The organism is Roseococcus sp. SYP-B2431, assembly GCF_004336745.1.
Lineage (GTDB): Bacteria > Pseudomonadota > Alphaproteobacteria > Acetobacterales > Acetobacteraceae > Roseococcus.
Genome location: NZ_SJXD01000001.1, coordinates 1 through 55,111 on the forward strand (window position 1 = coordinate 1; position 55,111 = coordinate 55,111).

Annotated in this window: 55 protein-coding genes and 1 tRNA gene (1 of these 56 cut by a window edge); 34 read left to right on the forward strand and 22 right to left on the reverse strand. The window is 70.3% G+C overall.

The window, feature by feature from the left end; all coding sequences use genetic code 11:
• The coding region (locus EJV46_RS22980) for a hypothetical protein (protein WP_206020660.1) at window positions 1–377 on the forward strand (377 nt) is incomplete at its 5' end.
• Between the two features lie 13 nt (window positions 378–390).
• On the opposite strand, the gene clpB is transcribed toward EJV46_RS22980, so the two are convergent.
• Entirely contained in the window at window positions 391–2,979 is a 2,589-nt protein-coding gene (gene clpB / locus EJV46_RS00005; RefSeq protein WP_131546541.1) for an ATP-dependent chaperone ClpB, read from the reverse strand.
• Window positions 2,980–3,112: 133 nt separating this feature from the next.
• Between clpB and EJV46_RS00010 the strand changes: the two genes are divergently transcribed.
• Entirely contained in the window at window positions 3,113–3,874 is a 762-nt protein-coding gene (locus EJV46_RS00010; protein ID WP_131546542.1) for an MOSC domain-containing protein, read from the forward strand.
• Window positions 3,875–3,892: 18 nt separating this feature from the next.
• Here EJV46_RS00010 and EJV46_RS23445 read toward each other — a convergent pair whose 3' ends face one another.
• The 5 genes from EJV46_RS23445 to EJV46_RS00035 form a co-directional block, all read right to left on the reverse strand.
• Window positions 3,893–4,669, reverse strand: a complete 777-nt coding sequence (locus tag EJV46_RS23445; protein WP_131546543.1) for a hypothetical protein — start codon at window positions 4,667–4,669, stop codon at window positions 3,893–3,895.
• Between the two features lie 99 nt (window positions 4,670–4,768).
• A complete protein-coding gene (locus EJV46_RS00020; RefSeq protein WP_131546544.1) occupies window positions 4,769–5,662 on the reverse strand; it encodes a UPF0280 family protein in 894 nt (297 codons plus the stop codon).
• A 10-nt stretch (window positions 5,663–5,672) separates the two neighbouring features.
• Window positions 5,673–7,160 (reverse strand): 6-hydroxynicotinate reductase, encoded by a 1,488-nt coding sequence (locus tag EJV46_RS00025; RefSeq protein ID WP_131546545.1) that lies wholly within the window; start codon window positions 7,158–7,160, stop codon window positions 5,673–5,675.
• Window positions 7,154–9,805 carry a molybdopterin cofactor-binding domain-containing protein gene (locus EJV46_RS00030; protein WP_131546546.1) on the reverse strand — a complete coding sequence of 884 codons (2,652 nt, stop codon included), beginning with the start codon at window positions 9,803–9,805 and terminating at the stop codon, window positions 7,154–7,156. Before EJV46_RS00030 ends, EJV46_RS00025 begins: the two co-directional genes overlap by 7 nt.
• Window positions 9,802–10,557 carry a xanthine dehydrogenase family protein subunit M gene (locus EJV46_RS00035; RefSeq protein ID WP_206020661.1) on the reverse strand — a complete coding sequence of 252 codons (756 nt, stop codon included), beginning with the start codon at window positions 10,555–10,557 and terminating at the stop codon, window positions 9,802–9,804. The genes EJV46_RS00030 and EJV46_RS00035 overlap by 4 nt, the downstream gene beginning before the upstream one ends.
• A 136-nt stretch (window positions 10,558–10,693) precedes the next feature.
• On the opposite strand from EJV46_RS00035, the gene EJV46_RS00040 reads away from it, so the two are divergent.
• The 16 genes from EJV46_RS00040 to EJV46_RS00115 all read left to right on the forward strand — a co-directional run bounded on the left by EJV46_RS00040 (window position 10,694) and on the right by EJV46_RS00115 (window position 26,815).
• Window positions 10,694–11,851 (forward strand): amidohydrolase family protein, encoded by a 1,158-nt coding sequence (locus EJV46_RS00040; protein WP_131546548.1) that lies wholly within the window; start codon window positions 10,694–10,696, stop codon window positions 11,849–11,851.
• Entirely contained in the window at window positions 11,848–12,426 is a 579-nt protein-coding gene (locus EJV46_RS00045; protein ID WP_131546549.1) for an amino acid synthesis family protein, read from the forward strand. The genes EJV46_RS00040 and EJV46_RS00045 overlap by 4 nt, the downstream gene beginning before the upstream one ends.
• Before the next feature lie 135 nt (window positions 12,427–12,561).
• Window positions 12,562–13,347, forward strand: a complete 786-nt coding sequence (locus EJV46_RS00050) for an ABC transporter ATP-binding protein (protein ID WP_131546550.1) — start codon at window positions 12,562–12,564, stop codon at window positions 13,345–13,347.
• Complete coding sequence (locus EJV46_RS00055) at window positions 13,340–14,044, forward strand: ABC transporter ATP-binding protein (RefSeq protein WP_131546551.1); 705 nt, start codon at window positions 13,340–13,342, stop codon at window positions 14,042–14,044. The genes EJV46_RS00050 and EJV46_RS00055 overlap by 8 nt, the downstream gene beginning before the upstream one ends.
• Window positions 14,045–14,076: 32 nt before the next feature.
• On the forward strand, window positions 14,077–15,309 hold the full coding sequence (locus EJV46_RS00060; protein WP_131546552.1) for an ABC transporter substrate-binding protein: 1,233 nt from the start codon (window positions 14,077–14,079) through the stop codon (window positions 15,307–15,309).
• Between the two features lie 104 nt (window positions 15,310–15,413).
• Window positions 15,414–16,655 carry an ABC transporter substrate-binding protein gene (locus EJV46_RS00065; protein ID WP_131546553.1) on the forward strand — a complete coding sequence of 414 codons (1,242 nt, stop codon included), beginning with the start codon at window positions 15,414–15,416 and terminating at the stop codon, window positions 16,653–16,655.
• 83 nt (window positions 16,656–16,738) lie between these two features.
• The gene (locus EJV46_RS00070) at window positions 16,739–17,983 is read left to right on the forward strand and encodes an ABC transporter substrate-binding protein (protein WP_131546554.1); all 1,245 of its coding nucleotides are present in this window, start codon (window positions 16,739–16,741) and stop codon (window positions 17,981–17,983) included.
• A gap of 43 nt (window positions 17,984–18,026) precedes the next feature.
• Window positions 18,027–18,911 carry a branched-chain amino acid ABC transporter permease gene (locus tag EJV46_RS00075; RefSeq protein WP_131546555.1) on the forward strand — a complete coding sequence of 295 codons (885 nt, stop codon included), beginning with the start codon at window positions 18,027–18,029 and terminating at the stop codon, window positions 18,909–18,911.
• A 3-nt stretch (window positions 18,912–18,914) separates the two neighbouring features.
• Window positions 18,915–19,901: a branched-chain amino acid ABC transporter permease gene (locus EJV46_RS00080; protein ID WP_131546556.1), complete on the forward strand. Its 987-nt coding sequence runs from the start codon at window positions 18,915–18,917 to the stop codon at window positions 19,899–19,901.
• Window positions 19,902–20,117: 216 nt separating this feature from the next.
• Entirely contained in the window at window positions 20,118–20,819 is a 702-nt protein-coding gene (locus tag EJV46_RS00085) for a DUF1028 domain-containing protein (protein ID WP_131546557.1), read from the forward strand.
• Window positions 20,816–21,766, forward strand: a complete 951-nt coding sequence (locus EJV46_RS00090) for an ABC transporter ATP-binding protein (RefSeq protein ID WP_131546558.1) — start codon at window positions 20,816–20,818, stop codon at window positions 21,764–21,766. Before EJV46_RS00085 ends, EJV46_RS00090 begins: the two co-directional genes overlap by 4 nt.
• Window positions 21,763–22,851, forward strand: coding sequence for an ABC transporter ATP-binding protein (locus EJV46_RS00095; RefSeq protein ID WP_131546559.1), 1,089 nt, complete (start codon window positions 21,763–21,765; stop codon window positions 22,849–22,851). Before EJV46_RS00090 ends, EJV46_RS00095 begins: the two co-directional genes overlap by 4 nt.
• Window positions 22,848–24,356, forward strand: coding sequence for an ABC transporter substrate-binding protein (locus EJV46_RS00100; protein WP_165585242.1), 1,509 nt, complete (start codon window positions 22,848–22,850; stop codon window positions 24,354–24,356). Before EJV46_RS00095 ends, EJV46_RS00100 begins: the two co-directional genes overlap by 4 nt.
• The gene (locus tag EJV46_RS00105) at window positions 24,353–24,982 is read left to right on the forward strand and encodes a glutathione S-transferase family protein (protein ID WP_131546560.1); all 630 of its coding nucleotides are present in this window, start codon (window positions 24,353–24,355) and stop codon (window positions 24,980–24,982) included. Before EJV46_RS00100 ends, EJV46_RS00105 begins: the two co-directional genes overlap by 4 nt.
• 7 nt (window positions 24,983–24,989) lie before the next feature.
• Complete coding sequence (locus tag EJV46_RS00110; RefSeq protein WP_131546561.1) at window positions 24,990–25,937, forward strand: ABC transporter permease; 948 nt, start codon at window positions 24,990–24,992, stop codon at window positions 25,935–25,937.
• The gene (locus EJV46_RS00115) at window positions 25,934–26,815 is read left to right on the forward strand and encodes an ABC transporter permease (RefSeq protein WP_131546562.1); all 882 of its coding nucleotides are present in this window, start codon (window positions 25,934–25,936) and stop codon (window positions 26,813–26,815) included. The genes EJV46_RS00110 and EJV46_RS00115 overlap by 4 nt, the downstream gene beginning before the upstream one ends.
• Before the next feature lie 64 nt (window positions 26,816–26,879).
• Here the strand turns inward: EJV46_RS00115 and EJV46_RS00120 are convergent, their stop codons facing one another.
• The 3 genes from EJV46_RS00120 to EJV46_RS00130 all read right to left on the reverse strand — a co-directional run bounded on the left by EJV46_RS00120 (window position 26,880) and on the right by EJV46_RS00130 (window position 29,527).
• Window positions 26,880–27,956 (reverse strand): alpha/beta hydrolase, encoded by a 1,077-nt coding sequence (locus tag EJV46_RS00120; RefSeq protein WP_131546563.1) that lies wholly within the window; start codon window positions 27,954–27,956, stop codon window positions 26,880–26,882.
• A gap of 84 nt (window positions 27,957–28,040) precedes the next feature.
• A tRNA-Pro gene (locus EJV46_RS00125) sits at window positions 28,041–28,117 on the reverse strand.
• 66 nt (window positions 28,118–28,183) lie between these two features.
• Window positions 28,184–29,527, reverse strand: coding sequence for a cyclopropane-fatty-acyl-phospholipid synthase family protein (locus EJV46_RS00130; RefSeq protein WP_131546564.1), 1,344 nt, complete (start codon window positions 29,525–29,527; stop codon window positions 28,184–28,186).
• A 299-nt stretch (window positions 29,528–29,826) separates the two neighbouring features.
• On the opposite strand from EJV46_RS00130, the gene EJV46_RS22595 reads away from it, so the two are divergent.
• The 9 genes from EJV46_RS22595 (at window position 29,827) to purQ (ending at window position 34,053) form a co-directional block, all read left to right on the forward strand.
• Window positions 29,827–30,213 (forward strand): hypothetical protein, encoded by a 387-nt coding sequence (locus EJV46_RS22595; RefSeq protein ID WP_165585243.1) that lies wholly within the window; start codon window positions 29,827–29,829, stop codon window positions 30,211–30,213.
• Window positions 30,214–30,282: 69 nt separating this feature from the next.
• Window positions 30,283–30,558 carry a hypothetical protein gene (locus tag EJV46_RS00135; protein WP_206020662.1) on the forward strand — a complete coding sequence of 92 codons (276 nt, stop codon included), beginning with the start codon at window positions 30,283–30,285 and terminating at the stop codon, window positions 30,556–30,558.
• Window positions 30,559–30,638: 80 nt separating this feature from the next.
• The gene (locus tag EJV46_RS00140) at window positions 30,639–31,364 is read left to right on the forward strand and encodes an NRDE family protein (RefSeq protein WP_131546565.1); all 726 of its coding nucleotides are present in this window, start codon (window positions 30,639–30,641) and stop codon (window positions 31,362–31,364) included.
• Window positions 31,365–31,427: 63 nt separating this feature from the next.
• Window positions 31,428–32,192 (forward strand): phosphoribosylaminoimidazolesuccinocarboxamide synthase, encoded by a 765-nt coding sequence (purC, locus tag EJV46_RS00145; RefSeq protein ID WP_131546566.1) that lies wholly within the window; start codon window positions 31,428–31,430, stop codon window positions 32,190–32,192.
• Between the two features lie 139 nt (window positions 32,193–32,331).
• Window positions 32,332–32,571 (forward strand): phosphoribosylformylglycinamidine synthase subunit PurS, encoded by a 240-nt coding sequence (gene purS / locus EJV46_RS00150; RefSeq protein WP_131546567.1) that lies wholly within the window; start codon window positions 32,332–32,334, stop codon window positions 32,569–32,571.
• On the forward strand, window positions 32,568–32,807 hold the full coding sequence (locus EJV46_RS00155) for a hypothetical protein (RefSeq protein ID WP_131546568.1): 240 nt from the start codon (window positions 32,568–32,570) through the stop codon (window positions 32,805–32,807). Before purS ends, EJV46_RS00155 begins: the two co-directional genes overlap by 4 nt.
• Window positions 32,801–33,028: a hypothetical protein gene (locus EJV46_RS00160; RefSeq protein WP_131546569.1), complete on the forward strand. Its 228-nt coding sequence runs from the start codon at window positions 32,801–32,803 to the stop codon at window positions 33,026–33,028. Before EJV46_RS00155 ends, EJV46_RS00160 begins: the two co-directional genes overlap by 7 nt.
• A gap of 6 nt (window positions 33,029–33,034) precedes the next feature.
• Window positions 33,035–33,382: a hypothetical protein gene (locus tag EJV46_RS00165; protein ID WP_131546570.1), complete on the forward strand. Its 348-nt coding sequence runs from the start codon at window positions 33,035–33,037 to the stop codon at window positions 33,380–33,382.
• Window positions 33,379–34,053: a phosphoribosylformylglycinamidine synthase subunit PurQ gene (gene purQ / locus EJV46_RS00170; protein ID WP_131546571.1), complete on the forward strand. Its 675-nt coding sequence runs from the start codon at window positions 33,379–33,381 to the stop codon at window positions 34,051–34,053. Before EJV46_RS00165 ends, purQ begins: the two co-directional genes overlap by 4 nt.
• A 39-nt stretch (window positions 34,054–34,092) precedes the next feature.
• Here purQ and hmpA read toward each other — a convergent pair whose 3' ends face one another.
• Window positions 34,093–35,304 (reverse strand): NO-inducible flavohemoprotein, encoded by a 1,212-nt coding sequence (hmpA, locus tag EJV46_RS00175; protein WP_131546572.1) that lies wholly within the window; start codon window positions 35,302–35,304, stop codon window positions 34,093–34,095.
• 78 nt (window positions 35,305–35,382) lie between these two features.
• Here hmpA and EJV46_RS00180 point away from each other — a divergent pair, with 78 nt between their 5' ends.
• The 5 genes from EJV46_RS00180 (at window position 35,383) to grxD (ending at window position 40,183) form a co-directional block, all read left to right on the forward strand.
• Window positions 35,383–35,889: an Rrf2 family transcriptional regulator gene (locus EJV46_RS00180; protein WP_131546573.1), complete on the forward strand. Its 507-nt coding sequence runs from the start codon at window positions 35,383–35,385 to the stop codon at window positions 35,887–35,889.
• Window positions 35,886–37,073, forward strand: coding sequence for an HPP family protein (locus EJV46_RS00185; protein WP_131546574.1), 1,188 nt, complete (start codon window positions 35,886–35,888; stop codon window positions 37,071–37,073). The genes EJV46_RS00180 and EJV46_RS00185 overlap by 4 nt, the downstream gene beginning before the upstream one ends.
• A gap of 314 nt (window positions 37,074–37,387) precedes the next feature.
• Entirely contained in the window at window positions 37,388–39,586 is a 2,199-nt protein-coding gene (gene purL, locus EJV46_RS00190) for a phosphoribosylformylglycinamidine synthase subunit PurL (protein WP_131546575.1), read from the forward strand.
• 4 nt (window positions 39,587–39,590) lie between these two features.
• Window positions 39,591–39,824, forward strand: a complete 234-nt coding sequence (locus tag EJV46_RS00195) for a BolA family protein (RefSeq protein ID WP_131546576.1) — start codon at window positions 39,591–39,593, stop codon at window positions 39,822–39,824.
• Window positions 39,825–39,847: 23 nt separating this feature from the next.
• Complete coding sequence (gene grxD, locus EJV46_RS00200; protein WP_131546577.1) at window positions 39,848–40,183, forward strand: Grx4 family monothiol glutaredoxin; 336 nt, start codon at window positions 39,848–39,850, stop codon at window positions 40,181–40,183.
• 24 nt (window positions 40,184–40,207) lie between these two features.
• On the opposite strand, the gene EJV46_RS00205 is transcribed toward grxD, so the two are convergent.
• On the reverse strand, window positions 40,208–41,131 hold the full coding sequence (locus tag EJV46_RS00205; protein ID WP_131546578.1) for a DUF1796 family putative cysteine peptidase: 924 nt from the start codon (window positions 41,129–41,131) through the stop codon (window positions 40,208–40,210).
• Window positions 41,132–41,286: 155 nt separating this feature from the next.
• Window positions 41,287–41,928, reverse strand: coding sequence for a 30S ribosomal protein S4 (rpsD, locus tag EJV46_RS00210; RefSeq protein ID WP_131546579.1), 642 nt, complete (start codon window positions 41,926–41,928; stop codon window positions 41,287–41,289).
• Window positions 41,929–42,156: 228 nt separating this feature from the next.
• Here rpsD and EJV46_RS00215 point away from each other — a divergent pair, with 228 nt between their 5' ends.
• The gene (locus tag EJV46_RS00215; protein ID WP_240782339.1) at window positions 42,157–42,396 is read left to right on the forward strand and encodes a hypothetical protein; all 240 of its coding nucleotides are present in this window, start codon (window positions 42,157–42,159) and stop codon (window positions 42,394–42,396) included.
• A 30-nt stretch (window positions 42,397–42,426) separates the two neighbouring features.
• On the opposite strand, the gene EJV46_RS00220 is transcribed toward EJV46_RS00215, so the two are convergent.
• From EJV46_RS00220 to EJV46_RS00265, 10 genes are all read right to left on the reverse strand, one after another.
• Window positions 42,427–43,233 carry an RNA methyltransferase gene (locus tag EJV46_RS00220; protein WP_131546581.1) on the reverse strand — a complete coding sequence of 269 codons (807 nt, stop codon included), beginning with the start codon at window positions 43,231–43,233 and terminating at the stop codon, window positions 42,427–42,429.
• A gap of 4 nt (window positions 43,234–43,237) precedes the next feature.
• The gene (gene cysS / locus EJV46_RS00225) at window positions 43,238–44,656 is read right to left on the reverse strand and encodes a cysteine--tRNA ligase (protein ID WP_131546582.1); all 1,419 of its coding nucleotides are present in this window, start codon (window positions 44,654–44,656) and stop codon (window positions 43,238–43,240) included.
• Window positions 44,653–45,972 (reverse strand): glutamate--tRNA ligase, encoded by a 1,320-nt coding sequence (locus tag EJV46_RS00230; protein WP_131546583.1) that lies wholly within the window; start codon window positions 45,970–45,972, stop codon window positions 44,653–44,655. The genes cysS and EJV46_RS00230 overlap by 4 nt, the downstream gene beginning before the upstream one ends.
• Window positions 45,973–46,133: 161 nt before the next feature.
• Entirely contained in the window at window positions 46,134–46,541 is a 408-nt protein-coding gene (locus tag EJV46_RS00235) for a hypothetical protein (protein WP_240782340.1), read from the reverse strand.
• Window positions 46,538–48,202: an NAD+ synthase gene (locus EJV46_RS00240; RefSeq protein WP_131546584.1), complete on the reverse strand. Its 1,665-nt coding sequence runs from the start codon at window positions 48,200–48,202 to the stop codon at window positions 46,538–46,540. Before EJV46_RS00240 ends, EJV46_RS00235 begins: the two co-directional genes overlap by 4 nt.
• 31 nt (window positions 48,203–48,233) lie before the next feature.
• Window positions 48,234–48,998, reverse strand: coding sequence for a DMT family transporter (locus EJV46_RS00245; RefSeq protein WP_240782341.1), 765 nt, complete (start codon window positions 48,996–48,998; stop codon window positions 48,234–48,236).
• 107 nt (window positions 48,999–49,105) lie between these two features.
• Complete coding sequence (locus EJV46_RS00250; protein WP_131546586.1) at window positions 49,106–50,284, reverse strand: nicotinate phosphoribosyltransferase; 1,179 nt, start codon at window positions 50,282–50,284, stop codon at window positions 49,106–49,108.
• Complete coding sequence (locus tag EJV46_RS00255) at window positions 50,281–51,630, reverse strand: class II 3-deoxy-7-phosphoheptulonate synthase (protein WP_240782342.1); 1,350 nt, start codon at window positions 51,628–51,630, stop codon at window positions 50,281–50,283. Before EJV46_RS00255 ends, EJV46_RS00250 begins: the two co-directional genes overlap by 4 nt.
• A 91-nt stretch (window positions 51,631–51,721) precedes the next feature.
• Window positions 51,722–53,116, reverse strand: coding sequence for a glutathione-disulfide reductase (gene gorA / locus EJV46_RS00260; protein ID WP_131546588.1), 1,395 nt, complete (start codon window positions 53,114–53,116; stop codon window positions 51,722–51,724).
• A 133-nt stretch (window positions 53,117–53,249) separates the two neighbouring features.
• On the reverse strand, window positions 53,250–54,728 hold the full coding sequence (locus EJV46_RS00265; protein ID WP_131546589.1) for an NAD-dependent succinate-semialdehyde dehydrogenase: 1,479 nt from the start codon (window positions 54,726–54,728) through the stop codon (window positions 53,250–53,252).
• A gap of 106 nt (window positions 54,729–54,834) precedes the next feature.
• On the opposite strand from EJV46_RS00265, the gene EJV46_RS00270 reads away from it, so the two are divergent.
• Window positions 54,835–55,111, forward strand: the start of a protein-coding gene (locus EJV46_RS00270) for a cyclase family protein (protein ID WP_131546590.1). Its footprint extends 512 nt past the window's final position; only the first 277 of its 789 coding nucleotides appear in the window; the start codon lies at window positions 54,835–54,837; its stop codon lies beyond the right edge, outside the window.

Here is a 55,111-nt window from a genome sequence, read left to right on the forward strand (position 1 = left end):
CAGCACCAACAATGCCCAAATCCACCCAAGCCAAACACACAGCCAACACCAACCCCAGTCGCCCAAGGCAGCGCCAACCACGCATCCATGCCCAAGAAATCCGGCCATCATCAATCACCAAACATGGTAATCAATCAAACGCGCACATCTTCTGCATCAACAGATTTAACTGTGAAACAACTTGGCCGGACTTTCGTCCGGCCATCGGTACCACTTCGGTTTCCCTCGTGGCGGGCGGGCTTCCTAGCCAAGTTGCCTCAGCCGCGTCAACCGGTCCTTTTCACCGTCCGAAGCGCCTCAGCGTCTCGTTCGGTGAAGCGGCTTTTATGGGGGAGAGCCCAGGCTGTAAACCCCATTTGAATGCTTCAAACGCATGACGGCCATGATGACCTATGCGCCCACCGCCTCCTTGACCTGAACCTCCAATCCGTCGTGGCCCACACCGACCGCGAGCGAGTCGCCGTTCTTCACCGCGCCCTCCAGCAGCATCCCCGCCAGACGGTCCTGGAGGTTCCGCTGGATCACGCGCTTCAGCGGCCGGGCACCGTAGACCGGGTCGTAGCCGGCCTCCGCCAGCCAATCCCGGGCGTCGGCATCCAGGTCGAGCGCGATCTTCCGCTCCTCCAGCAGCCCGCGAAGCCGCTGCAGCTGGATCTCCACGATCTGGCCCATGTCCTCGCGCGCCAGCCGCCGGAACAGTACGACCTCGTCCAGCCGGTTCAGGAATTCCGGCCGGAACCGCTCCCGCACCGCCCGCATGACCGCCGGCCTGGCCATCTCCACGTCCGCATCGTCCGGCAGCTCAGAGATCGCCTGGGAGCCCAGGTTGCTGGTCAGGACGATGATGCAGTTGCGGAAATCGACCGTCCGCCCCTGCCCGTCCGTCAGCCGCCCGTCGTCCAGCACCTGGAGGAGGATGTTGAACACGTCCTCATGCGCCTTCTCGACCTCGTCGAAGAGGATCACCTGGTAGGGCCGCCGGCGGACCGCCTCGGTCAGCGTGCCGCCCTCCTCGTAGCCGACATAGCCCGGGGGCGCGCCGATCAGCCGCGCCACGGCGTGCTTCTCCATGAACTCGCTCATGTCGATGCGGGTCATGGCGCGGTCGTCGTCGAACAGGAACGAAGCAACCGCCTTGACCAATTCGGTCTTGCCGACGCCCGTGGGGCCCAGGAACAGGAAGCTGCCGATCGGCCGGTTCGGGTCCTGCAGCCCGGCGCGGGCGCGCCGCACCGCCTTGGACACCGCCTCGAGCGCCTCCTCCTGGCCCACGACCCGGCGCCGCAGATCGTCCTCCATCCGCAGCAGCTTGGCCCGCTCGCCCTCGAGCATCTTCTCGACCGGCACGCCGGTCCAGCGGCTCACCACGGCGGCGATACCCTCCTCGGTCACCGCCTCGTTGACCAGCTTCGCCCCTCCTTGGCCCGCCTCGGCGATCTGCTTCTCCAGCCCCGGGATGGTCCCGTAGCGCAGCTCCGCGGCCTTGTTCAGGTCGCCCCGCCGCTCGGCCAGATCCTGCTCCGTGCGGGCCTGGTCCAGCTGCTCCTTGAGCTTCTGGCTTTCCACCACCTGGCCCTTCTCGGCCTCCCAGGTCGCGGTCATAGCGGCGGATTTCTCGCCCAGCTCGGCAAGCTCCGCCTCCAGCTTCTCCAGCCGGTCTCGGGACGCCGGGTCCTCCTCGCGCTTCAGCGCCTCCCGCTCGATCTTGAGCTGGAGCAGGCGCCGGTCGAGCTCGTCCAGCTCCTCGGGCTTGCTGTCGACCTCCATGCGGAGCCGGCTCGCGGCCTCGTCCACGAGGTCGATCGCCTTGTCCGGCAGGAACCGGTCGGTGATGTAGCGGTTGCTGAGCGTCGCGGCCGCCACCAGCGCGCCGTCCGTGATGCGGACGCCGTGGTGCAGCTCGTATTTCTCGCGGATGCCACGCAGGATGCTGACCGTGTCGGCCACGCTCGGCTCGCCCACCAGCACGGGCTGGAAGCGCCGCGCCAGGGCCGCGTCCTTCTCGATGTGCTTGCGATACTCGTCCAGCGTGGTCGCGCCGATGCAGTGCAGCTCGCCGCGCGCCAGGGCCGGCTTCAGCAGGTTGGACGCGTCCATCGCGCCATCCGCCTTGCCCGCGCCGATCAGCGTGTGCAGCTCGTCGATGAAGAGGATGACCTGGCCGGTCGCGTCCTCGACTTCTTTGAGAACGCCCTTCAGCCGCTCTTCGAACTCGCCGCGATACTTGGCGCCGGCCACCATCGCGCCGAGATCCAGCGACATGACGCGCTTGTTCTTCAGCGCCTCCGGCACGTCGCCGCGGGCGATGCGCAGCGCCAGCCCCTCCACGATGGCCGTCTTGCCCACGCCGGGCTCGCCGATCAGGACAGGGTTGTTCTTGGTGCGCCGGGCCAGCACCTGGATGGCGCGGCGTATCTCCTCGTCGCGGCCGATCACCGGGTCGAGCTTGCCGCCCCGCGCCGCCTCGGTGAGGTCGCGTGCGTATTTCTTCAGCGCGTCGAAGCTCTCCTCGGCGCTGGGCGCGTCGACCTTGCGGCCCTTCCGCAGGCGCTCGATGGCCTCTTCCAGCGCCTTGGGCGTGATGCGGCCGGCCTTCAGCGCCTGCTGCGCCGGGCTCGCGGCCGTGGCGAGGCCGAGCAGCATGCGATCCTGCGCCACATAGGCGTCGCCGGCTTTGGTCGCGGCCTGCTGCGCGGCATCGAGCACGCGAACCAGCTCGGGGGTGAGCTGCGGCGCCTGGCCGGCATTGCCGCCCTGCACGGCGGGAATCTTCCGGATCTCGGCCTCCACCGCGCCGCGCACGGCGTTCACGTCGCCGCCGGCGGCGCCGATCAGGCCGGAGGCCGCGCCCTGCTCGTCATCGAGCAGCGCCTTGAGCAGGTGCTCGGGCGTCAGCCGCTGGTGATACTCGCGGATGGCGATGGTCTGTGCGGCCTGCAGGAAACCGCGGGCGCGTTCGGTGAATTTTTCCAGGTCCATGGGTTATCTCTGTCCCTTCTCGAGGCGACGATGTCCGGCGCGCCCCCGATCGGGCAGCGCGTCCTGCCTCTCATTGTGGTAACGGGGGACGCCGCGATTCAAGGGTCGCCCAGGGTAAGTGTCGGGAGAAGTCATGCGCGTCGAACACATCTATCGCTATCCGGTGAAGGGCCTCTCGGCCGAGGCGCTGGAGGAGGTTTCCCTCGCCCCCGGCGAGTGCCTTCCGCACGACCGGCGCTTCGCCCTGGCCCAGGGGGATGCTCCCTTCGATCCGGCCGCGCCGGTCTGGATGCGCAAGACCCATTTCGCCTGCCTCGCGGCCAATGCGCGGCTGGTGAAGCTCCACACGGCCTATGACCCCAAGACCGGCCATCTGGTGATCCGCAAGCCCGACGGAGATTCCCTGGCCGCCGACATCCGGACCCCCGAGGGGCGGGCCGAGGTCGAGGCCTATATGACCGATTTCATGGCGGAGGAGGCGCGCGGGCGCCTGCGCCTCGTGGACGCGCCCGGCTACAACTTCACGGATATCCCGCAGAAGTCGGTTTCCATCATCTCGCTGGCGAGCCTCGCCGCGCTGGAGCGGGCGGCGGGGATGCGGCTCCATCGGCTGCGCTTCCGCGCCAATATCTATGTGTCCGGCGGCGTGGAATGGGGCGATTTCGACCTGATGGGCCGGGAGATCCAGCTCGGTCAGGCGCGGCTGCGGGTCTGGAAGCGCATCGTCCGCTGCCCCGCCACCGAGGTGAACCTGGACACGGCCGAGCGCGACGCCCGGCCGCCGCGGACCCTCTTCGAACATTTCGGCCATGCTGACCTCGGCGTGCAGGCCGAGGTGCTGGAGGGCGGGCGCGTGTCGGTGGGCGACGCGCTGGAACGGCTGGACCCGGCCTGAGCAAGGCCGGGCCGCTGTTCAGATCTTCCGCTGCGGATTCGGGCCGCGGCCGCGCCCGGGGGGATCGGACGGGTCGTTGTCCGTGGGGCCGGAGGGTGCGGGAGCCGGGCGCGAGCCGCCACGCCCCTGACCGGGCGGATCGTTCGGATCCGAGTCGCTGATCCCGCTGCGTGGACGCGCCTTGCCGCCCGGCTGCGGGCCGCGGCCCCGGCCAGGCGGGTCGTTCGGATCGTTGTCGGTCGGGCCCTGGGGCCGCGAGCCGCCGCGTCCGCGGCCGGGCGGATCGTTCGGGTCGTTGTCGGTGACGCCGCCGCCCCCCCTGCCGCCGCGGCCCTGGCCAGGCGGATCGTTCGGATCGGAATCGCTGGTGCCGCCACCACCGCCGCCGCCCTGGCCGCCGCGGCCCTGGCCAGGAGGATCGTTCGGATCGGAATCGCTGGTTCCGCCACCACCGCCCCCGCCCCGGCCGCTGCGGCCCTGACCGGGAGGATCGTTCGGATCGGAATCGCTGACACCCCCGCGACCGCTGCCGCTGCCACCGCGGCCCTGGCCCGGCGGATCGGTCGGGTCGGAATCGCTGATGCCGCCGCCGCCGCTGCCGCCACGGCCCTGGCCGGGCGGATCGCTGGGGTCGGAGTCGCTGCGGCCCGTGCCGGGCGGCGGCGTGGGCTGCGGAGCGGGCTGGGGCCGCGCCTTGGATCCCTGCGCGAAGGCATCGCCCGAGGCGGCGGCCCCACCCAAAGCTGCCAGTTTCAGGACCAGCAGCCGGCGGCGAAGCCTCGGATCGAACGTCATTTCTGTCTCCTCGCTCGTGTCAGGCTAGATCGTTTCGCCATGGATTGCACGTCCGCAGGACCGCCGACAGCATTGATTCGGGTGTAATTCTTGACCGTGTCAGGAATCTGGCGCCGATGCTTCCAGGCCGGCGAGCAGCACGCCGGCCGCGCCGACCACCCTGACGCGCCCCTGCAGCCGCAGGCAGGCCCCCAGGATGAGGCCTCGTCCCAGGAGCGCCTCCGCGCAGGCCGCGCCGCGATCCAGCGCTTCCGCCACCAATGCCGGCGGCAGCGCCCCGACGGCAACGGTGACCGGGATGTCCCCCAGGTCGCTGTCGGGATCGAGGCTCTCGGCGGAGCGCCGGAGGATCGAATCGTGCTCGGTGTCCACGGCATTGGCGATGATGCTGGCCGCCGCGTCCGCTTCGGGGGCGCGCTCGGCGAGGACGGTCACGGCATCCGCGATGCCGAGGGAAAAGCTGCGCCCCCGCCAGCCGGAGGTCGCGATGCCGCGCACCGCATCCGTCGCGCGGATCACGGCGAGGCCGCTCGGCGCCGCCGCCTCGGGCCCTTCCATCAGCCCGACCCGGAGCGAGCTGGCGGGCGCGAGGTGCAGCGCGATGTCCCCCCCATTGTTCACATGCGCCAGCGACAGCCCCGGCACGGCAGCGATGGCGAGCAGCACATGCTCCGCGACGGCGCCGGCCACGGCGACCATGGGCGTCACGAATTGCGCCCGGTGCGGCCAGGCAGCCTCCGCCATGCGCCGTCCTACGGGATGGCGGAGCTCCGGCAGGCGACCGAGCAAGGGCGCCCGCAGCAGCGGCAGCTCCAGCGCGAGGTCGGCCAGCACCCCATGCAGGGCGCGCCAGGCCGCCTCGCGCGCATCGATGACGGCCGCGCGGGCGCCCTCGAGGCCGATCACGAGGTCGATCGGCCCGTCCTGGAGATGCAGCCTCCCGTCCGGCAGCAGGACGCGCCGGGGCAGCTCCCCGTGCTGGCCGGCGCTCATCCCGGAGTGCTCATGGAGGGGCGCTCGGCCAGGGATTGCCGGCCGGCCAGGCCTCGCTCGTCGCGCCCTGGCCGTATTGGGCGAGCAGCGCCTCCAGGCCCAGCGCCCGCTCCACATGGCCGCCGAGCGCGGCATAGAGCTCCGCGCGCAGGGTGAATTCGAGGGGCGCGACCAGGGCCGGCGTCGGCACGTGGCCGAAGGCCTTGTCCGGGATGGCCAGGACATCCGCCATGATGGTGATGCCGCCGCCCGGATAGAGGTAGCAGGGCGCGCCTCCCATGGTCACGCGGACGTCGCCGCGCTGGACGCCGCGGGTCAGCAGGATCGGGTTCTCCGTCACGCCGGCGCGCAGCGAGCCGCCGGCGCCGGCCATGAAGAGGATGGAGGTCAGCGCCGGCTCGCAATTCTCGCCGATGCGGGCGACGGTGCCGGCCACCGGCGCGGGCATGCGCGCGGGGACGGGCCGCAATGTCTCGTCCAGTTCCACGTAAAGGGAGTCCTCGCCGGTCGTGCTGGTGAGCAGCAGGCGCAGGCCCGGCCAGGCGAGCCGGGGGTCGATGCTCTCGATGAGCGTCAGCGGGTCCGAGATGTCCGTGCCGCCCCAGCCGGTGCCCGGATGCGCCACCTGGAAGTAGCGGCCGGGCGTGGAGCGCCGGCCGCGCACGCGGACGCCCGAGGGCCGCATGTCCAGGCATTTCCCCGCCTGGTGCTCAGTCAGGACGCCGGTGATGTGGTCGTCCACCACGATCACCTCGTCCACATGGCCCTGCCATTGCTGGGCGAAGATGCCGATGGCGGCCGAGCCGCAGCCGACGCGCATGCGGCTTTCGGGCACGCCGTTCACGATGGGCGCGGCGCCGGCCTGGAGGGTAAGCCGCGAGCCCCCCTCGATCTCGACCTCGATCGCCTCCTTGCGGCAGAGCGCCAGCATGGCCGCGCAGGTGACGTTGCCCTCGCGCTTGGAGCCGCCGGTGAGGTGCCGCACGCCGCCGAGGCTCAGCATCTGGGAGCCGTATTCCGCCGTGGTGACATGGCCGATCTGCTCGCCCTCATGCATCACGCGGGCGGATTCGGGGCCGAGGTGGCGGTCGGTGTCGATCTTCGCCTTGAGGCCGCAATAGCTGAAGATGCCCTCGGTCACGACCGTCACCGTATCCACGCCCGCGTGCTTCGAGCTGACGATGAAGGGCGCGGGCTTGTAGTCGGGATAGGTGGTCCCGGCGCCGATGGCGGTGACAAAGATTGTTTCGGCCGCGGGCGCGATATTGCCGTCCCAGTCCTCCGAGGCATCGAGGAAGGGGATGACGGGCTCGCCGGCCTCCACCGTCCGGCGCAGCAGGACCAGCGGGTCCGTGCGGATGAGCGTGCCGTTGTCGTTGGCATAGCGATGGCAGGCGCCGGCGCGCCCGGGCCGGATGCGGCAGAGCACCGGGCAGGCGTCGCAACGGACGATCCCATCCGCCTCGGCAGCCCCGAAAATGGAGGTGCGGTCTACCATCTGCCGGTGGAGTGTAGCGCCTCGAGGACGCGATGCGGCAAGGCCGGGATTCGGTGGATCTCGGCCCCCGTCGCGTCGCGGATGGCGGAGAGAATGGCGGGCGCGGTCGCCACGAGCGCCGGCTCGCCCACGCCCTTGGCGCCGTAGGGGCCGAGCGGCTCGCGCTCCTCGATCAGGATGCAGTCGATGGGCGGCACGTCGCCGAAGCTCGGAATCAGGTAGTCGTGCAGGTTCTCGGTCCGCCCGGGGATGTACTCCTCCATGAGTGCCAGGCCGATGCCCTGGGCGATGCCGCCGTGGATCTGGCCCTCGACGAGCGTCGGATTGATGGCCCGCCCCACGTCATGCGCGGCGACGAATCGTTCCAGCTTCACCGTGCCGAGCTTCACATCCACCGCCAGCGCGCAGAGCTGCGCGGCGAAGCCGTAGGTGGCATAGGGGATGCCCTGCCCCTCCGCGTCCAGCGGCACGGTGGGCGGATCGAAGCGGCCATAGCCTTCCAGCGCCTCGGACGGGCGGAAGGGTGCGCCGTCCAGGGTCAGCGCCCCGTCCCAACCGAGGCAGCCGTTGCTTCCGCGCAGGATCTTGTCCCGCAACGCGGCCGCGGCCTCCTGCGCGGCGCGGCCACTGACGAAGGTCTGCCGTGAGGCGCTCGTCTTGCCGGCGTCCAGCGTCGCCGCCGTGTCGCCGTTCACATGGCCCAAGGCGGCGACCGGCAGGCCCAGCGTCTCGGCCGCGATCTGCATGAGCACGGTGCTGCTGCCCTGGCCGATGTCCACCGCGCCATTGAAGAAGGTGATGCGCCCGTCCGTGCCCAGCACGATCCGCATCTCGGAGGGATTGGACATGCCGGTATTGCCGATGCCATACCACATGCCCGCCACGCCCACGCCGTGCCGCAGCACGCCGCCGGTCGCGTTGCGTGCGGCGGCCTGTTCGCGCCATTCGATCCAGGCGGGGCGCAGCGCCTCGAAGCAGAGGCGCTGACCGGCCGAATGCTCCAGGAGCTGGCCCGTCGCCGTGGTGTCGCCCGCCACGAGTGCGTTGCGGATGCGGAATTCCAGCCGGTCGAGCCCGGCGGCATCGGCCAGCCGGTCCCACAGCATCTCCTGCGCGACGGCCGCCTGCGGCACGCCAAAGCCGCGAAAGGCGCCGGAGGGCGGCTGATGCGTGTGCACCGCCCGCGCCCGGGCGCGGACATGCGGCACGCGGTACGGCCCCGTGGCATGCACCGGCACCCGGCCGGCGACGGTCGGGCCCCAGCTCGCATAGGCGCCCGTGTCGTAGATCCCCTCGAAATCCAGCGCGACCAGACGGCCCTCAGCGTCGCAGCCGGCGCGGGCGGCGATGCGCGCGGGGTGGCGCTTGGTGCTGGCGGCCATGCTCTCCGTGCGCGACCAGACGGCGCGGACAGGATGGTCCAGCACCCAGGCCGCGACGGCGAGCATAGGCTGGATGCCGGCATCCAGCTTGCCGCCGAAGCCGCCGCCGCAGGCCGAGGGGATGATGCGCACCTGGTCCATGGAGAGGCCCAGCACGCCGGCCACCTCCTCGCGGTCCATGCCCGGGGCCTGGGTGCTGGACCAGAGCTCGATACGGTCTCCGATCCGGCGCGCGAAGCCGGCCTCGGGCTCGATATAGGCGTGCTCGACGAAGCTCGTCTGCCACTCGCCCCCGGCGACATGCGCGCACCCCGCGAGGGCCGCCTCGGCATCGCCGCGCCGGACGAAGCCCGTGGTCAGCACGTTGTCCGGGAATTGCGCGTGCAGTGCCTCGGATCGCAGGGCGACGCCCGGATCGGTGACCGGCGTCAGCACCTCCCAGGCGAGGGGCAGGGCGTCGAAGCGCAGCGCCTCCACCGCCCTGCGCGTGCCGACCACGGCGCAGACCGGATCGCCGCGATGGAGCACGCGCTCCTCTGCGAAGACGGGCTGGTCCTTGATGTGCGGGTAGATGCCGTAGCCGTTGCGGCCCGGCACGTCCCCCGCCGTCAGAACCGCGCGGATGCCGGGATGGGCAGCAAGGAATCCCGCCATGTCGCCCAGCACGAAGCGCGCATGCGCGTGCGGGCTGCGGATCGCGCGCATCCACAGCGCATCGGCCGGCGCGAGGTCGGCGCCGAAGCGCTCCGTGCCGTCCAGCTTCGGCGCGCCGTCCACCCGGGGCAGCCGGTCGCCGACCGCGCCGGCCCCCACGGCCGCCTCGACGCCACGGATCGCGTCGATGATCCGCCGGTAGCCCGTGCATCGGCAGAGCACGCCTCCCAAAGCCTCCTCCACCTCCGCTTCGGAGGGCGAGGGGTTCCGGCGCAGCAGCTCCGTCCCGGCCATCAGCATCCCCGGCGTGCAGATACCGCATTGCGCCGCGCCATGCGCGTGGAAGCGGGCCATCAGCGCCTGGCCTTCCGCCGTCTGCGCAAGGCCCTCCACCGTCTCGATTCTGCTGCCCTCGCATTGCCCGAGCGGGACGAGGCAGGCGCAGGCATGCGCGCCGTCCACCAGCACCGTGCAGGCGCCGCAATCGCCCGCGTCGCAGCCGAGCTTCGTGCCGGTCAGGCCGAGCGTGTCGCGCAGCGCATCGGCCAGCCGGACCTGCCCCGGCAGGTCGAGCTGCCGCGCCGCGCCGTTCACCTGCAGCGGGATCATGCGGCGAGCCGCTCCCGCGCCCGCGCCACAAGTTCCGCCGCGGCGAGGCGCCGGTAGTCCGCCGTGGCGCGCACGTCGTCAATCGGCGACAGCCCGCGCCCGTCCAGCAGCCGCGCCACCTCGGAGCAGGAGCCCACCGCCACCCGCCCGGCCGCATTCGCCGCGACCATCACGATGGAGATCACCAGATGCGCGCGCGATCCCAGCTTCAGGAAGACGGAGGGCGATTGCGCCATGGCCTCGTGCACGTGGATCGCGACCAGCAGCTCGTCCTTCGCGCGCGCCGTGCGGCGGTTGCCCAGCAGGAAGTCGCCCAGCGCGAGTCGCCGCGACCCGTTGAGGCTGGCCAGCTCCACCTCAGCGTCCAGCACGAGGAGCGGCGGCACGCCGTCGGCGGCGGGCGAGGCGTTGCAGAGATTGCCGCCCAGGGTCGCGCGCGCCTGCACCTGCCGCCCGCCCACCTGGCGCGCCGCCTCGCGCAGGGCATCGAAGCCCGGCGGCAAGGCCGTGTCGCGCAGCGCGGCCCAGCTGGTGGCCGCGCCGATACGCCAGCCGAAGCCTTCGCGCGAGATGCCGCGCATCGCCTCGATCGCCGTCACGTCCAGCAGATCGGAGTCGCGGGGCGCGCCCCAGGCCGCCGCATGGGCCCGCGCGGGAAAGATGTCGGTGCCCCCGGCGATCACCTGGCCATCCGAGCCTGCCAGCACTTCCAGCGCCGCGCGCAGCTCGCGCGGCCGAACATAAGCGCCCAAGCCGGAGGACTCCCCAAAACGGCGGGCATTTTGAAGCCCATCGGCGCGCCGCTCAATGGGAAACTGGGCCGCGCCATATTGCGCCGCGTCGCGCCTCTCTGTTCTGTTGAGGATCGGCACAAGGGGAGCGCATGCGATGGCACGGACGCTGGTGAAGGGTCTCGGCCTGGTCTTCTCGGGCGAGATCGCCGCGCCCCGGCTCGATGCCGACGCCCTCCTCATCGAGGACGGCCGCATCGCCGGGATCGGCCGGGCCTCGGAATTCGCGGGCGAGGGCGCCGTCATCGATGCGCGAGGCTGCGCCGTCATGCCCGGCCTCATCGACAATCACGTCCATCCCGCCTTCGGGGACTGGACGCCACGCCAGAACCAGCTCGGCTGGATCGAGGCGATGGTGCATGGCGGCACCACCACGCTGGTCAGCGCGGGCGAGGTCCACCTGCCCGGCCGGCCAAGGGATCCGGTCGGCGTGAAGGCGCTCGCCATCGCGGCCCAGCGCTGCTTCGCCGCCTTCCGGCCGATGGGCGCCCGCGTCATCGCCGGCGCGCCGGTGCCCGAGCGCGGCATGACCCAGGCCGATTACGACGAGATGGGCGCGGCCGGCGTCACCCTGATGGGGGAGATCGGCCTCGGCACCGTCCGGGACCGGGACGAGGTGGTCGAGGCCGCCGCCATGGCGCGCAAGGCCGGCCTCACCTCCATGATCCATTGCGGCGGCCCTTCCATCGCCGGCTCGAACCTCATGCAGCGCGAGGTGGTGATCGCCGCCGACGCCGACATCGTGGCCCATATCAATGGCGGCCCCACCTCCCTGCCGGCGGCCGAGCTGACGAAGGTCATCGAGGGCACCAGCCGCGCCATCGAGGTCGTGCACAACGGCAATCCGCGCAACGCGATCCACGCAATGAACGTCCTGCGCGAGATGGGCCGGCTCGACCGTCTCGTCATCGGCACCGACAGCCCCGCCGGCTCGGGCGTGCAGCCTCTGGGCGTGATGCGCACCATTTCCTTGCTGTGTTCCCTGGGCGGGCTGGACCCCGGCATCGCCATCGCGGCCGCGGGCGGCAACACGGCCCGCTTCCGCAAGATCCAGGCCGGCCGAATCGCGATCGGCGCCGCCGCCGACCTGGTCTTCCTCGACGCGCCGATCGGCGGCGCCGGCACGGATGCCGCCGAGGCCTTCGCCTTCGGCGAGCTGCCCGGCATCGGCATGGTCCTGGTCGACGGCGAGGTCCGCACGGCGCGCAGCCGCAACACCCCGCCCGCCGCCCGCATCCCGGAGGTTGCCGCATGATCATCCGCAAGCTGCTCGTCACGCTCGAGGACACGCTGCTCGAAATGGGCCGCCCGGTGGCGCCGCCGATCCGGCGCGCGGTGGCCATGGCCGTCATCGAGAATCCCTTCGCCGGGCGCTACTTCGACGACCTCAGCGAGCTGATCGAGACCGGCGAGAAGCTGGGCGCGCTGCTGGCCGAGCGGGCCGTCGCGGTTCTCGGCGTCCCGGGGCCGCAGCTGCACAGCTTCGGCAAGGCCGCCATCGTGGGCGAGGCCGGCGAGCTGGAGCACGCCGCGGCCATCCTGCATCCCAGGTTCGGCGCCCCGGTCCGTGCGGCGCTGGGCAAGGGGCCGGCGCTCATCCCCTCGGCCAAGAAGCGCGGCGGGCCGGGCACCACCATCGACATCCCGCTCGGCCACAAGGACGCCGCCTATGTCCGCAGCCATTACGACGCCGTCGAGGCCCGCGTGACCGATGCGCCCATGCGCAACGAGATCCTGGTCTGCCTGGCGCTCACCACCGGCGGCCGTCCCCTGCCCCGCGTGGGAGGCCTCACGGTGGAGGAGATCGCCGGCCAGGACGGGCTGCGCTAGGCGGGGGCAGGCCCCGATTCCGCCGATCCGGCCACGCCATGAGCGAAAGCTTGCAAGCCTCTTCCCGCCTCGCCATACAGGCAGACAAGGCCGGATCAGAACCGGTCGAGGGAACTTCCAAGGGAACCGGGCCGAGTGAGCGATACGATCCTGGAGACACAGGGGCTGACCAAGGAATTCTTGGGCTTCCTCGCCGTGCAGAACGTGAACCTCTCGATCCGTCGCGGGAGCATCCACGGGCTGATCGGCCCGAACGGCGCCGGCAAGACGACCTGCTTCAACCTGCTCACGAAATTCCTGCAGCCGACGCGCGGCAGGATCACCTATGACGGCCGCGACATCACCGACATGAAGCCGGCCGAAGTGGCCCGGCTGGGCCTCGTCCGCTCCTTTCAGATCTCGGCCGTCTTCCCGCACCTCTCCGTGCTGGAGAACGTCCGGCTGGCGCTGCAGCGCGCCCGCGGCGCGAGCTTCGACTTCTGGCGCTCGGATTCGGCGCTGAAGCAATACGACGCCCGCGCCGGCGAGCTGCTGGAGGATGTGGGCCTCAGCGAATATGCCGGGCTCCAGGCCGCGCAGCTCCCCTACGGCCGCAAGCGCGCCCTGGAGATCGCGACCACGCTGGCGCTGGAGCCGGTGATGATGCTGCTCGACGAGCCCACCGCCGGCATGACCCATGACGACGTGGACCGGATCGTCACCCTCATCAAGCGCGTCTCGGCCGGGCGCACCGTGCTGCTGGTGGAGCACAACCTCAAGGTGGTCGAGGGCCTGTGCGACCGGATCACCGTGCTCGCCCGCGGCGAGGTGCTGGCCGAGGGCGACTACGCCGCCGTGAGCCGCAATCCGGACGTCCAGGCCGCCTATCTCGGCACCGATCCCGCCAGCGTCGGCGTTCCGGAGAGCGCCCTGAATGTCTGACGCCATGCTGAAGATCCAGAAGCTCGAAGCCTGGTACGGCGAGAGCCACGTGCTGCACGGCGTGGACATCGAGATCGCCGAGGGCGAGGTCGTGACCCTGCTGGGCCGCAACGGCGCCGGCAAGACCTCGACGCTGCGCGCCATCATGGGCCTGGTCGGCCGCCGGGCGGGGTCCATCAGCTTCGAGGGGACGGAGCTGATCGGGCTCCGCTCCGACCTGATCGCCCGCAAAGGCATCGGCTACTGCCCGGAGGAGCGTGGCATCTTTGCCTCGCTGGACGTGACGGAGAACCTCATGCTGCCGCCGACGCTGCGGCCGGGCGGCCTCGAGGTGGCGGAGATCCACACCCTCTTCCCGAACCTCAAGGAGCGCGCGCGCAGCCCGGGCACCAAGCTCTCGGGCGGCGAGCAGCAGATGCTGGCCATCGGCCGCATCCTGCGCACCGGCGCCAAGCTGCTGCTCCTCGACGAGCCCTCGGAGGGCCTCGCGCCGGTCATCGTGCAGCAGATCGGCCGCACCATCCGCGAGCTCAAGACCCGCGGCTTCACCGTCCTGCTCGTCGAGCAGAACTTCCGCTTCGCCCAGACCGTGGCGGACCGGCATTACGTGATGGAGCACGGGCGCGTGATGGACATGGTGCCGAACGCGGAGCTCACCTCGTCGCTGGACCGCCTCAACGAATATCTGAGCGTCTGACCTCACCGACGCCTGAACGGAGCAAGCAGCCTATGTCCATCCAACGCCGCACCCTTCTCTCCGCCGCCGCGGCGGCCCCCCTGGCGGGCGGCATGGCGCGCCGCGCCCGCGCGCAGGCGAACACCATCAAGATCGGCGTGCTGACCGACATGTCGGCGCTGTATCGCGACCTCGCCGGCCCCGGCTCGCTGCGCGCCGTGCAGATGGCGGTGCAGGAGAGCGGGATCACCCAGCGCGGGATCAACGTCGAGGTCGTCTCCGCCGACCATCAGAACCGCCCCGATGTCGGCTCCACCGTCGCGCGCCAGTGGATCGACCGTGACGGCGTGGACGTCATCATCGACGTGCCGACAAGCTCGGTGGCGCTGGCGGTGAACAACATCACGCGCGAGAAGAACAAGGTGATGCTGAATTCGGGGGCCGCGTCCTCCGACCTCACCGGCAGCGCCTGCACGCCCAACACCATCCACTGGACCTACGACACCTGGATGCTCTCCAATTCCACGGGCGGTGCGATGGTGCGCGCGGGTGGGCAGAGCTGGTTCTTCATCACCGCCGACTATGCCTTCGGCCATGCGCTGGAGCGCGATGCCTCGGAGTTCGTGCGCGGCGCCGGCGGCCGGGTGCTGGGTTCGGTGCGGACGCCCTTTCCGGGCACGACCGACTTTTCCTCCTTCCTGCTGCAGGCCCAGGCGAGCCGGGCGCAGGTCGTCGGCCTCGCCAATGCGGGCGGCGACACGATCAACACCATCAAGCAGGCGGCCGAGTTCGGGCTGACCCGCGGCGGCCGCACCAAGCTGGCGGGGCTGCTGGTCTTCATCACCGACGTTCATTCGCTCGGGCTGCAGACGGCGCAGGGCCTGGTCCTCACCGAGACCTTCTACTGGGATCTCAACGACAAGACGCGCGGCTTCTCCACGCGCCTTGCGCTGCCGGGCGGCGCGAAGCCCTCGATGGTGCAGGCCGGCTGCTACTCCTCCGTGCTGCACTACCTGAAGGCGGTGGGCGAGATGGGCGTGGCCGCGGCCAAGGCCAGCGGCGCCGATGCCGTCGCGAAGATGAAGGCGATGCCGACCGAGGATGACGCCTTCGGCGCCGGCAGCATCCGCGCCGACGGGCGCAAGATCCATCCTTCCTACCTCTTCGAGGTGAAGCAGCCTTCCGAGAGCCGTGGCGCCTGGGACTACTACAAGCTGCTCGGCACCACCCCCGCCGACCAGGCCTTCCGCCCAGTCGCCCAGGGAGGCTGCGCCCTCGTCCGCTAAGCCGCGCTGAAGGGCGTTCCGCCGATGCGGATCGCTCTCCGGATCACGACCGGGGAGAGGCGGCGAAGACCGCCCGCCCCAATTTTCACAGGGAAACAGGACCAATGAGCAGGATCGACCGCCGCACCCTCCTGGGCGCCACCGCCGGAGCCACCGCCCTCAGCGCGTGGCCCGGCCGCCGCGCGCGCGCGCAGGCAGCCAATACCATCAAGATCGGCGTGATGAACGATCAGTCGGGCCCCTACCGGGACATCGGCGGGCCGAACGGCGTCACCATGGCGCAGATCGCCGCACAGGAATTCGGCAACAGCCGCGGCTTCAACGTCGAGGTGGTCGGCGCCGACCACCAGAACCGGCCGGATGTCGGCGTGAACATCGCCCGGCAGTGGTACGACCAGGGGGTCGACATGATCCTCGACGTGCCGACCTCCTCCGTGGGCCTTGCCGTCAATTCCGTCGCGCGCGAGAAGAACAAGGTCTACATCAATGTCGGCGCCGCCACGGCCGATCTCACGGGGCCCCAATGCAGCCCGAACACGGCGCACTGGGTCTACGACACCTACATGCTGGCGAAGTCCACCGGCGGCGCGATGGTGCGCGCGGGCGGCGACAGCTGGTTCTTCATCACCGCCGATTACGCCTTCGGCCATGCGCTGGAGCGCGACACCTCGAACTTCGTCCGCGCGAGCGGCGGGCGGGTGGCCGGCAGCGTGCGCTATCCCTTCCCGGCCACGACCGACTTCTCCTCCTTCCTGCTGCAGGCCCAGGCCAGCCGGGCCAAGGTGATCGGCTTCGCCAATGCCGGCGCCGACACGGTCAACAGCATCAAGCAGGCGGCCGAGTTCGGCATCACGCGGCGCGGCACCAAGCTCGCGGCGCTGCTGATGTTCATCGCCGACGTGCATGCCCTGGGCCTCGAGACCGCGCAGGGGCTGGTGATGACCGAGAGCTTCTACTGGGATCTCAACGACAGCATGCGCAACTTCAGCCGCCGCGTTCAGCCGCGGCTGGCCAACCGCGCCATGCCGAACATGCTGACGGCCGGCAACTATTCGGCGACCCTGCACTACCTGAAGGCCGTGGCGGATATCGGCATCGCGGCCGCCAAGGGCCCCGGCGTCGAGGTGATGAACCGCATGAAGGCCATCCCCGTGGAGGACGAGGCCTTCGGCCGGGGCTCGCTGCGCCAGGACGGGCGGATGATGATCCCCTCCTATCTCTTCGAGGTGAAGGCGCCCTCCGAATCCCGTGGGCCCTGGGACTACCTCAAGCTCCTGCAGACCACCGCCGCCGACGAGGCCTTCCGCCCGCTCGGCGAGGGCGGCTGCCCCTTCGTCCGGACCTGATCCCCGGAACCGACGCCTCCGGTGGAAGCGGCCGTCAAGAGCCGCGCCACCCGGATCATCTTCCACCCATCGAGGACCCGCGCATGAGCCCGCCCCGCAGACCTCTGCTCGCCGCCCTCGGCGGGCTTGCTGCGATGCCGGCGACGCGGCTGCGGGCTCAGAATGCCCTGGGGGGACGCACCATCCGGATCGGCGTGCTGACCGACATGTCCGGCCCCTATCGCGATCCGACGGGGATGGGCAGCGTCGCCTGCGTGCAGCAGGCCGTGGCGGACTTCGCCGGCGCGCTCGGCCTCTCCGCCGAGGTGATCCAGGCCGACCACCAGAACCGGCCCGACATCGGCTCCTCCATCGCGCGGCAATGGTACGACCAGGGCGTGGACGCGATCGTGGACGTGCCGACCACCTCCGTCGCGCTCGCCGTCAGCACCATCGCGCGGCAGAAGAACAAGGTGTTCCTGAATTCCGGCGCCGCCTCCACGGAGCTCACCGGCGCCGCCTGCTCGCCCAACACCGCGCATTGGGCCTACGACACCTACATGCTCGCCAAGGGCACCGGCGCGGCCGTGACGCGGACGGGCGGCGAGAGCTGGTTCTTCGTCACCGCCGACTACGCCTTCGGCACGGTGCTCCAGCGCGACGTCACGCAGTTCGTCGAGGCGGAGGGCGGCCGCGTCCTCGGCTCGGTGCGCTACCCCTTCCCGGCCACGACCGACTTCTCCTCCTTCCTGCTGCAGGCGCAGGCCTCGCGGGCGAAGGTGCTCGGCCTCGCCAATGCCGGCACCGACACCGCGAACTGCATCATCCAGGCGCGGGAATTCGGCCTCACGCGGAGGATGCGGCTCGTCGGCCTGCTGATGAGCCTCAGCGAGGTCCATGCGCTCGGCCTGCCCGCGGCCCAGGAGCTGCTGCTGACGGAAAGCTTCTACTGGGATCTCAACGAGCGCAGCCGCGCCTTCGCCGAGCGCGTGCAGCCGCGCATGCCGAACCGCGCCATGCCGGGGGCCGTCCATGCCGGCTGCTACAGCGCCGTCGCGCATTACCTGAAGGCCGCCGCGGCGCTCGGCCCCGCCGTGACGCAGCTGGACGGGGCCGCCGTGATCGCCGGCATGAAGGCGATGCCGACCGACGACGATGCCTTCGGCCCCGGGCGGCTGCGCGAGGACGGCCGCAAGCTGCACCCCGCCCATCTCTTCCAGGTCAAGTCGCCCGAGGAATCGCGCGGCCCCTGGGACTACTACAAACCCGTCGCCACCACGGCGGCCGAGAACGCCTTCCGGCCGATTCAGGAGGGCGGCTGTCCGCTCGTCAGAAGTCCCGCTCTTTAAAGGCCCGCTGCTTAAGGCCTGCTGCTTAAAGGATAGACCGCGTATGGACGATATTTTCGGGATCCCGGCCCCGCTGCTCTTCGGCCAATTGCTCCTCGGGCTGATCAACGGCGCCTTCTATGCCCTGCTCTCGCTCGGTCTCGCCGTCATCTTCGGCATGCTGAACGTCATCAACTTCGCGCATGGCGCGCAGTTCATGATGGGCGCCTTCGTGGCCTGGATGCTGCTCGAATACGCCGGGCTCAACTACTGGTGGGCGCTGATCCTGGCGCCGCTGCTCGTCGGCCTCTTCGGCGTGCTGCTCGAACGCACGATGATTGCCCGATTGTACAAGCTCGACCATCTCTACGGCCTGTTGCTGACCTTCGGATTGGGCCTGATCATCGAGGGCATCTTCCGCAACCAGTACGGCAGCTCGGGCCTGCCCTACCGCATCCCGCCGCAGCTCTCCGGCGCCTGGGATCTGGGCTTCATGTTCATGCCCATCTATCGCGGCTGGGTGGTCATCGTGGCGGCGGTGATGTGCCTGGCCACCTGGCTCGTCATCGAGAAGACCAAGATCGGCAGCTACCTGCGCGCCTCCACCGAGAACGCGGCGCTCGTGCAGGCCTTCGGCATCAACGTGCCCCGGCTGATGACGCTGACCTACGGCGCGGGCGTCGCGCTGGCCGCCTTCGCCGGCGTGCTGGCGGCGCCGATCTACTCGGTGAACCCGCAGATGGGCTCGAACCTCATCATCATCGTCTTCGCCGTCGTCGTCATCGGCGGCATGGGGTCCATCCTGGGCTCCGTCATCACGGGCTTCGGGCTCGGCATCATCGAAGGTCTGACCAAGGTGTTCTATCCGGAAGCCTCCTCCACCGTGATCTTCGTGGTCATGGCCATCGTGCTGCTGGCGCGCCCCGCCGGCCTGTTCGGGAGGGCCTGAGACATGGCGGCTCCCGGCGGCTTCAGCGGCACCGACTTCCGCAAGGAGGAAGCCTACTTCCTCGGCTTCACCCAGGCTCAGGTCATGGCCTTCGTCGTGCTGATCGCCTTCCTGCTGATCAGCCCCTTCTTCCTCTATCCCGTCTTCCTGATGAAGCTGCTGTGCTTCGCGCTCTTCGCCTGCGCCTTCAACCTGCTCGTCGGCTATGTCGGCCTGCTGAGCTTCGGCCATGCGGCCTATTTCGGCATGGGCGGCTACCTCACCGGCCATGCCGCGAAGGTCTGGGGCCTGCCGCCGGAACTCTCCATCCTCCTCGGCGGTCTCGTCGGCGCGGCGCTGGGCCTGGTCATCGGTTGGATCGCCATCCGCCGGCAGGGCATCTACTTCGCCATGATCACCCTGGCCTTCGCCCAGATGGTCTACTTCTTCTGCGTGCAGGCGCCCTTCACCGGCGGCGAGGACGGCATCCAGTCCATCCCGCGCGGGTATTTCCTCGGCTTCCTCGACCTCAGCCGCGACCTCAACATGTACTGGCTGACGGCGGGCGTCTTCCTGGCCGGCTTCCTGCTGATCCACCGGATCGTGCACTCGCCCTTCGGCATGGTGCTGAAGTCGATCCGCGAGAACGAGCCGCGCGCCACCTCGCTCGGCTACCGGACGGACGACTACAAGTTGATGGCTTTCGTGCTCTCGGCCGGGCTGGCGGGCGTGGCCGGCGGGCTGAAATCCATCGTCTTCGGCATTGCGACCCTGACCGACGTGTTCTGGACCATGTCCGGCGAGGTGGTGCTGATGTCGCTGGTGGGCGGGCTCGGCACCATCTTCGGGCCCTTCGTCGGGGCGGCCGTGATCATCACCATGCAGAACTACCTGGCCGAGTTCGGCGCCTGGGTGACGGTGATCCAGGGCGCGATCTTCGTGCTCTGCGTGCTGGCCTTCCGGCGCGGGCTGGTGGGGGAGATCGGCAACTGGCTGCGGGTGAGATTGTGATCGCCTGACCGCCCAGACTGCCCGAGGGGAGCGCAGGCAGGCGCTCCCCGTCCTGCCGTTGGGGCAGGAGGTCGAACCAGTCCCGGAGAAGAGCGACTCCGGCAGGCGCCGAATGCGGCATCCCTGCCCAAGGGCGCGGCACGCCGCGGCGATGGGCGCCGAAGCCCGCGCGATCCCCCCTTTGCGCCCGCGCCGTCCCGGCTACAGTTCGCGGGCATGACATGGTCCATCCTGGCGCGCGACCCGCGCAGCGGCGAGCTCGGCATCGCCATCGCCACGCGCTTCTTCGCCGTGGGCGCGCTCTGCCCCCGCGTGGAGGGCGGCGTGGGCGCGCTGTCCTCGCAGGCGCTGCTGAACCCCATGCTCGGCCTCCGCGGCATGGAGCGGCTGCGGGCCTGCGAGGCGCCGCAGGCCATCCTCGACGTGCTGATCGCGGCGGATGCCGGCCGCGACTCGCGGCAGTTCCACGTCCTCGGCGCGGACGGGGCGATGGCCCAGCACACGGGCGCCGCCTGCGTGCCCTGGTGCGGCTCCGCACGGGCGGAGAACGTATCGGTGGCCGGCAACATGCTCGCCGGGCCGCGCGTGGTCGAGGACACGCTCGCCGCCTTCCTGGCCGCGGGACACCTGCCGATGGCCCTGCGCCTGCTCCACGCCATGGAGGCCGGGGAGGCCGCCGGCGGCGACGCGCGCGGCAAGCAGTCGGCGGCGCTCATGGTGGCGTCCCTGGATCCCTATCCGGACCTCGACATCCGCGCGGACGACCATCCCGATCCGCTGGCCGAGCTGCGCCGTCTGCACGCGGTGGCACAGGAGCGCTTCACCACCTTCCGTCGCTTCCTTGCCGGGACTGACCATCCGGGCGTCTTCGATCGCGCCGTCATCGATTCGGCGACGAAGGCCCGGGCCGGGCGATGAACGCGCTGGAGGTCGACCGCCTCAGCATCGAGTTCCGCACCGATCGCGGCGTGCTGCAGGCGGTGGACCGCATCTCCTTCGCCGTCGAGCCCGGCCGCACGCTGGCCATCGTGGGCGAGAGCGGCTGCGGGAAATCGGCGACGGCGCTCGCCATCCTCGGCCTGCTGGCCGAGAATGCCGGGCGGCTGGGCGACATCCGCCTCGCCGGCGAGCTGCTGACGCCGGAAGCCCAGCGCCAGGCGCGCGGCCGCGAGCTGGCCATGATCTTCCAGGAGCCCATGACCAGCCTGAACCCGGCCTTCACCGCCGGCGAGCAGGTGGCCGAGGCGTTGCGCCTGCACGAGGGGCTGAGCCCACGCGACGCCATGGCCCGCGCCGTCGCCATGCTGGAGCGCGTTCGCATTCCCGAGGCCGCGCGGCGCGCGAAGCAGTATCCGCACCAGCTTTCCGGCGGCATGCGGCAGCGCGTGATGATCGCCATCGCGCTGGCCTGCCGCCCCCGGCTGCTCATCGCGGACGAGCCGACGACGGCGCTGGACGTGACGGTGCAAGCGCAGATCCTGGCGCTGCTCGACGAGCTGAAGCGCGAAACCGGCACCGCCGTGGTCCTCATCACCCATGATCTCGGGGTGGTGCAGGACCATGCCGACGAGGTGGTGGTGATGTATGCCGGCCGCGTCGCCGAGCGCGCGCCGGCCGCGCGCCTCTTCGCGGAGCCGCAGCACCCCTACACGATCGGCCTGCTCGGCGCGGCGCCGCGGCTGGATTCCAAGCGTCCGCGGCTGGCCTCGATCGAGGGCACGGTGCCCGATCTGCGCGATCCGCCGCCCGGCTGCCGCTTCGCGCCGCGCTGTCCCTTCGCCATCGAGGTCTGCGCGACCACGCCTCCGCTGCGCGAGATCGCGCCCCTGCACTTCGCGGCCTGCCACCGGGCGCCGCTCGCATGAGCCTGGATCGGCCGGCCGGCAAAGTGCCGCTTCTCGAGTTGGAGGGGCTGGTGAAGCACTTCCCCTTCCGCGACAGCCTCGGCCGCAGGCGCGGCGCGGTGCATGCGGTGGACGGCGTCACGCTCGCCGTGCCGCGGGGCAGCGTGCTCGCCATCGTCGGTGAGAGCGGTTGCGGTAAGTCCACCTTGGGCCGCGTCGCGCTGCGCCTCGTGGAGCCGGACGCCGGCAGCCTGCGCTTCGACGGCGAGGACCTGCTGGCGCTGAGGCCGGCCGCGCTACGCGCCAAGCGGCGGGAGATGCAGCTCATCTTCCAGGACCCCTTCGCCAGCCTCGATCCGCGCATGACGGTCGAGGCCGCAATCACCGAGCCGCTGATCCTCCACCGGCTGCACCGCGGCCGGGAGCGCGCGCGCGTGGCCGAGCTGCTGGAGCGCGTCGGCCTGCGCCCCGAGCTGGCGCGCCGCTGGCCGCACGAGTTCTCCGGCGGGCAGCGCCAGCGCATCGCCATCGCCCGCGCCCTGGCCAGCGAGCCGCGCCTCGTCATCGGCGACGAGCCGGTCTCCGCGCTGGACGTCTCCGTCCAGGCGCAGGTGGTGAACCTGCTGGGTGACCTGATCCGTGACCTCGGCCTGACCTTCGTGCTCATCAGCCACGATCTCGGCGTGGTGCGGCAGGTCGCCGACCGGGTGGCCGTCATGTATCTCGGCCGCATCGTCGAGGAGGCGCCGGCCGAGCAGCTCTTCCTGACCCCTCGCCACCCCTATACGCGCGCGCTGCTGGCCGCCGTGCCGGGCCAGGGCGGCGCGCTGAAGCTGCTGGAGGGCGATATCCCGTCCCCCGTCTCGCCGCCCTCCGGCTGCCGCTTCCGCACGCGCTGCCCGCATGCGCAGGCGCTCTGCGCCGAGGTCGTGCCGGAGCTGATGGGCGACGCCGGCCGTGAATCGGCCGGCCAGGCAGCGCACCTGACCGCCTGTCATTTCCAGGATAGCCTTCCCCCCGCGACACCCATCCGCGAGGCCGCCGCCGATGCGCGCCTCGCCCGCCTCCAAAGCTTCTTCTCGACGAACCGGGAGCCCACCGCATGATCAGCCGCCTGCTGCTCGCCGCCTGCGCCACGCTGGGGCTGACCATCGCCGCCGCGCACGCGCAAAACCTCCGCATCGGGCTCCGCGAGGATCCCGACATCCTGGATCCGACGCTGGCCCGCACCTTCGTCGGCCGCATCGTCTTCGCGAGCCTGTGCGACAAGCTCTTCGACATCAACGAGCGGCTGGAGATCGTCCCCCAGCTCGCCACCGGATACACCTGGGAAGACCCGCGCACCCTGCTCGTCACGCTCCGCGAAGGCGTGCGCTTCCATGACGGCGAGGCGATGGACGCCGAGGCCGTGCGCTACAGCCTCGACCGGCACCAGAACATGCAGGGCAGCTTCCGGCGCGGCGAGATCAACACCATCGAGGCGATCGAGGTGGTGGACCCGCTGAAGATCCGCATCCGCCTGCGCGCGCCCTCCGCGCCCTTCCTCTCCCAGCTCACCGACCGCGCCGGCATGATCGTGAGCCCCAAGGCCGCCGAGGCCGGCGGGCGCAACTTCGGCACGCGCCCCGTCTGCGCCGGGCCCTTCCGCTTCGTCGAGCGCGTGGCGCAGGACCGCATCGTGGTCGAGCGCTTCCCGGAATACTGGAACGCGGCCGCGATGCACCTGAACCGCGTCACCTACCAGATCATCACGGACAGCACGGTGCGCCTCGCCAACCTGCAATCCGGCGCGCTGGAGATGGTGCAGACGATCGACCCGGACGACGTTCCGGCCGTGCGGCGGAACAGCCGCCTGCGCGTCTCGGTGAGCGACGAGCTGGGCTATCAGTCGATCACCTTCAACATCGGCAATGGCGCGCGGGCCCAGACGCCCATCGGCCAGAACGCCCGCATCCGCGAGGCCTTCGAGCTCGCGATCGACCGCGCCGCGCTCAACCAGGTCGTGTATGAGGGCATGTACACCCCGACCGCGCAGCCGGTCCCGCCGGCCAATCCCTTCCATGTCGCGGGCTTCCGCCCCGAGCCGCGCAACGTGGAACGCGCGCGCGCGCTATTGCGGGAGGCCGGCGTGACCACGCCGCTGCGCGTCGAGATGACCATCCCGAACAACCCCGATCTCCGCCAGGCCGGCGAGGTGATCCAGGCCATGGTGCGCGAGGCCGGGTTCGACCTGCGCCTCAACACCATGGAATTCGCCAGCAGCCTCCAGGCGGCCACGCGCGGCGACTTCGAGGCCTATCTCCTCGCCTGGTCCGGGCGCGTCGATCCCGACGGCAACAGCTGGACCTTCATCCATTCGCGCGGGCCGCAGAACGACGGGCGCTATTCCAACACCGAGGTGGATCGCCTGCTCGACGCCGCGCGCACCGAACCGGATGCGGGTAAGCGTCGCGAGCTCTACGGCCAGATCTGGCAGATCGCGCTGCGGCAGGACCGCCACCGCATCTACCTCTGGCACCGCAAGAACATCGTCGCGCATACCGAGCGGCTGCAGGGCTATGTGAACGTTCCCGACGGCATCATCCGCCTGCAAGGAATGAGGCTGCAATGATCACGCTGCACCATTCGCCCAATACCCGATCCGTCGGCACCTTGTCGCTCCTGGAGGAACTGGGCGCGCCCTACGACCTGCACGTGATGGACATGAAGGCGGGCGAGAACCGCCAGCCCGCCTATCTGGCCATCAACCCCATGGGCAAGGTGCCCGCCATCCAGGATGGCGAGGCGCTCGTCACCGAACAGGGCGCGGTCTTTCTCCACCTGGCCGACCGCTTTCCCCAGGCGGGGCTGGCGCCCGCGATCGGCGATCCGCTGCGGGGCCCCTTCCTGCGCTGGCTGTTCTTCTACGGCTCCAGCTTCGAGCCGGCCGTGGTCGACAAGGCCCTGAAGCGCGACCCCGCCCCCGCCGCCATGAGCCCCTATGGCGATTACGACACGGTGATCGAGACGCTGCGCGCCCAACTGGCCAAGGGCCCCTGGCTCCTGGGCAAGACCTTCAGCGCGGCCGACATCCTCTGGGGCGTGTCCCTCTCCTGGACGATGATGTTCGGCATCGTCCCCAAGCTGCCGGAATTCACCGCCTATGCCGATCGCGTGAACGCCCGCCCCGGCGTCCAGCGCGCCCGCGCGAAGGATGCTGAGCTGGCCGCCGCGCAGGACGCGGCGCGGAAGGACTGACGCGCGCATGTGGGGATTTCTGCTCCGCCGGCTGGGCCAGGTGATCCCCACGCTGATCATCGTCTCGATCCTCGTCTTCGCCTTGCAGCAGCTCATGCCGGGCGATCCCGCTTTGATCCTCGCCGGCGAGGAGCGCGGCGACCCGGAGGTGCTGGCGCAGATCCGCGCCGAGCTGATGCTCGACCAGCCTTTGGTGAACCAGTACCTGCACTGGATCTGGCGCGCGCTGCAGGGCGATCTCGGCTTCTCCTGGCGCATCCGGCTGCCGGTCGGCGAGCTCATCCTGGAGAAGCTGCCCGTCACCTTCCAGCTCGCCGCCATGAGCTTCGTCATCGGCGTGGCGATCGGCGTGCCCTGCGGCGTGCTGAGCGCCGTCTGGCGCGACCGGCCTGCCGATTGGGTCATCAACGCCATCGCCCTCTTCGGCATCTCCACGCCGAACTTCTGGCTGGGGATCATGATGATCCTGCTCTTCTCGGTGCAGCTCGGCTGGCTGCCGCCCAGCGGCTACGTGCCGCTCTGGGAGGACCCGCTGATGAGCCTCCAGACGACCATCATGCCGGCCTTCGTGCTGGGCACCGGCGTCGCCTCCGTGCTGATGCGCCATACCCGCGCGGCGATGCTCGGCGCGCTCAGCCAGGATTATGTGCGCACGGCCCGGGCCAAGGGGCTGGGCGAGCGCGTGGTCGTGGCCAAGCACGCCCTGCGCAACGCGCTGATTCCGGTGGTGACGCTCGGCACCATCGAGTTCGGGCGGCTGCTGGCCGGCGCCGTGCTGACCGAGCAGATCTTTTCGATCCCCGGCTTCGGCAAGCTGGTCGTGGATGCCGTGTTCAATCGCGACTACCCGGTGGTGCAGGGCGTCGTCATGGCGACGGCGCTCATCTTCGTGACGTTGAGCCTGATCGCGGACCTGCTCTACATGGCCATCAACCCGAGGCTCCGCACAGCATGAGCACGACCGCCGGAGCCATCGCCATCGAGACGGGCGAAAGCCCCGCCCGCCGCGCGATGCGGCGCTTTGTGCAGCACAAGCTGGCGATGTTCGGGCTAGTGGTGGTCGTGATCTTCGTGGCCGCCGCACTGCTGGCGCCGTGGATCGCGCCCTTCGACCCGCTGGAGACGAGTTGGTCGCGCATCCGCAAGGCGCCGTCGACGACCCATCTCTTCGGCACCGACGAGAACGGCCGCGACGTGCTGAGCCGCGTGCTCTTCGGCGCGCGGGCGAGCCTGATGGCGGGCGTCATCGCCGTCGGCGGCGCGGTGCTGATCGGCGTGCCGGTGGGCCTCGTCGCGGGGCTCGGCGGCAAGTGGCTCGACATCTTGATCAGCCGCATCGCCGATGCGATGCTCTCCATCCCTTTCCTGATCCTGGCCATCGCGCTGGCGGCCTTTCTCGGGCCTGCGCTGGAGAATGCGATGATCGCCATCGCCGTCTCCGCCTCGCCCATCTTCGTGCGGCTGGCGCGCGGCATGGCGCTGGAGGCGCGCAGCACGGATTGGGTGGAGGCGGCGCGCGCGCTGGGGAATCCGCCCTGGCGGATCGGGCTGGTGCATGTGCTGCCCAACATCGTCCCGCCGCTGCTCGTGCAGGCGACGCTCGCCATCGCCGAGGCCATCATCGCGGAGGCCTCGCTGAGCTTCCTCGGCCTCGGCCAGCAGCCGCCGCAGCCCTCCTGGGGGAGCATGCTGAACTCGGCGCAGCGCTTCATCGAGGGCGCGCCCTGGCTCGCGATCTTCCCCGGCCTCGCGATCTTCCTGGTGGTGCTGGCCTTCAACCTGGTGGGCGACGGGCTGCGCGACGCGCTCGACCCGCGGAGCCAGCGGCGGTAGGGCCGAGGGAGCGACGGGGCCGGCAAGGCGCCGCGCCGTCGGGCGGGACTCCGGGCCGGGGTGGCTAGGCCAGATGCCGCTGAAAGAAGAGCGCGATCTCGGCAAAGGCCTCCTGCGTCTCCGGCACGCCCGGCAGGAGGTATTGCGCGTGGCTCTGCCCCTCGAAGACCTGGAGCACGGCCTCCACCCCCGCCTGACGGAGCCGGCGATGCGCGCGCACGGTGTCGCTGAGCAGCAGGTCGCGCGTGCCGCTGGTCAGGATCGCGGGCGGGAATCCGGCGAAGTCTCCGTAGATGGGGGAGATCAGCGGGTCGCGCAGGTCGCGCCCGTTCGCGTAGAGCCGCGCCGCGGCGCCGACCCAGCCGTCAGCCGAGACCAGGACATTGTCCACGAACTCATTGGCCCGGAGGGAATCGCCCGCCCCCGCGAGGTCGCACCAGGGCGTGCCGGGCGCGATGGCCGCGGGCAGCGGCAGGCCCTCGGCCCTGGCGCGCAGGATCAGGGCGAGCGTCAGCCCGCCGCCGGCGGAGGCGCCGAAGATTGCCATCCGCCGCGGGTCGTGCCGCGCCGCCAGAGCGCGCCAGACGGCCGTGGAATCGTCGAGCGCGGCGGGAAAGGGGAAATCCGGCGCCATGCGGTAGTCGATGGAAACGACGCGGAAGCGGCCATAGCCCGCCATCATCATGCCCTCGCCGGCGCCGGCCTCGCCCGGATAGAGCACGTAGCCGCCGCCGTGGAGATGGACGAGGAGACGGTCGCGGTTCGCGGCGGGCAGATCCTCGGGCGTGATGACGAAGGCGGGAACCCCCGCGATGCGGGTGGCCTCGACCTGGACCTTCAGGTGCTGCCGCAGCGCCGGCAGATGCGGGGCGACGGTGGCGGCGCTTTGGGCCTGCAACGCGCGCCAGCCGGCGGCGTCGCGCGGGATGCTGTCCCAGCCCGGCGGGAAGGGCGCGCCGATCGCGGCGCGCAGCGCGGGGCTCGCCGTAGCGGGGACGGGCAGCAGCCGCGCGGGAAGCCGCCGCGGCGCGGATACGGAAGCTGCGGGATCGGCCAGGGCCGCGGTCGGGAGCGCCCCCAGGACACTCCCCAGGAACAAGCGCCGCGACGGAGCCACGCCGGATTCCGGAGGTCGGAGCATGGAATCTGCCGCCTTACCAAGCAGGGGCGCGGCTTGCGTCCCTCGCCGCGGACCGTGAGAGCATCCGGCAGGCTGCGCCGGAAATGGTCGGAGTGGCCGGATTTGAACCGACGACCCCTTGTCCCCCAGACAAGTGCGCTACCAGGCTGCGCTACACTCCGATGGGCGCTGCCTTACCATCCGACGCGGCATTGTCAAAGAGGCATGCGGCGGGTCGGGAGGCTGATTCACGTCCCCGGCATGCCTGGACGATCAGGCCCCAGGATCGGCCGGGCATAGAGGTCGCCCCGCGTCGGCGGCAGGCCGGAGGCCCCGCGTGCCTTCCTCGTCGCCACGGTCTGGAAGATCCCGACGCTCCCCCGTTCGAAGGCCAGGGTGCAGCCGGCCAGGTAGATGAGCCAGATGCGCGTCTTGGCGGCGCCGACCTCCGCCTCCGCCGCCGCGCGGCTCGCATGGAGGTTCTCGGTCCAGAGCCGGCAGGTGCGGCCGTAATGCTCGCGCCAGCCCTCGGTGTCGTGGATCTCGAAGCCGTTGCGCTCCATCGCGTCCGTGGTGCCGCCGAGGTGGTCGAGTTCGCCGCCGGGGAAGATGTAGTTCACCAGTGCCGCGAATTCCGGCCGCTTCCGGCGGAACTCGCGCTCCGTCCGCTTCATCGGCCGCGCGATGGCATGGTGCAGGTAGATTCCGCGCGGCCGCAGCAGCGACTTGATATGGGCGAAATAGCCGTCCCGGTTGTCGAGCCCGACATGCTCGAACATGCCGATGGAGGCGACCTTGTCGAACTCCATCCCCGCCAGGCTGCGGAAGTCGCGCAACTCGATCGTCACACGGTCCTCCAGGCCGAGGCGCCTCACCTTCGCCGTCGCGAAATCGAACTGCGCTTGGCTGAGCGTCACGCCATGCGCCTGGACGCCATGGTGCTGCGCGGCATGGCAGACGAGGCCGCCCCAGCCGCAGCCGATGTCGAGGAAGCGCTCGCCCGGGGCCAGCCGCAGCTTGCGGCAGATCATCTCCAGCTTGGCCTTCTGCGCGGTGGCGAGGTCCGCCTGCCAGTCCGGGAAATAGGCGCAGGAATAGACCATCTCCGGGTCGAGGAAGAGCGCATAGAAGGCGTTGGAGAGGTCGTAGTGGAACTGGACCTGCGCCTTGTCGTCGCGGCCCTCTTCCGCCCGCGCCTTCTGGTCGCCGGCATAGGCGTGCGCGCCGGCCGAGGAGCCCGGCCCGAAGAGGAAGGGCAGCACCGCGCGCGCCGCCGCGAGCCTGTTCACGCCGCGCGCCAGCCCGCGCATGCCCTTCTCCCCGCGCCGCGCCGCTAGGTCAAGCAGCGTGCCGCCCTCGATCTCGATCAGCCCTTCCGCGAGAAGGTCGATCAGCGTCGTCAGGCGGGGGCGGCGCAGCAGGCGCGTGACGGCGCGCGGGTCGCGCAGGGCGATGGCGAGGTCCCCGCTCCAGCGCGGGCCGAGGGGGATGGCCTCGCCGTCCCAGAGCCGGATGGCGAGGTCGAGCTGGAGCTTCGCGCCGAGCTCGGCGATGAGGGATCGGAGCCTGGCCAGGCGGGGATCGGGCGACATGGCGCAAGAGTGTCATAAGGTGAACCCTCGCCCTACTCCCCGGAAGCCGTTACCGCACGCGGGCATCGATCCCGGCGAGCACAGGCCCGGCCGCGCGTCCGGGGTGCGCCGCGGAGTAATTTCGGCGTAATCGCGCCATGGTTCCGCCATGCGGAAGTCCTCCTATGGTGACCACGAAGGAAGCCTTGCGGAAGAAGCAAGTCCCAACCCTGCTGCTCTTTGGACGTTGATCCTGCGGCACCCCTGAGTCAGGCACCCCCGACCTGACGTGAAGGCGGCCGCAGCTGGAGGAACATGTCATGCGCAGGTTACGCGTTCTGGCGATACTGGGCCTGATGACCTCGCTGGTCGGCTGCGCGCCCGCCTATGGCCCTGCCTATGGTGGTCCCGTCTATGGCGGCGCGGCCTATGTCGGCCCCGGCTATGGATACGGCTCGGGCTACGGCTACGGCCGCCCGCGCTACTACGCTCCTGCGGCCCGGTATTATGCGCCGCCCGCCCGCCACGGCTGGGGCGGCGGGGGCGGCGGGGGCGGCGGGGGCGGATATCGCGGGGGCTGGGGCGGCGGCGGTCATCACCGTGGCGGCGGCTGGAATGCCCACAATCATGGCGGCCGGCATCATGGCAGCCACGGCCATCATGGCGGCCACGGCCGGGGTGGCGGGCATCACCGTGGCCGCGGCTGACGCGACAAATTGCCATGCTTCCGCCACCAAGGCGGTGCTACATTCTGAGGAATGAAGGAGGACAATCCGATGCGGATGTTCCGGAACATGATGATGGCCAGCCTCGCCGCCCTCGGCGCGGGCGCTGGCGCCGCGCAGGCCCAGTGGATCGACAAGCCGCCGGCCTACTACGCTCCGCCGCCGCCGGCCTATTATGCGCCACCGCCGCCACGCATCTATGTGCCCCCGGTGCCGGTCTACGTGCCGCCCCCGGTGATCGTGGGCCCGCCGCGCTACTACGCGCCGCGCCCCTATTGGGGCTACGGCCGGCCCTACTACCGGCCCTACGGCTACCGCCGCTGGTAGCCCCGCCGGGCCCGCGCCTGGCCGTCTGATCCGGCGCCCCGGCGATATCGCCGGGGCGCAAACTGTCTTATGGATCGCGGATGTGCACCGTGATCCTGCTGCGCCGTCCCGGTGTGGCCTGGCCCCTGCTGCTGGCCGCCAATCGCGACGAGAGGCTCGATCGTCCCTGGGATCCGCCCGCCGAGTTCTGGCCCGGCATCCTGGGCGGCCGCGACGCCACTGCCGGCGGAACCTGGATGGCGCTCAACCGCTCCGGGGTCGTCGCCGCCGTGCTGAACCGGCCGGGCAGCCTCGGCCCCGCGCCTGGCAAGCGGTCCCGCGGGGAACTGCCTCTCCTGGCGCTCGAATCGGCGACGGCGGCGGAAGCGGCGCAGGCGTTTTCGCGCCTCGATGCCGGCCTTTACCGCACCTTCAACCTCGTGATCGCCGATGCCGGGACGGCCTGGTTCGTCGCCGGCCTCGGCAGCGGCGCGCCGGGAGCGGAGCCCTTGCCCGAGGGCGTTTCCATGATCACCGCCCATCCGCCCAACGACCTCGCAAGTCCGCGCACCGCCCGCCACCTGCCGCGATTCCGCGCGGCCCTGCCGGCATCGGGCCAATCGGGGCCGCCGGACTGGGGCGCCTGGCCCGCGCTGCTCGCCGATTCCGCCGGCGCCGCCGGAGAGGCGCTGAACGTTCCGCCGCTTGGCGGGTTCGGCACGATCTGCTCCTCGCTGCTCGCGCTGGGCCGCGACGGAGGACGGGAATGGCGCTTCGCAGCCGGGCCGCCGGACCGCGTGCCCTTCGCGGCGCTGACGCTGCCCTGATGCGCGTGGCACGCATGGACAAGCCTGCTATATGCCCGAATACCGACGTGAAGGACCATGACCATGGCTCGCCGCCGCCAGATCTTCGAGGGCAAGGCCAAAATTCTGTTCGAAGGCCCCGAGCCGGGCACCATCGTTCAATACTTCAAGGATGACGCGACCGCCTTCAACGCGCAGAAGAAGGGCGTCATCACCGGCAAGGGCGTGCTCAACAACCGCATCAGCGAGTATCTGATGACGCGGCTGGGCGAGATCGGCATCCCGACCCATTTCATCCGGCGCCTCAACATGCGCGAGCAGCTCGTGCGCGAGGTGGAGATCATCCCGCTCGAGGTCGTGGTGCGCAACGTGGCCGCCGGTTCCATGGCGACGCGGCTCGGCATCGCCGAGGGCACGCGCCTGCCGCGCTCGATCATCGAGTACTACTACAAGAACGACGCCCTGCAGGACCCGATGGTCAGCGAGGAGCACATCACCGCCTTCGGCTGGGCCGCGACGCACGACCTCGACGACATGGTGCAGCTGGCCCTGCGGGTGAACGACTTCCTCACCGGCCTGCTGCTGGGCGTCGGCATCACGCTGGTGGACTTCAAGCTGGAGTTCGGCCGGCTCTACGAGAATGACGAGATGCGCATCGTCCTCGCCGACGAGATCAGCCCCGACAATTGCCGCCTCTGGGACAGCAAGACCGGCGAGAAGATGGACAAGGACCGCTTCCGCCGCGACCTCGGCAAGGTCGAGGAGGGCTACCAGGAGGTGGCCCGGCGCCTCGGCATCCTCCCTGAAGCGGGCATCCGGGACGTCAAGGGCCCGGAGCAGATGCAGTAGTTTTCGTGCCCTCAAACGCCGGGCGCCCGCTCCGCGGGCTTGGCTTCGCCGCGCAGCGGGAGCACCTGGCGTCGAGGGGGATTTGGCGGCGCCGGCCGCCGTGCGGCCGGATTTCCTTAAGCGAGGCGAGCGTTCCGACATGAAACTCCGTGTCACTGTCTTCCCCAAGGCCTGCGTGCTGGATCCGCAGGGCAAGGCCATCGAGCGCGCGCTCGGCGGCCTCGGCTTCTCCGGCGTGGGCGAGGTCCGCACCGGCAAGGTCATGATCGTCGAGACCGCCGAGACCGACGCCGCCCGCGCGAAGGCCGCCGGCGAGGAGATGGCGCGCAAGCTGCTCGCCAACACCGTCATCGAGAGCTTCACCGTGGAGATCGTGTGACCGCCCGAGAGACCTCGCTGCGCTGGTTCATCATCGGCACGGCCGTCTTCACGGCCTGGCGGATGCTGACGACGACCGCCTGGCTGCTCTTCGGCCCGGGGCTGGATCCCGCATTCCCGCTCACCCAGGTCTTCTTTCATTACTCGAAGGCCTTCCTGGGCGGGCTCTTCTGGCCGATCAGCCTGCTCATCCAGGGCTTCACGAACCCCTTCGGCTGGCTCTTTCCGCCATGGTGAAGGCCTCCGTCTTCCTCATGCTGGTGCTGACGGTCCTGGTCTTCATGGGCCTGCGCTGGCGCGAGCGGCGGACGACCACGGCCCTGCCCGGCCCCCGCCTCGGCTGGATCGCCCGGCAGCGCGCGCAGGCGGACCGCTGGGTCACCGCCGCCGCCATCGCCGCCGTCGGAACGACCGTACTCCTCGGCGGGCTGCACTGGCTGCGGGTCTGGCAAGGGTGATGGGCCATGACCGTGCTGTGGGGCCTGATCGTGCTGATCCTCCTGCCCGCCGGCATCTTCTCGGCCGTCTACGGGGCGATGGCGCTCGTCGCCCTGCCGCTGGCCGTCGCGCTGGCCCTCCTCCTGCCGCGCCGTTGGATGCGCGGAATGCCGGCGCCGGTCCTCTTTTTCGGCTCGATGCTGCTCGCGCCCGTGCTGATGATGGCCGGCCTCGCCCTCACGGCCCTGGTGGAAAAACCGCTCGCCTGGGACCATTTCGAATGGCGCCGCATCGCGCATGAACGCCTGCCCGGCGCCACCTGGCGCCATCTCTTCCCTGTCCGCCCCAGCAGCCGTGAGGACGTGAATCCATGAAGGCCTCCATCGTCGTCTTCCCCGGCACCAATCGCGAGCGCGACATCGCCATCGCCCTTCAGCGCGCAACCGGCCGCAGGCCGGACATGCTCTGGCACCGCGACACCGAGCTGCCCGCCGGCACCGATCTCGTGGTGCTGCCCGGCGGCTTCTCCTATGGCGACTACCTGCGCTGCGGCGCCATGGCCGCGCAGTCGCCCATCATGGCGGCCATCCGTGCCCATGCGGAGCGCGGCGGCCATGTGCTCGGCGTGTGCAACGGCTTCCAGATGCTGACAGAGGCCGGGCTTCTGCCCGGCGCGCTGCTGCGCAACGCCTCGCTACGCTTCCTGGCGATGAGCTGCCGGATGAAGGTGGAGCGCGCGGATACGGCCTTCACGCATCACTTCCAGCGCGGCCAGGTCTTCAGCGCCACCATGGCCCATGGCGACGGCAACTACTTCTGCGACGCCGAGACCCTGGCGCGGCTGGAGGGCGAGAACCTCGTCGCCCTGCGGTACGAGGGCGAGAACCCGAATGGCAGCCTCAACGCCATTGCCGGCATCCTCTCGCCCAACCTGCGCGTGCTGGGGCTGATGCCGCATCCGGAGAACTGCGTGGACCCGCTGGTCGGCGGCACGGACGGGCTGCCGATGTTCACCTCGCTGGCGGAGAGCTTCGCCGCGGCGTGATCCCGCTCACGGCGCCGGGCGAAGCATCCCCGCGCCGGTTCAGGCGGCCAGCAGTTCGTCGGCGGGGCCGAAGAATTCGTAGTGGATCCGCGCCGGCGGCACGCCGAGCCGGACGAGCCCGTCGGTGAAGGTGCGCAGGAATGGGCGCGGGCCGCACAGGTAGTAGTCCGCCCCGGCGGTCGGCGTGTGAGCGCGCAGCCAGTCCAGGGTGATCCGGCCCTCGACGTCGTAGTCCTGGCCCGGCCGGTCCTGGGCGCGCGGGCACTCGTAGAAGGTCGCCGCGGTGATCCTTCCGCCGGAGGCGGCCACCAGGGCCCGGACCTCGCCGCCCAGCGCATGGGTGGCGCCGGACTGCGTGCCATGGACGAACTGCACCGGCACCAGCGACCGCCGCTCCGCCATGGCCGCCAGCATGCTCACCAGCGGGGTCTGGCCGACGCCGCCGCTCAGCAGCACGACCGGGCTTTCCGTCTCCGGCAGGACGAACTCGCCGGCCGGGGCGCCGACCTTAAGCCGCGCACCCGGCTGGACCGCGTCATGCAGCCAGTTGGAGGCGACGCCCTGCGGCTCGCGCTTCACCGTGATCCGGTACCGGGCGTCGCCCGGGGCGGAGGAGATGCTGTAGTTCCGCTTCAGTGGCGTATGGCCGGGGATCTCCAGCCAGAAGGTCAGGTACTGGCCGGGCTGGTGCCGCATCACTTGGCCCCCGTCCACGGGGGCCAGGATGAAGGAGGTGATGATCTCGCTTTCCTGCCGCTTCTCCAGCACGGTGAAGTCGCGCCAGCCGTTCCAGCCGCCGGGCGCGGCGGCCTGCTCGCCATAGATCTGCACCTCACGGCCGATCAGCAGGTCGGCCAGGAACCAATAGGCCTCGCCCCAGGCCGCCAGGATCTCCGGCGTTGCCGCCTCGCCCAGCACGTCCTGGATGGCGCCGAGCAGGGCCTCCGCGACGTGGGGGTAGTGCTCCGGCAGGATGTTCAGCCCGACATGCTTCTGGGCGATCCGCTCCACGGCGCCGGCGAGTACGCCGAGATTGTCGATGTTCTGTGCATAGGCCAGCACCGCCATGGCCAGGGCCTTGGGCTGCGAGCCGGTCTCGCCATGGTGCGACTGGTTGAAGAGATCCCGGATGGCCGCGTTCCGGAACATCCGCTCGTACATGCGGCGGGTGATGTCGAGACCATGGGCCTGGAGGGCAGGAACCGTCGCCTTCACCAGGGAGATGGTCTGATCGCTGAGCTGTCGGGACATGGCGGCCTTCAAAGATGTATGCACGACACACCTTATGAAACGTTGGTCCATAGGTGTAAAGACGTTACACCTTCGCCAATGCGGCTGACCCTCCACACCGACTACGCCTTGCGCGCGCTGATCTATCTGGGCCTGCGGCGCGGCCGGCGCGTCTCGATCCGGGAGATCGCGGCGGCACACCGCATCTCGGAGAACCATCTGGTGAAGGTGGTGCACAATCTCGGCCGGGGCGGCTTCCTGGAGACGACGCGCGGAAAGGGCGGCGGGCTGCGGCTGGCCCGCGCGCCGGAGGAGATCCGCATCGGCGACGTGGTGCGCTTCACCGAGGAGGACATGGCCCTGGCCGCCTGCTTCCAGGACCCGGCCCAGGGCGGCGGCTGCGCGCTGATCGATGCCTGCCGGCTGCAATCGCTGCTGGGCGAGGCGCTGGGCGCGTTCCTGGCCGTGCTGGACCGCCGGACCCTGGCCGACCTCCTGCTCTCCCCGAACCGGGAGGCGATGGCGGCACGGCTCGGGCTCGCCCCGCCGGAAGCTGCATCCGGCCCGCGGCCGGACGCCACGGGCACGGCCCAGACCGGAGCATGATCCGCGGCTGGCTGAGGGCCCTCCTGCCGGCCCCGATAGCCGCCAGCGCGGCGGAGCGGCTTCGCGGCTGCACCGGCGCGCTGCTCGGCCTCCTTCTCACCGGCCTGATCTGCCCGCGCCTCGCCGGCACGGAAGCCCTTTCGCCGGTGCTGATCGCGCCGCTGGGGGCCTCGGCCGTCCTGCTCTTCGCCGTGCCGGCCAGCCCGCTCGCCCAGCCCTGGTCGATCCTGGGCGGCAACACCGTCTCCGCCCTGGTCGGCGTCGCCTGCGCGCAGTGGATCGCCGACCCGCTGCTGGCGGCACCCCTGGCCGTCTCCCTCGCGATCGGGGCGATGTTCGCCCTGCGCTGCCTCCACCCGCCCGGCGGCGCGATCGCCTTGACCTCCGTGCTCGGCGGTCCCGCGGTGACCTCGGCCGGGTTCCTCTTCGCGCTCTCGCCGGTCGCGCTGAGCTCGGCCACGCTCCTGCTGGCGGCGATCGCCTTCCACCACGCGACGCGCCGCCCCTATCCGCATCTCCGGCCGGCCGCGCGGACGAACCCGCACCACACGGCCGACCCGAGCCCGACGCAGCGCCTCGGCGTCAGCACGGAGGATCTCGACGCCGTCCTCCGGCAATACGACCAGATCCTGGACGTCAGCCGCGACGACCTCGACAGCCTGGTGCAGCAGGCGGAGATGCACGCCTATCGGCGGCGCTTCGGGGAGATCACCTGCGCCGAGATCATGTCGCGCGACGTGGTCGCCGTGCAGTTCGGCACGCCCCTGGCCGAGGCCTGGCGGCTGCTGCGCCGGCACGACATCCGGGCCATGCCCGTCCTCGATCCCGCGCGGCGCGTGATCGGCCTCGTCTCCGACCTGGACTTCGTGAAGAGCCCGGAGCTGGACAGCTATGTGGGATTCGGGACGCGGTTCCGGCGCCTGGTCCGCCGCCTGACGACGATCCATGCCGAAGTGCCGAAGGTGGTGGGCCAGGTCATGCCGCACGGGATCCGCACCGTCTCGGAGGGCACCCATGTCGCGGAGCTCGTGCCGCTGATGGCCGATGGCGGGTTCCGGCACGTCCCGGTCGTGGACCAGGACCGGCGGCTTTCCGGCATCGTCACCCAATCCGATCTCATCGCCGCCCTCTACAGGGGCGGAGTCGACCGAGAGGCGGGCAGGAGGAGCAGCCGGGCGGCGTGAGGCCATGCCACGGTTGTTGAGGCAGCGCTGGGCCGCGGCGACAAGCCACGCCCGCCGCGACAGACGCCGCGGATTTCGACCGGCCGGCCAGTACGATATGATGGCGATGGCGGCGCTCGACGGGATGCGGGCGATGACCCCGCCAGCTTCCGGCGCCCCACGGCCCAGCCCCCGGAAGATGCCGAGGCCAAGGCAAGTCGCGCGTGGACGGCCGGCGTCTCCGGCCGCCGGGTGCCTCCCCGTGCGCTGAAAGCGTGCTGGCCATGACGGGAAGCTCGCTGGACAAGCCCCGCGCGCGGCCCGAAATACCTGCCATGGCCTCCGTCCCTCCCCTCGCCCCCGAACGCGCCCGCCAGCTTGCCGCCGAATTCGGCCTGAAGCCGGACGAATACGAGCGCGCCCTCGGCATCCTCGGCCGCGAGCCGACGCTCGCCGAGCTCGGCATCTTCTCCGTCATGTGGAGCGAGCACTGCTCCTACAAATCCAGCCGCGTCTGGCTGAAGGAGCTGCCGACCAAGGCGCCCTGGGTCCTCGTCGGCCCCGGCGAGAATGCCGGCGTCATCGAGATCGGCGAGGGGCTGGCCGCCGTCTTCAAGATGGAATCCCACAACCACCCGAGCTTCATCGAGCCCTATAACGGCGCGGCGACCGGCGTGGGCGGCATCCTGCGCGACGTCTTCACCATGGGCGCGCGCCCCATCGCCAACCTCAACGCGCTCCGCTTCGGCGACCCCAGCCTGGCCAAGACGCGCCAGGTCATGGACGGCGTGGTGCGCGGCATCGGCGGCTACGGCAATTGCGTGGGCGTGCCCACCGTGGGCGGCGAGGTCAACTTCCACCCGGCCTACAACGGCAACCCGCTGGTGAACGCCATGACGGTTGGCATCCTCAAGGCCGACCGCATCTTCACCGCGGCCGCCACCGGCCTCGGCAATGCGGTGGTCTATGTCGGCTCCAAGACGGGGCGCGACGGCATCCACGGCGCCACCATGTCCTCCACCGAGTTCTCGGCCGATAGCGAGGAGAAGCGCCCCACCGTCCAGATCGGCGATCCCTTCGCCGAAAAGCTGCTCATCGAGGCCTGCCTGGAGCTGATGGCGACCGACGCCATCGTCGCCATCCAGGACATGGGCGCGGCCGGGCTGACCTCCTCGGGTGTCGAGATGGCCGGCAAGGGCGGCATGGGCATCGAGCTGGAGATGGACCACGTCCCCCAGCGCGAGGAGGGCATGTCCGCCTATGAGATGATGCTGAGCGAGAGCCAGGAGCGCATGCTCATGGTGCTCAAGCCCGGCCGCGAGGCCCTGGCCGAGGCCATCTTCCGCAAATGGGAGCTGGACTTCGCCATCATCGGCCGCCTGACCGATACGGGTCGCATCGTCATCAAGCACAAGGGCCTCATCGAGGCCGATATCGAGCTGGCGCCGCTGGAATCCGAGGCCCCGCTCTATCGCCGCCCGACGGCCGAGACGCCGAAGCTGCCCGTCATCAAGGCTGGCGAGGTGGCAAACCCCGTCAGCCTGATGGACGCGCTGAAGACCCTGGTGGCCTGCCCCGACCTCTGCTCGCGCCGCTGGATCTGGGACCAGTACGACGCGCAGGTCGGCGGCCAGACGGCCAAGCGCCCGGGCCAGGCCGATGCCGCCGTGGTCCGCATCGAGGACCATGTCCGCGCGCTCGCCATGACCACCGATTGCACGCCGCGCTACTGCCAGGCCGATCCCGAGGCCGGCGGCATGCAGGCGGTGGCCGAGGCGTGGCGCAACATCACGGCGGTGGGCGCCCTGCCCCGCGCCATCACCGACAACATGAACTTCGGCAATCCCGAGAAGCCCGAGATCATGGGCCAGTTCGCCTCCGCTGTGCGCGGCATGGGCGCAGCCTGCCGGGCGCTCGACTTCCCGGTGATCAGCGGCAACGTCTCGCTCTACAACGAGACCGAGGGCCGAGCGATCCTGCCGACGCCGGCCATCGGCGGCGTCGGCGTGCTGGAGGATGTGGCGCAGGCGGTGGGCCTGGGCCTGCCCGCCGGCACCGATCTGGTGCTGATCGGCGACACGGCGGGCTGGCTCGGCCAGTCGCTCTGGCTGCGCGAGATCGCCGGCCGCGAGGAGGGTGCGCCCCCGCCGGTGGACCTGGCGGCCGAGCGCCGCAACGGCGATTTCGTGCGAGGCGAGATCCTGGCCGGCCGCGTGGCCGCCTGCCACGACTGCGCCGACGGCGGCCTGCTGGTGACGGTGGCCGAGATGTGCATGGCCACGGGCGTTGGCGCCAGGCTGACCGCCTCCGGCGACCATGGCTTCTGGTTCGGCGAGGACCAGTCCCGCTACGTGCTGGCGGTGGCCGACGTCGCGGCGCTTCTCGCAGCCGCGAAGCTGGCTGGCGTGCCGGCTCTTGTTCTCGGGCGCGCGGGCGGGAACACTCTGGAGATTCCGGGCGGCGACGCCATATCTGTGGTTGAACTCACGGCGGCGAACGAAGCGACGCTGCCTGAACTGATGCGGGGAATGTGACCGAATGCCGATGCAGCCGGCCGAAATCGAGGCCCTGATCAAATCCGCCATGCCGGACGCGCAGGTGGCGATCGAGGACCTGGCTGGAGACGGTGACCATTACGCGGCCACGGTCGTCTCCGAGTCCTTCCGCGGCCTGTCGCGCGTGAAGCAGCACCAGCTCGTCTATGCCGCGCTCCAGGGCCGCATGGGCGGGGTGCTGCACGCCCTCGCGCTCCAGACCAGCGCGCCCGAATAGCTCCTACGACAAGGAACCGACAGATGACGACCGTGACCGAGCGCATCGAGGCCGAGATCAACGCCAACCCCGTGGTGCTCTACATGAAGGGCACGCCGGTCTTCCCGCAATGCGGCTTCTCCGCGCGGGTGGTGCAGATCCTCAGCCATGTGGGCGTGCCCTTCAAGGGCGTGAACGTCCTCGAGGACCCCGAGATCCGCGAGGGCATCAAGGCCTATACCAACTGGCCGACCATCCCGCAGCTCTATGTGAACGGCGAGTTCCTGGGCGGCTGCGACATCGTGATGGAGATGTTCCAGTCGGGCGAGTTGCAGACGATGCTGCAGGACAAGGGCATCGCCACGAAGGCTGAGGCTTAGCCCTTAAGCACCGGGCGCCTCGGTTCAGCCCGAGAGCTGCGGCGCGGCCAGCGCGCCGCGCAGCAGCACGATCTCGTCGATGGGATCGGCATAGCCGATGCCCTTCGGTTCGGAGAGCGTGTGGCACCGCAGGAAGCGGTGCGGCCCGCGCGCCCGGCTCAGCTCCATCTCCGGGAAGGGCCCGCTGGGCGAGCCCGGCACCACCGCGATCGTCACCAGGATCGCGCCCCGCGCCGAGCGGTCCAGCATGTCGCAGGTGTCCTCGAAGGCCGCCAGGCTGCGGCCCGTCTCGTCGGTTACCTGCAACAGCAGCTTGCCGTGGAGCCCGCGCAGCGCCTCGCGGAAGCGCAGCACGGTCCGCTCCAGCGAGGCGTAGCCCACCGGCGTCGAGGGATCGTACTGGTGGAAGACCGTGGCCCCATAGAGCTCGCTGAAGCGGCGATGGCGGCAGAGGTGGCCCTTGCCGTCGGGCGGCCGGTCCTCCTGCTCGATCGGCTCGTATTCCGAGGCCATCAGCAATCCGGCGCAGTCGTCGATGATGCTGTCGCGCACCGCCTCGGTGGGAATGGTCATCCAGTCGAAGGGCCCGGCCCAGCGGCGCAGCCCGGCGCGGCGCAGCATGCCCGCCGTCTGCGGCGAGCAGCCCAGCCCGATGCAGGCCAGCGGCGAGGGCCGCGCGGCGAGCCCCGGCGCGACGACGCTCTCGATCGACGCCGAGGCATTGGCCACCGTCGCCAGCCGCTTCTGCCCCTCGGGGCTGGACTGGATGATGTTCATGAAGTCGGCCATCACGTCGACCAGCGACTGCGTCTTCAGCCGGCGCGCCAGCTCATCCGAGAAATTGACGAGCCAGGTGGCGTTCACCTGCCGGCCGAGCAAGGCCTGATGCGTGGCTCTGACCAGGGATTCCAGGGTTACGCGGAGAGGGACCGGATCGGGAGCTGGCATGGATTCCTGTGTGCAGGCGAAGGGCGCGATCCGTCAACCGCCGCGGGGTGACGAGCGGCTCCGGAAGCATGGAGGCGGCGCAAGGGCATCCCCCTGCGCCGCCTCCGGAAGGTCCGGAAAGATCGAAGCCCGTTGCCGCGAGTAGAACCCGCTACTTACCGCGAGTAGAACTCGACGACCAGGTTCGGCTCCATCTGCACCGGATAGGGCACGTCGCTGAACTTCGGCGTGCGCAGGATCCGGCCCTTCATGGCGCGGTGATCGACCTCGAGATACTCCGGCACGTCGCGGCCGGCCTCCTGCGCGGCGTCGAGCACCATCGTCAGCTGCTTCGACTTCTCCTTCACCTCGATCACGTCGGTGTCCTTCACCGAGTAGGAGGGGATGTTGAGCCGCTTGCCGTTCACGGTCACGTGGCCGTGGTTCACGAACTGGCGCGCCGCGAAGGGCGTCACCGCGAACTTCAGGCGGTAGATGATGGTGTCCAGCCGGCGCTCCAGCAGGTCGATCAGGTTCTCGGAGGTGTCGCCCTTGCGGCGCACAGCCTCGTCATAATACTTGCGGAACTGCTTCTCGCCGATATTGGCGTAGTAGCCCTTCAGCTTCTGCTTCGCCATAAGCTGAATGCCGAAGTCGGTGGGCTTGTTCTTCCGGCGCTGGCCATGCTGGCCGGGGCCGTAGGTGCGGGCGCCCTGCTCGCCCTTGCGGGGCTTGGAGACCGGGCTCTTGGCGCGGCCCCAGAGGTTCTCGCCGAGGCGGCGGTTGATCTTGTACTTGGAGGCAAGGCGCTTCGTCATGCGCGGCTTCTCCCGGCACCTTTTCGGCGCGGGACCTTCTTTGATGCGGACCCATTCTCAGGCCTGCGGGTTGTCCCGGTAGTCCCTGGATCGTCCCGAGCCTTACCGCGGAGGGTCTCTTCGACCCGAAGCGCGAATCAGCCTCGCAACGCTCCAAAGCGGGCGCACGCCCCGAAGGCGCGTCCTCGTTCCCAGGAATGGGCCGGGTCTTAGGGGGGCAGGCCGGGCTTGTCAAACCGGGGGAGCCGCCCCTACTCCCGCATCATGGTCACGCGCGAAGAGATCCTGGTCCTCGGCCTCACGGCCGGCGTCGTCGGCAGCCTGGTCGGCGGGCTGATGCTGGGCCTCGGCTTCATCGCCGTCTCCGAAGGGGTTCACATGGGCTGGCTGCTCGTGCTGCCGGCCGCGCCGGCCGGCGGGGGCCTGGGCTACCTGCTGGCGCGGAAGCTGGCCGCCAAAATCGGCTGAACCTGCCGCCCGCCGCGGGCCTGGAGCGGCCTATTCCTCCTCGGGCGGCCCGACCTTGTCCGGCCGCCCGCGGATCATGCGTCCCCGGGAGAGCTCCGCCACCACGCCGTGCAGCGTGCGGACCTCCTGCTCGGTGATCTCGCCGCGCTCGAACCAGTGGCGCAGGTTGCGCACCATGCCCGCCCGCTTCGGCGCGTTGCGGAGGAAGCCGCAGGCGTCGAGCTCCTCGGTCAGGTGCCGCATGAAGTTGTCGAGCTCGCCCTTGGTGGCGACATGGGTCTTGTGGGTCTGGAGCCGGCGGGGCGGCGTCGTATCGGCCGCGACCCACCATTCATAGGCCATCACCATCACCGCCTGGGCGAGGTTGAGCGAGCTGAATTCGGGGTTGAGCGGGTAGCGCACCAGCGTGTCGGCGCGGGCAAGGTCCTCGGCCTCCAGCCCGGCCCGCTCAGGGCCGAAGAGGATGGCGACGCGCTCGCCGCGCCCGTTGATGGCCCGCAGCTCCGCCGCCGCGGCCCGTGCCGTCATGACAGGGACGACGACATGGCGCGGGCGCGGGCAGGTGGCGATGACGCGATGGCAATCGGCGATCGCGGCATCCACGGTCTCGAAGAGCTGCACGGCATCCAGGATGCGGTCCGCGCCGGAGGCGGCGGCCCAGGCGCGCTCCTTCGGCCAGCCGTCGCGGGGCGCGACCAGCCGGAGATGGAACAGACCGCCATTAGCCATGGCGCGCGCGGTGGTGCCGATGTTCTCCGCGAGCTGCGGCCGCACCAGCACGACGATGGGCGTCTCGCCCTCCGGCGCCACCAGCGGCGCGGCGCCCTGATCCCTCATCGGATCAGGCGCGCTTCCAGACGGTGCCGCTGGCGCTGTCCTCCAGCACGACGCCATCGGCGAGAAGGGCATCGCGGATGCGGTCGGCCTCGGCGAAGTCGCGGGCCTTGCGGGCCGCGGCGCGGGCGGCGATCGCGGCCTCGATGGCCGACGCGTCCACGCCGCCCTGCAGCCAGGCCGTCGGGTCGCCCTGCGCCACGCCCAGCACGGAGCCCGCCTCGCGGAAAGCCGCGGCCGCCTGGCCCGGCACCAGCGACCACGACCTCCCGATCCGCCCGAGCACGGCAGCCGAGGAGCCGCCCACCGTCGCAGAATTCTCCAGCGTGCGCAGGTCGCGCAGCCGGCTCAACGTCAGCGGCGTGTTCAGGTCGTCGCGCAGCGGCTCCAGCGCCCATTCGGCCATCTCGGCGAGGACCGGCGCCTCGGAGATGGCCGGCGCGCGGCCGAGCATGGCGTAGCTGTCGTCCAGCTCCTGCTTGGCCTCCTCCAGCGCCGCCTGAGTATAGTCCAGCGCCGAGCGGTAATGGGTGCGCAGCAGCAGCAGCCGGAAGGCCTCGCCGGCCCACGGGCCCTGGGCGAGGATGTCCCGCACAGTGAAGAAGTTCCCCACGCTCTTGGACATCTTTTCGCCGTCCACCAGCAGCATGCCGTTATGCAGCCAGGTGTGCGCCATGAAGGGCGTGCCGAAGGCCGAGCGCGACTGCGCAACCTCGTTCTCGTGATGCGGGAAGATCAGGTCGGCGCCGCCGCCATGGATGTCGAACTGCTCGCCCAGATGCTTCCAGGACATGGCCGAGCACTCGATGTGCCAGCCCGGCCGGCCGCGGCCCCAGGGGCTGTCCCAGCCGGGGGTACCCTCGGCGCTGGGCTTCCACAGCACGAAGTCGCCCGGGTCGCGCTTGTAGGGCGCGACGTCGATGCGCGCGCCGGCCAGCAGCTCGTCCTGGTTGCGGCCGGAGAACCTGCCGTAGTCGGCGAAGCTGCCGACGCTGAAGAGTACGTGCCCCTCCGCCACATAGGCGTGGCCGTTCGCGATGAGCTTCTCGTTCATCGCGACCATCTCGGCGATATGGCCGGTGGCGCGCGGCTCGACATCCGGCGGCAGGTTGCCCAGCGCCGCCATATCCTGATGGAAGTCGGCCGTGGTGCGCGCGGTGACGGCGCCGATCGGCTCGCCGGACTCCCGCGAGCGCGCATTGATCTTGTCGTCCACGTCCGTGATGTTCCGGGCGTAGGTCACGCGCGGATAGATCCGCCGCAGCAGCCGCGCCAGCACGTCGAAGACCACCACGGGACGCGCATTGCCCAGATGCGCGAGGTCATAGACCGTAGGCCCGCAGACATAGAGCTTCACATGCTCGGGATCGAGTGGGCGGAACTCCTCCTCGCGGCGCGTCAGGCTGTTGTGGAAGCGGAGCATCATGCGGTCAGTCTTTCGGCGGCGCGCGCGCGCCCCATCAAAGGAAGCAGGGTCTTGAGGTCCGGGCCGTGGTCCTCGCCGGTCAGCGCGAGGCGGAGCGGCATGAAGAGCGCCTTGCCCTTGCGGCCGGTGGCCGTCTTCAGAGCATCGGTCCAGGCGCCCCAGCTATTGCCGTCGAAGGGCTCGGCAGGCAGCAGCTCGCGGGCGGCCTGGAGGAACCCGGCCTCCTCCGGCTGCTCGACGGGCGCAATATGCCCATGCACCACCTCCCACCAGTGCTTCGCCTCGGGCATGAGGTCGAGATTGCCGCGCACGGCCTCCCAGAAGGCCGCGTCGGCGCCGGGCGGCAGGTGCGGCCGCGCCTCCTCGAAGGACATGCCGTGCAGCAGCCGGCGATTCAGCGCCAGCATCTGGCGCGGATCGAAGCGCGGCGAGGAATGCGAGACGGCGGACAGGTCGAAGCTCTCCAGCAACTCGGCGGGCTTCGCCGGACGCGCGTCATGCGAAGTGCCGAGCGCGCCCAGGTAGCCGGTGATCGTCGCCGCCTCCACGCCGTCGCGCCGCAGTTGCCGCAGCGAGAGTGAGCCGATGCGCTTGGAGAGCGGGCCGCCATCGGCATCCGTCAACAGGGGCAGATGCGCGAAGTGCAGCCCCTTGCCGCCCAGCGCGCGCCAGATGTCGAGCTGCACGCCGGTATTGGTCACGTGATCCTCGCCGCGCACGACATGGCTCACGCCGGTCTCGAGGTCGTCCGCCACGGAGGTGAAGGTGTAGAGCGGCGAGCCGTCGGCGCGGATCAGCACGGGGTCGCTGATGGCCGAGAGCTTCACGGCCCGGCGGCCGAGCACGCCGTCCTCCCACTCGATGCTGATGCCGGAGAGCTTGAAGCGCCAATGCGGGCGCTTGCCGTTCTCCATCGCGCGGGCGAGCTGCTCCTCGGTCATCTTGAGCGCGCCCCGGTCATAGATCGGCGCGCGGCCCTGCCTGAGACGCTGCTCGCGCTTGTAGTTCAGCTCCTCCTCGGTCTCGAGGCAGGGGTAGAGGTGGCCGCTCTTCTTCAGCTTCTCCGCCGCCGCCTCGTAGAGGGCGAGGCGGTCGGACTGGCGGAACGAGCTGTCCCAGTCCAGGCCGAGCCAGCGGAGATCCTCCTCGATCGCATGGGCGAATTCCGCCTTGCTGCGGCCTGTGTCGGTGTCGTCCAGGCGCAGCACCAGCTCGGCGCCGAGCTTGCGCGCCACAAGCCAGTTGGCCAGCGCGATGCGCGCATTGCCGACATGGAGATGGCCCGTCGGGGAGGGGGCGAAGCGCAGCTTGGTCATTTATCCCGCCCTCAGACGCCGGGCGGTTGTGGCAAGCAGCCCCAACCCGGCGGCTTGGCTTCGCGCCGCGCCGGGCGCGCGGGCGGAACGTTTGGTCTGGGCGCGCCGGTCGCTTTGCGGCCGGTCGGTCCTGCACGGGGCAAGCAGGCGGATGACGGCGATCATGCCTCGTCCTCCCCCTCGTCGTCATCCTCTTCGGCGGCCAGCTTGCGCGGGTCGATCATCCGCCAGTTGCGGTCTTCCCGCTCGCGCGGCGGGGCAGCGGCGAAGTCGGCCAGCTCGCTACCGCTGCTCCAGCCACCCTCGATGGCCGCGCCCTCCGGACCGCTGACCACCGCATCCTCGCCGAAGGCGAACCAGGCGTCGCGCGCGGCCTCGGCATCTGCGCCGCGCGGCCGGCAGACCTCCATGGAATCGCGCACGTACCGGCGCGCGAAGGCGTTGGCATGGGCGAGCGACGAAAAGCCGCGCACCGTCTCCAGCGGCTCGGAGCCATTGGCACCGGAGAGGTCCATGATGCGGACCTCGATGCCCTCGGCCTTGCCCAGGATGTCGTCGGTGATGCTCAAGAGATCAGTCCGGTGAAGCCGTTGGTGATGGGGTAGCGCCGGTCGCGGCCGAAGGCGCGGCGACCGATCTTCACGCCCGGAGGCGCCTGGCGCCGCTTGTACTCGGCGCGGTCGAGCAGCTTCCAGACGCGCAGGATCAGCGCGCGCTCGTGGCCCTGGGCCACGAGGTCGTCCACGCTGCGCTCCTCCTCGACGAGGCCGGTCAGGATGGCGTCTAGCACTTCGTAGGGTGGCAGCGTGTCCTGGTCCTTCTGGTCGTGCTTCAACTCGGCGCTGGGCGGCTTGGTGATGACGCGCTCCGGCATGACCGCGCCCTGGGGCCCCAGGCCTCCGGCCGGGACGTTGTCGTTGCGCCAGCGGCAGACGGCGAAGACGTCGGTCTTGTAGACGTCCTTCAGCACGGAATAGCCGCCGCACATGTCGCCATAGATGGTGGCGTATCCGGTGCTCATCTCGCTCTTGTTGCCGGTGGTCAGCAGCATGTTCCCGAACTTGTTCGAGAGCGCCATGAGCGTGACGCCGCGGATGCGCGACTGGAGGTTCTCCTCCGTGATGTCCGGCGGGCGGTTGCCGAAGGCCGGCGCCAGCATGCCGTCGAAGGCCTCCATGGCGGGGCCGATCGGGATGGTCTCGTACTGGATGCCCAGCAGGCGCGCGCATTCCGCCGCGTCCTCCAGGCTCTCCTGGCTGGTATAGGGCGAGGGCATCATCACCGCGCGCACGCGATCCGGCCCCAGCGCATCGGCCGCGACGGCGGCGGAGATGGCGGAATCGATGCCGCCCGACAGGCCGAGCACCACGCCGGGGAAGCCGTTCTTGTTCACGTAGTCGCGCAGGCCCAGCATCATGGCGGCGTAGATCTGCTGCGAGCGCGCCTCGACCGGGGGGATGGGCTGCGGCTCGCAGCGCCATACGTCGCCGTCGCGCGCCCAATCGGTGAAGCCCAGCGCCTCCTGAAAGGACGGCATGCGGACGGCGAGGCTGCGGTCGGCATTCAGCACGAAGCTCGCGCCGTCGAAGACCAGCTCGTCCTGGCCGCAATTCTGGTTGAGGAAGACGAAGGGCAGCCCCGTCTCCACCACGCGCGCGACCGCGAGGTCCACGCGCGACTGCGCCTTGTCAATCTCGAAGGGCGAGCCGTTGATGGAGAGCAGCAGCTCCGCCCCGCTCTCGCTCAGCGTCTCGGAGACAGCGGGAAACCACCAGTCCTCGCAGATCATCAGGCCGAGGCGCAGGCCGCGGAAGACCACGGGGCCGGGTGCGGGGCCGGCGTCGAAGACGCGCTTGTCGTCGAAGACGCCGTAATTGGGCAGCTCGTGCTTGGCGCGGCGGGCGACGATCCGGCCGCCATCCAGCAGGAAGGCCGCGTTGTAGAGCTTGCCGCCGTCACACCAGGGGCCGCCGACGATCAGGCCGGGGCCGCCATCGGTCGTCTCGGCGGCCAGGGCCGCGATCTCGGCTTCGGCCATGGCGCGGAAGGCGGGCTTCAGCACGAGGTCCTCCGGCGGATAGCCGGCGATGCTGAATTCGGGCGTGACCAGAAGGTCCGCGCCCCCGGCGGCCGCCTCGGCGCGCAGGGCGCGGATCTTCTGGGCGTTCGCGCGCAGTTCCCCCTCATGGGGGTTCATCTGCGCCAGGGCGATGCGGATGCGATCGGTCATGTCCCGGAAGTAGGCGGCCGGGGGGGCAGGGTCAACGAGGCTTGGGGGCAGGGCCGACCACGCCCGCGATCATGCCCAGCGTCACCAGCCCCACGCCGGCGGCCCCCGCCCAGCCCAGGGCCTCGCCCAGAAGCGGCCAGGCGCCCAGCGCCACCATGGCCGGGACGACCGAGGTGATGACCGAGGTCTGCGGCGCACCCAGCAGCACCGTGGCGCGGGTGAAGAGGAAGCCGGCGACCACCACCGAAAGGCAGCCCTGGTAGATCAAGTGAAAGACCACCCACTCCCAGGGCACGGCGGCGAGGTTGCTCGGCAGGAACAGCCACCAGACCGGCAGGTAGATCGGCGCCGCCAGCAGCGCCACGGCGAGCGTGACCTCCAGCGCGCCAAGCTGCCAGCGGCGGACCAGCCACATATAGGCCGTCCAGCTCAGGCAGCCGGCGGTGAAGAGCAGGTCGCCGCGCCAGGCGCCCGGCTGGCTGGCAGCCGTCTCGGCGGCCAGCAGCGCGATCCCGGCGGCCACGACCGCCAGCGAAAGGGTGCGCCGCCAGCTCCAGCGATCGCCGAAGGCCCACCACCAGACGAAGGCGGCGAGAAAGGGCAGCAGGCCGGGCAGCAGCACGGCGCCATGCGATGCCGGAGCGAAGCGGAACCCCCAATAGGCGGCGAGCGGGAAGCCGAAGGCCGCCGTCGCCGTCAGCGCGAGGCCGCGCGCCGCTCCCAGCCGCGGCCTGCCGCGCAGGGCGAGGATCGGCAGGACGGTGAGGAAGGCGCCCGCATGGCGCAGCGCCGCCACGTCCCAGGCCGTGAAGGGCTGCGCGGCCGCGAGCCGGGAGAAGAGCAGGAACCCTGTCCAGATGAACAGGACGCCGAAGGCGCAGAGCAGCCCTTGCCGTCGCGCCGTCAGTGGCCGTTCCGGCGGCGGCCGTTGCGCAGCAGGAACTCGCGGCCGACCTTCACCCGCGGCGTGCCGTCATATTCGACGATATCCGCCGTGGCATAGGTCTCGCTCCAGCGGTCCGGGATGAAGCTGCCCGTGCCGACGACATCGACCGGCGCATGCGCCTCGTTCATCACCCGGCACTTGGCGACCGAGAAGCCGGAGGAGGCGACGATTTTCACCTTGTCGAAACCCGCGGCGTCCAGCCCCTCGCGCGTGCGCCAGATGGCCGCGGCGGAGACGCCGGTGCCGACGAGATGCCGCAGCTCGGAATCGCTGCGATAGCGGCGGATCGCGGCCGGGGCATGGCGCTCCAGCACGGCATAGCTCTCGGCCGGGTCCAGCCCCTCGAGGAAGCGTCCGCCATGGGTGTCGAGCCGCACCGAGAGGCGGCCGGACTTGGCATGCTCCGGGAAGCGGCGCGCCACGGCCAGGGCATCGGTGATCTCCTGGCCGAAATAATCCACCAGGACGGTCAGCGGCTCGTCCGGGAAGGCCGCATGGAACATCTCGGCCGCACGGAGCGTGGAGCCGGCATAGCCGATCAGGGCATGCGGCATGGTCCCTCGCCCGGCATTGCCGCCGAACCAGTGGGCCGTGGCGTCGTTGGCATTGCCGATGAAGCCGCGGGCGCCCTCGCGCCGGGCCGCCGCGCTGCCGACCGAGGCGGCATAGGCCATCATGTCCTGCATCTCGAAGCCGGCGCAGTGGCGGGCGTCCATGGCGAGGAAGGCGGCCTCGGGCAACTCCAGCGACATCTGATAGGCGTTGTGCGCGGCCACGCAGCAGGGGCCGAGCTTCTGGAGGTACAGCGTCTCCAGATCGGAGAGCGCGGCGAAGGAGCCCGTCAGGTAGAGCAGCGGATCGCCCGCGCCCACCCAGGCCCCTTCCGGATACTTCACCTCGATCTCGAAGGGCGTGCCCCGCGCCTGGGAGACCGTCTCCAGCCATTCCACCGCGATCCGAGGCGCCGAGATCACCGGGCGGCGCAGGAAGACCGCATAGGTCACCCGGCTGTCTCCGAATTTCTCCACGATGGCGCGGGTGCGGTTGAAGTAGCTGTCCGTCCGCGCGACGATGTCCTGTTCCAGGTCCGGCCGCTTCACGGCGGCAGCTCGTGGCCGGTCGGACGCCTCGCTCATTGCGCCGCTTGCACCAGCGGACGCTCCGGCCGGCTGCGATGGGCCTTCAGCTCCTCGGCGATGAGGAAGGCCAGCTCCAGCGACTGCTCGGCATTCAGCCGCGGGTCGCAGAAGGTGGCGTAGTTGGCCGCGAGATCCGCCGGGGTGAGCCGGTGGGCGCCGCCGATGCATTCGGTGACGTTGTTGCCGGTCATCTCGACATGCACGCCGCCGGCGACCGCGCCCTCGCCCGCCATGACGTCGAAGAAGCGCCGCACTTCGGAGAGGATGGCGTCGAAGCTGCGCGTCTTGTAGCCGGCCTGGGTGGTGGTGTTGCCGTGCATGGGGTCGCAGAGCCAGACCACCTGGCGGCCCGCGGCCTTCACCGCGCGCACCAGGGGCGTGAGCTTGGCCTCGACCTTCTCGTGCCCCATGCGGGCGATGAGGGTCAGGCGGCCGGCCTCATTGGCCGGATTCAGGATCTCGGTGAGGCGCAGGAGGTCGTCAACCTCCATGCTCGGCCCGACCTTCATGCCGATCGGATTGGCCACGCCGCGCAGGAACTCGACATGCGCGCCGTCGAACTGCCGCGTGCGGTCGCCGATCCAGAGGAAGTGGGCCGAGCAGGCATAGGTCTTGCCGCGATGCGTGGAAGCCTCGCGCGTCAGCGCCTCCTCATAGGGGAGGAGCAGGCTCTCATGGCTCGTGTAGAAGGCCGTCTCGCGGATCTGCGGGGCGTTGTCGCTGTTCATGCCGCAGGCGGCCATGAAGCTCAGCGTCTCGTCGATGCGCGCCGCCAGGCCCTCATATTGCTTGGAAAGCGGCGATCGGGCCACGAAGTCGAGGTTCCAGCGGTGCACCTGGTGCAGGTCAGCGAAGCCGCCGGTCGCGAAGGCGCGCAGCAGGTTCAGCGTCGCGGCCGACTGGAGGTAGGCGAACTCCATCCGCGCCGGATCGGGCAGGCGCGCGGCCTCCGTGAAGGCCGCGCCGTTGATGATGTCCCCGCGATAGGAAGGCAGCGTCTCGTCGCCGACCTTCTCCACGTCTGAGGAGCGCGGCTTGGCGAACTGGCCGGCCATGCGGCCGAGCTTCACCACCGGCATGCCCGCGCCGAAGGTCAGGACGACGGCCATCTGGAGGAGCACCTTGAAGGTGTCCCGGATGGTGTCCGCGCGGAACTCGGCAAAGCTCTCCGCGCAGTCGCCCCCCTGCAGGACGAAGGCCTGGCCTTTGGCAGCTTCGGCGAGCGCGGCCTTCAGTCGCTCGCACTCGCCTGCAAAAACGAGGGGCGGGAAGGTCGCGACCTTGGCTTCCATCGCGGCCAGGGCCGCGGGATCGGTGTAATCCGGCACTTGCCGGATGGGCATCTGCCTCCAGGAGGAGGGGCGCCAATCGCGCGCCATGGCACGAACTCCAGGGTCATAGGGCCGACAGGTTACGGCAGGATGGCCGGAAACGCTACTCGGCCGCGGTTTTCGCCGGCTCCACGGCAGGCATGCCGGCGACGCGGGTCCGGGTGCGGAGGGTGACGAACTCCTCGGCGGCCGTCGGATGAATGCCGATGGTCCGGTCGAAATCCTGCTTGGTCGCGCCCATCACTACCGCGATGCCGATGCCCTGCATGATCTCGGCCGCGTCCTCGCCCAGCATATGGGCGCCGACGACCTTCTGGGTCTTCTGGTCGACGACCAGTTTCATCAGGGTCTTGCGGCCCTCGCGCTTGCTGATGGTGTGGCGCATCGGCGTGAACTTGCTGACATAGACGTCCACCGGCCCGCGCTTCGCGGCCTCCTCCTCGGAAAGTCCCACCGTGCCGATGGGCGGCGAGGTGAAGATGGCCGTCGGCACGTTCTCGTAGCTCGCCTTGCGGGGATTCTTGCCGAAGAGCGTGTCGGCCAGGGCATGCCCTACCGCCGTCGCCATCGGGGTAAGGTTGATCCGGTCGATCACGTCGCCGATGGCATAGATGTGCGGCACGTTGGTCGCGTGCTCGTCATCCACCGGGATGGCGCCATTCGGCTTCACGGTGACGCCGGCCTTCTCCAGGCCGAGGCCCCGGGTATTGGGATCGCGGCCAGTGCAGAAGAAGACGGCGTCCACCTCGCGCATGAAGTTGTTGGTGAGGGTGAGCATCAGCCCCCCATCGACCTTGGTGATGCGCGTCGGCGCGCAGCCGGAGCTCATGACGATGCCCTGGGCCGTCATGGCCTCGGTCACCGCGAGGCGGACATCGCCATCGAAGCCGCGCAGGGGTTGCTCGGCGCGGAAGAAGACCTCGACCTCGGCGCCCAGCCCGCGCAGGAGGCAGGCGAATTCCAAAGCGATGTAGCCCGAGCCGATGACGGCGATCTTCTTGGGCAGCTCCGGCAGGGTGAAGAGGCCGTCCGAAATCATGCCCAGCTCGGCGCCGGGAATGTCGAGCCGCGTGGCGCTTCCGCCCGTGGCGATCACGATGCGCTCCGCCGTCACGACCTTGTCGCCGACCTGCAGCGTGTGGTCGTCGAGGAAGGTCGCGCGCGCGTCGAAGCTGGTGACGCCGGCGCCGGCCAGCATGCGGCCATAGATGCCGGAGAGCCGCGCCACTTCGGCATCGCGGGCGGTGGCGAGCTTCTTCCAGTCGTGGCCGTGATTCTCGATGTTCCAGCCGAAGGCCGCGGCGTCTTGCGCCCATTGGCCGTATTCGGCGGCGTTCACCATGATCTTCTTCGGCACGCAGCCCACGTTCACGCAGGTGCCGCCCCAGAAGCGCTCCTCGGCCACGCCCACGCGGGCGCCGTGGCCCGCGGAAATCCGGGCGAGGCGGACGCCGCCGGAACCGCCGCCGATGACGAAGAGGTCGAAATCGTAGGTCATGATGCGCCTCGAATGAACCCTGCCAATATGAGGCGCGGCGGCCGCTTTGCGACCGCCGCGTCACTCGCCGCAAGCGGGGGAGGCGCGCCCGGGGCCGATGGCTCGGACCTTGAAGGCGCGCTGCCCGGCGGGATCAGCTCCCGATGCCGCCGAGCGCCAGGTACTTCACCTCGAGATAGTCCTCGATGCCGTACTTGCTGCCCTCGCGGCCCAGGCCCGACTGCTTCACGCCGCCGAAGGGTGCCACCTCGGTGGAGATGATGCCCTCGTTGATGCCGATGATGCCGGCCTCGATCGCCTCGGCCACGCGGAAGATGCGGCCGACGTCGCGGGCGTAGAAATACGCCGCCAGGCCGAACTCGCTGTCGTTCGCCAGGGCCACGCCCTCCTCCTCCGTCTTGAACTTGAAGAGCGGGGCGACGGGGCCGAAGGTCTCCTCGCGGAAGATCAGCGCGTCGTGCGGCACGTTGGTCAGGATGGTCGGCTGGAAGAAGTTGCCGCCCTTCTCGTGGCGCTTGCCGCCGCTCAGCACCTTCGCGCCATGCTTGGTGGCGTCGGCAATGTGCTCCTCCACCTTCAGCACGGCGTCGGCATTGATGAGCGGGCCCTGGGTCACGCCCGGCTCCATGCCGTTGCCGACCTTCAGCGCCTCGACGGCCGCCTTCAGCTTGGCGGCGAAGGCGTCGTAGACGCCTTCCTGCACCAGCACGCGGTTGGCGCAGACGCAGGTCTGTCCGGTGTTGCGGTACTTGCTGGCCATGACGCCCTGGACGGCCGCATCGAGGTCGGCGTCGTCGAAGACCAGGAAGGGCGCGTTGCCGCCGAGCTCCATGCTCGTCTTCTTGATCGTCGGCGCGCATTGCGCGAGCAGCACGCGGCCCACCTCGGTCGAGCCCGTGAAGGTCAGCTTGCGCACGATGGGGTTGGAGGTCAGCTCCGCGCCCGTCTCGCCGGCCGGGCCGGTGATGACGTTGCAGACGCCGGCCGGCATGCCCGCGCGCTCGGCGAGGACGGCCAGCGCCAAGGCCGAGAAGGGCGTCTGGCTGGCGGGGCGGATGACGCCCGTGCAGCCCGCGGCCCAGCCGGGGCCGGCTTTGCGGGTGATCATGGCGGCCGGGAAGTTCCAGGGGGTGATGGCGGCGAAGACGCCGATCGGCTCCTTCATCACCAGCACGCGGCGGCCGGCGGCATTCTGCGGGATCACGTCGCCATAGACGCGCTTCCCTTCCTCGGCGAACCACTCGATGAAGCTGGCGGCATAGGCCACCTCGCCCTTGGCCTCGGCGAGCGGCTTGCCCTGCTCGGCCGTCATGATGGCCGCGAGGTCGTCCGTGTTGGCGAGCATCAGGTCGAAGAGCTTGCGCAGGATGGTCGCGCGCTCCTTGGCCAGCATCTTGCGCCAGGCCGGCAGGGCGGCATTGGCGGCCTCGATGGCGCGGCGCGTCTCGGCCTTGCCCATGGCTGGCACGTTGCCGACGACCTCGCCCGTCGCGGGATTGCGCACCGCGAAGGTTTTTCCCGAGTCCGCCTGGACCCACTGGCCGCCGATGCAATTCGCCTGCCGCAGCAGGTCGGGATCCTTGAGCGCGAGCTTGGAGATTGAATCGAGCATGGGGGGTTCCTCCGTCTTTCGAGCCGAGGATAAGCCGCTCCGCGCCAATTGTCAGCGCCGGGAGGGCGAGCTTAGCCTTCGCGGGCATATGGGGAAGGAAACGAGCATGGCACGCCGGATCATCGATATTTCCGTGGCGCTCAAGTCAGGCATCGCGAGCGACCCGCCGCGGATGCTGCCGGAGATCAACTACATCGACCACAAGATGAGCGCGCCGGCCATGGCCGAATACATGGGCGTGTCGGTCCGGGCCCTGCCCGAGGGCGAGTACGCGGCGGTCGAGCAGGTGAACATCAGCACGCATAACGGCACGCATCTGGACGCGCCCTATCATTTCTTCTCGCGCATGAACGAGCGAACGGTGCCGGGCGGCGAGCCCTCCT

Bases quoted from the DNA above. Each gene is read 5' to 3' on its own strand.
- grxD (WP_131546577.1), top strand. From the start codon at position 39,848: ATGACGACCGTGACCGAGCGCATCGAGGCCGAGATCAACGCCAACCCC.
- purC (WP_131546566.1), top strand. From the start codon at position 31,428: ATGGCTCGCCGCCGCCAGATCTTCGAGGGCAAGGCCAAAATTCTGTTC.
- EJV46_RS00065 (WP_131546553.1), top strand. From the start codon at position 15,414: ATGAGCAGGATCGACCGCCGCACCCTCCTGGGCGCCACCGCCGGAGCC.
- purS (WP_131546567.1), top strand. From the start codon at position 32,332: ATGAAACTCCGTGTCACTGTCTTCCCCAAGGCCTGCGTGCTGGATCCG.
- EJV46_RS00085 (WP_131546557.1), top strand. From the start codon at position 20,118: ATGACATGGTCCATCCTGGCGCGCGACCCGCGCAGCGGCGAGCTCGGC.
- EJV46_RS00255 (WP_240782342.1), bottom strand. From the start codon at position 51,630: ATGCCCATCCGGCAAGTGCCGGATTACACCGATCCCGCGGCCCTGGCC.
- purQ (WP_131546571.1), top strand. From the start codon at position 33,379: ATGAAGGCCTCCATCGTCGTCTTCCCCGGCACCAATCGCGAGCGCGAC.
- EJV46_RS00265 (WP_131546589.1), bottom strand. From the start codon at position 54,728: ATGCTCGATTCAATCTCCAAGCTCGCGCTCAAGGATCCCGACCTGCTG.
- EJV46_RS00115 (WP_131546562.1), top strand. From the start codon at position 25,934: ATGAGCACGACCGCCGGAGCCATCGCCATCGAGACGGGCGAAAGCCCC.
- EJV46_RS00040 (WP_131546548.1), top strand. From the start codon at position 10,694: ATGGCACGGACGCTGGTGAAGGGTCTCGGCCTGGTCTTCTCGGGCGAG.
- EJV46_RS00070 (WP_131546554.1), top strand. From the start codon at position 16,739: ATGAGCCCGCCCCGCAGACCTCTGCTCGCCGCCCTCGGCGGGCTTGCT.
- EJV46_RS00120 (WP_131546563.1), bottom strand. From the start codon at position 27,956: ATGCTCCGACCTCCGGAATCCGGCGTGGCTCCGTCGCGGCGCTTGTTC.
- EJV46_RS00185 (WP_131546574.1), top strand. From the start codon at position 35,886: ATGATCCGCGGCTGGCTGAGGGCCCTCCTGCCGGCCCCGATAGCCGCC.
- EJV46_RS00230 (WP_131546583.1), bottom strand. From the start codon at position 45,972: ATGACCAAGCTGCGCTTCGCCCCCTCCCCGACGGGCCATCTCCATGTC.
- EJV46_RS00165 (WP_131546570.1), top strand. From the start codon at position 33,035: ATGACCGTGCTGTGGGGCCTGATCGTGCTGATCCTCCTGCCCGCCGGC.
- EJV46_RS00055 (WP_131546551.1), top strand. From the start codon at position 13,340: ATGTCTGACGCCATGCTGAAGATCCAGAAGCTCGAAGCCTGGTACGGC.
- EJV46_RS23445 (WP_131546543.1), bottom strand. From the start codon at position 4,669: ATGACGTTCGATCCGAGGCTTCGCCGCCGGCTGCTGGTCCTGAAACTG.
- EJV46_RS00060 (WP_131546552.1), top strand. From the start codon at position 14,077: ATGTCCATCCAACGCCGCACCCTTCTCTCCGCCGCCGCGGCGGCCCCC.
- EJV46_RS00250 (WP_131546586.1), bottom strand. From the start codon at position 50,284: ATGAGCGAGGCGTCCGACCGGCCACGAGCTGCCGCCGTGAAGCGGCCG.
- EJV46_RS00020 (WP_131546544.1), bottom strand. From the start codon at position 5,662: ATGAGCGCCGGCCAGCACGGGGAGCTGCCCCGGCGCGTCCTGCTGCCG.
- clpB (WP_131546541.1), bottom strand. From the start codon at position 2,979: ATGGACCTGGAAAAATTCACCGAACGCGCCCGCGGTTTCCTGCAGGCC.
- EJV46_RS00105 (WP_131546560.1), top strand. From the start codon at position 24,353: ATGATCACGCTGCACCATTCGCCCAATACCCGATCCGTCGGCACCTTG.
- EJV46_RS00025 (WP_131546545.1), bottom strand. From the start codon at position 7,160: ATGGTAGACCGCACCTCCATTTTCGGGGCTGCCGAGGCGGATGGGATC.
- rpsD (WP_131546579.1), bottom strand. From the start codon at position 41,928: ATGACGAAGCGCCTTGCCTCCAAGTACAAGATCAACCGCCGCCTCGGC.
- EJV46_RS00195 (WP_131546576.1), top strand. From the start codon at position 39,591: ATGCCGATGCAGCCGGCCGAAATCGAGGCCCTGATCAAATCCGCCATG.
- EJV46_RS00205 (WP_131546578.1), bottom strand. From the start codon at position 41,131: ATGCCAGCTCCCGATCCGGTCCCTCTCCGCGTAACCCTGGAATCCCTG.
- EJV46_RS00140 (WP_131546565.1), top strand. From the start codon at position 30,639: ATGTGCACCGTGATCCTGCTGCGCCGTCCCGGTGTGGCCTGGCCCCTG.
- EJV46_RS00100 (WP_165585242.1), top strand. From the start codon at position 22,848: ATGATCAGCCGCCTGCTGCTCGCCGCCTGCGCCACGCTGGGGCTGACC.
- EJV46_RS00010 (WP_131546542.1), top strand. From the start codon at position 3,113: ATGCGCGTCGAACACATCTATCGCTATCCGGTGAAGGGCCTCTCGGCC.
- EJV46_RS00095 (WP_131546559.1), top strand. From the start codon at position 21,763: ATGAGCCTGGATCGGCCGGCCGGCAAAGTGCCGCTTCTCGAGTTGGAG.
- purL (WP_131546575.1), top strand. From the start codon at position 37,388: ATGGCCTCCGTCCCTCCCCTCGCCCCCGAACGCGCCCGCCAGCTTGCC.
- EJV46_RS00080 (WP_131546556.1), top strand. From the start codon at position 18,915: ATGGCGGCTCCCGGCGGCTTCAGCGGCACCGACTTCCGCAAGGAGGAA.
- EJV46_RS00220 (WP_131546581.1), bottom strand. From the start codon at position 43,233: ATGAGGGATCAGGGCGCCGCGCCGCTGGTGGCGCCGGAGGGCGAGACG.
- EJV46_RS00180 (WP_131546573.1), top strand. From the start codon at position 35,383: ATGCGGCTGACCCTCCACACCGACTACGCCTTGCGCGCGCTGATCTAT.
- EJV46_RS00090 (WP_131546558.1), top strand. From the start codon at position 20,816: ATGAACGCGCTGGAGGTCGACCGCCTCAGCATCGAGTTCCGCACCGAT.
- EJV46_RS00240 (WP_131546584.1), bottom strand. From the start codon at position 48,202: ATGACCGATCGCATCCGCATCGCCCTGGCGCAGATGAACCCCCATGAG.
- hmpA (WP_131546572.1), bottom strand. From the start codon at position 35,304: ATGTCCCGACAGCTCAGCGATCAGACCATCTCCCTGGTGAAGGCGACG.
- cysS (WP_131546582.1), bottom strand. From the start codon at position 44,656: ATGATGCTCCGCTTCCACAACAGCCTGACGCGCCGCGAGGAGGAGTTC.
- EJV46_RS00135 (WP_206020662.1), top strand. From the start codon at position 30,283: ATGCGGATGTTCCGGAACATGATGATGGCCAGCCTCGCCGCCCTCGGC.
- EJV46_RS00030 (WP_131546546.1), bottom strand. From the start codon at position 9,805: ATGATCCCGCTGCAGGTGAACGGCGCGGCGCGGCAGCTCGACCTGCCG.
- gorA (WP_131546588.1), bottom strand. From the start codon at position 53,116: ATGACCTACGATTTCGACCTCTTCGTCATCGGCGGCGGTTCCGGCGGC.
- EJV46_RS00130 (WP_131546564.1), bottom strand. From the start codon at position 29,527: ATGTCGCCCGATCCCCGCCTGGCCAGGCTCCGATCCCTCATCGCCGAG.
- EJV46_RS00075 (WP_131546555.1), top strand. From the start codon at position 18,027: ATGGACGATATTTTCGGGATCCCGGCCCCGCTGCTCTTCGGCCAATTG.
- EJV46_RS00110 (WP_131546561.1), top strand. From the start codon at position 24,990: ATGTGGGGATTTCTGCTCCGCCGGCTGGGCCAGGTGATCCCCACGCTG.
- EJV46_RS22595 (WP_165585243.1), top strand. From the start codon at position 29,827: ATGCGCAGGTTACGCGTTCTGGCGATACTGGGCCTGATGACCTCGCTG.
- EJV46_RS00045 (WP_131546549.1), top strand. From the start codon at position 11,848: ATGATCATCCGCAAGCTGCTCGTCACGCTCGAGGACACGCTGCTCGAA.
- EJV46_RS00160 (WP_131546569.1), top strand. From the start codon at position 32,801: ATGGTGAAGGCCTCCGTCTTCCTCATGCTGGTGCTGACGGTCCTGGTC.